Below are 56,015 nucleotides of genomic sequence, written 5' to 3'. Positions count from 1 at the left end.
CATCTTTGTCCGTCACCGGTGGCGGAAAGTACGGACAGGTCGGGCTCAAAAACGCAATCTCGAAGCTCTCTCAGCCGCGCGCGGGGGCCGGCAGGACCCGTCGCGTCAAAAGGGAAGCGAAAGCATTTGGATAGGCGCTCAACCAAGAGCGGCTCTTTTCGGGGCCTGCCGCTCAGGTCTACTCTGCCAGAAACGCTAGGTTGGCTGATGCGGCGGATGCCGATCAAGGCCGCGCGCCGTTCTATGAAGGCCATCTTAGACAGCGATGCTCTTCCGGACGTAGAGAGCATCGCGCAACAATGTGGTCGACTGCATAATAGGTGTCGTGCTAGGGTGGAGGCAGATCGAGAGACGCCGCTTGACACCTTACCATACGATCCCGGGCTGCAGCCGTCGTCCGCTTTCGCTACGCGGAGTCGCCACGATTGTCGTCCTGGCGGCATACATGTTCTCGTCTTTCCTTCACTCTTTTCACGACCGCGATTTTGGTGCATTCGATGCTTCTTCCAAAGTCGCCTACCAGTCTGTCCCGTCCGATAAGATTGGCTTCCCTGATCTAGGGATGGCGGTCGGACATTGCCATGGGTGTTTTTCTCAGGCTGTCCCAGCAACATTGGTCGCTACCTCGGCCCCAGTCGCGATCAAGGATGATGCGTTTGCCTTGGTTGCGATCCCTCTGACCTGCCCGGCACGAGGGATTGATCCTCCGCCTCCCAAGTCTACCGTCTGACCACTTGGCGTCTTCTCGCTGGGTTGCGCCTTTGATTGGGCAGCGTCCACGTTAGAATATCAGGCGCCATGCGAGCGGCTGTGTCTGGGGTCGTCGAGGCCATGCAGTTACACGCCTAGCGGATTAAGGCAACCGGTCGCCCTCTAACCGCGCCGGGAGCGGTCGTGTGAATCGCCGAATCTGGTCTGACGGCCACGATCTACGGATCGCTGGGGAGCGGCTCGGTGAATTCAGGATAATCGCGCATTCAACAGGGAGCCGAGCGCTTCCAGGATCCGACACGCCGATCTTGCCCATCTTAAGAGAACAAAATTCGTCCTTTCTGGAGTACTTATGACAGGCGACAAACAACCAAAGGATTCGATTGCAGCGGGGACAGCGGCCTCCCGCCATAAGGGTAAACTTATCGTCGCATTCGGCCTTACCAGCAGTTTCATGATTCTGGAGGTGATCGGCGGACTATGGACCGGCAGCCTCGCGCTGTTGGCCGATGCAGCGCACATGCTCACGGACGCAGGTGGCTTGGCGCTCGCGCTGATTGCGATCCAATTCGCTGAGCGAGCGAGAACGCCGAAGAACACATTTGGCTATGTTCGACTGGAAGTGCTGTCCGCACTAACCAACGCTGTCGTACTTCTCCTACTCACGGTGTACATCCTTTACGAGGCCTACCAAAGGTTTAAATCCCCGCCTGATATCATCGGTGGTCCGATGTTGTTGGTCGCCTTTGCCGGGCTTGTGGTCAACTTCATCAGCATGAGGCTGCTGGCCGGCGGCTCGAAAGAAAGCTTGAACGTTAAAGGCGCCTACTTTGAGGTGCTCGCAGACCTTCTTGGTTCACTCGGCGTCGTTGCAGCGGCTGTGGTGGTATTGCTGACCGGCTGGAAACCCATTGACCCCATCATCGGCGCCGGAATCGGGCTCTTCATCGTTCCGCGTACTTGGACGCTGATGACCCAAGCAGTCCATATCCTGATGGAAGGGACGCCGCCCCAAGTAGACATGAAGCTTCTTGAGCAGACTTTGCTTTTGGTTCCCGGCACTGTCGTCGTCAAGGACTTGCATGTCTGGTCCGTCACTTCGGGCTTCGACGCGATGAGTTGTCACCTTGTGGTGGATGACTCGGGAGCGAGAGACACTATCCTTGCCGCCGCGCAAGCGGCCATGTCGACATTCTTCGGACTAACGCACGTAACAATTCAGATCGAGGGGACACCCCACGACCGAGCAGAAATTGAGCAGCGGTTCTGACAACTCGTCGGCGCCGGCAATGACCTAAAGAACGACCGCCGTTGTGCTCAGGCAACCTGAGCGTACAAAGTAACCAACTTGGATGGAGCTTGAGATGGGATCAGATTTCTTCGAACGGCTGATGCGCAACGTTGGAGCCGGCCACGGGCGCGGACGGGGAGGGCGCAGCCATGGCAGATACTACGATCCGCCAGAAGAATATGAAAATAACCGCGAATTTGCACCCCAACGGGTATTGGTTTGTCCTACCTGCCGTTCTGACAATCTGCCTAACAGCAGGTTTTGCGCCCAATGCGGACAGCGTCTCGGCACCGCCGAAAGGAACTGTGTCGATTGCGGTTCAAAGCTTGCCGCCGAAGCAAAATTCTGTCCCTCGTGCGGCAAGGCTGCTCCGTGAACGGGACGGATCGTTGGACGTGACCATATTAGATGTGCACCCCCAGGATACTGGGTTATTCGCCGCGCTCGGGCTGCGTGGGCGGGACGGTGAATGCAAGTCGAGTGGCGAGCGGAGACAACGATAGATGAGAATGAGTGCATTTAGTTACTGGGAGATCGCCTCGCACTTAGTCGACCTGACCATTGCCTATCTGTTGGCGCTTCCGATCGGGTGGGAGCGCGAGCACACCGCGCGTAGCGCCGGGATAAGAACCTTTCCCTTAGTCGCAATTGGCGCGTGCAGTTTCGTGCTTATTGCCATCCGCGTGTTGGGGGATACGTCGGCAGCGCAAGCCAGAATCATAGAAGGACTTATTACTGGCGTTGGTTTCATAGGTGGTGGTGCAATCTTGAAGACGAGCCGTCAAGCATCTGGAACTTCGACTGCTGCCGGACTATGGGCGACTGGTGCGATGGGGGCGGCAGTAGGATACGGGCTCTATGATATTGCGGCAATTCTAAGTGTCGCGACATTTGCTACCTTGCGCTTCTCGACCCCTCTTAAGAAAGGGGCGCATCAGACTGAAGCGCCCGCAGAAATTGCACCCAAAGCGGATAGATGATCCGTCGGCGACGCGGGGCTTGCGGTGCTCGGCACGCGCGAGGCCGGCGGGTGCAGCTGCCGTGCGCCATGGTGGGCAACAACACCACATCGTCCGGCGACGGTCCTGCGTATCCACACTAGCATCGAAACCCGACGGCAAGGCCACGGCAATCGGATATGGACATGGGTCGCGCGATCTTCTCCGACGGCACACCGGAAATCCCAGCCAGGTGCGGCTGTCCACGCCGGCGATGTTGCAAGAATGACGATAGCATGGAGTAATACTTTCTCCGTTAACTGTCGGCGTGGAGTTAGCGACGCTGCCGCCTCATCGGAGAAGCGGCGGATGGGTTGAATTACGCTCAATCGGTCTGGCGCGGAGCTCCAACGATTGCTATGGGGGATGCATGCGACTTTGTCCCTCGAAAGCTTCCAGCGGCTCGAACAGTGATGTCGACCCACGGACGCACCTTCATGATGCCCCCCGCCGTGTGGAAATTGGGCCATTGCTCTACCTTAGAGGACAATGTGACGAACGTATCCAACTGTCGGCCATCGTTATTACTGAGCGCGATATAGCGCCCGTCCTGATAACGGACGAGGGCCGTGCTATCCCATCGACAATCTACGAGTGCGAGGGAAAACGGGTCGTCCGATACAAGTTCAGCTTAGAGACGTGCGCTGACGCGTCGTACGAACTGGATGGTCAGCGAGTCTACGTGAACACCGCCCTCGGCAGCGACCTCAGAATTGCGTTCGTGTCCTGTAATGGACAAGAATCCGGAGATCACAAAAGGGATCTGGGTGAACGGAACGCGATGTGGCGTAGGCTTGCGTGTCAGCACGAAGAAGATCCGTTTCAGCTACTAATTCATGGCGGTGATCAGATCTATGCGGACGAACTCCTCGATAGGCACCCGCTTTTGCGCAGGTGGGCGAACGAGGGTGGGAGGCGGTCGTATTGTCCGAGCGAAGCAGAGCGTGATGAGTTGCGAGCGACGTTGAGGCGCGCTTTTATGGATTGCTATATCGGAGTGTTGGGTGCTGCCGAAAGCTCGTGGTTGATGGGACGCGTCCCATCTGTCGCCATGTGGGACGACCACGACATCTGCGATGGATGGGGGTCTATGCCCGCGGGCAAGCTGGATGCGCCTGTTGGCCGCCTGCTATTCGAAGTCGCGCGTGAGAGCTTCCTAGTTTTCCAGTTCGGGGCAGCGCCGGATGAATTACCGGAGATCGTCGTCGACCCAAGCGCATCCAACCTGACGTGGCACGTGAAGCTGCCGGGCCTCCATCTGATCGCCCCGGATCTGCGATCGGAGCGTCGGTGGGATCGGGTGATGGCAGACAGGGGATGGCGGGCATTGACGACTGCCCTATCGGCAGTCGACGAGGGCCGCGTACTTCTCATTTCCAGCGTTCCCGCGCTCGGCCCCCGCTTGTCCTGGATCGAAGCCCTTCTGCATCTTTTACCGGATATGCACAAGTATGAGGACGATCTGCGGGACCAATGGCAGAGTCGCGCCCATCGAGCCGAATGGCGCCGGCTGCTCGAAAGTGTCGCCAAAGTTCATGCCGATCCTAGAACTCCTGTAACTGTGTTGTCCGGCGAAATTCATCTTGCCACACGCGCAATCTTGGATGTCAGCCCGACGCCAATTCATCAACTCGTCGCCTCTGGAATATCGCATCCGGCACCTACGATCTTCTATGCCTTAGCGCTCGATTTGTTGGCCCGTTTTGGCGAAACCCCGTTGCCGGGACACGAGATCCGGCTGTGCCCTCTCCCGGGCAGGATTTCAATCTATACGTCGCAGCGCAACTTTCTTCTGCTTGAGCGTCGGTCGGGAAGGTGGACGGCTTGCTGGGAACTTGAGAGAAGCGGGCGATCTCCGCCCATTGAAATTTGAGGCACGACAGGGAGGGCTGCGGACTGTTGGTTGGTGGTTAGTGAAAACAGGGAGTGGCCAGTTGGCCTCACCCTGTCCCGACGTTGCGTCAATGGTGGATCCCTAAGCCATTGCCGTGACCGAAGTAACCGTAATGCCCAGTGTCGTGCCCAAAGAAGCTGCCATGGTAGCCGAGATGACTGTGGCCGGCTCCTCCGACGAACCCTAACGACGGTGCATAGTAGGGATTGGCATAGTAGCGAGGTGGAAAGTCCTGGCTGTAGTATGCAGTTGGAGGAATATATTGTTGCCGGTGTGGATGCCCGTGTCTGCCCGGGTGACCGTAGTAATGCGGGCCGTGGCGGTGCCAATGATGACGGCCGCTTGCGCTTAGATCCGTGCTCGACGCCCGGTTCGATGAGTGTAGCGCCAAATGGGGAGATGCGAATGCGCCTGTGCTGAGAAGCCCGCTCCAGGCAATAGTAGCGGAAAGTATCGTTGCACCCATCAACGAAGTCATTGGCGTGTTCCTCTACGTAAGTCAGTTCGAACGAGTGGCCGCCCACGAACAGCCGGCCCCCGAGAGTGAAGAACTAGGCGACGGCGATCCTACTTTTGATCGCGCGCTATCCCGATGGGGCGTTCACTCCCCATCGGCAAGATCCCGAGCGAAGCACCTTGACGTCGGCGCGACGCGGTGGATGAGGTCGGCCTCAGTGGCGGCGGCCGTGCATGCCGGGCCTTGGGCCCATCACACGGCCGTGCCGGCGGCCCATGTCGAACCGATTTATCCCGTGACCTCGGTTGACGATCCAGGGGCGGTTTGCGCGATGGCCGCGCTGCCAGTCGCCATGGGAAGGGGCTGGGCGAACGACTGCGTGCTGAGCTTGCGCGCGCGAGATGAACGTCGACGCAGTGGCTCCAAATGTTGCCACGACTGCGATTGCTACGGTGAGTTTGCGCATGGTGTCCTTTCGTTCTGTTTCGAGTATGGTGGTTGAATTCTATGGGGGGAAATGCGTTCCACGCCGACGCGCTCGCCGACGGCTAATTCAAGAACTAGCACGTGGATTGACGGACGTTGTTGCAGAAGAACGAGGAGAAAATACGTATGATTCTGACATGCGGTTTTCTCGCAAAGCGCTTCGCGAAAACAGCATCGGCGGGGCGATCATCTACCCGCCGCGACGAGCAGCACCGCCCGTTCCAGCCTGAGCCGTACTGTCAGCAATCCACTCACGAGTGCCTTCAACATGTCATTGTCGAATTCGCCTCTCAGATTTGTTTCGAGGGCATTGTGCGACGGTCGGACGTCTTTCAGGCTGTTGATCGCACCCTCAGTCAGGGACAGAAGAACAAGTCTCCGATCGGCTGCCTTGGCATTGTGGCGGTGGATGAGGCCTCGCTTTTCCAGTATCTTCGACTGTGCGGATAGGAAGGATCTGTCGACGTTCAATAAAGCAGCAACGTCTTTTATGGCGACGCCTTCGCCGTTGCCGAGAGCCTCAATAGCCTTCAGCGTGATCCATTGCGATCCACTGATGCCGATCTGTTTCCCGAGGAGTTCGGCGATGCGCAAAATAGAGCTTCCAATCGCCGAAATATCCCACATCAGTCGAAGTCCGAGTGCGTCGAGTTCGCTACACGTTGTTTCGATCGCCTGATCGGCTGTGCCGTTGAGGCCTGCATTGGCGGTCGTCATTATGCGAACCTTTTTGATTTGTGTTGAGATTGGGTGCGTGAAAATCGCACGAGAAGGGAGGGAGCTGTTCCGCAGCTCGCCGTTCGACGAACTGGTTCGTTTGAACGGCTGCGGGAGACATCGAGCGTCCATCGATCACGGCGGCCGTTGGGTCCTGAGGGCGCGACGCCGATCATCGACGGTCCCGTTTATGTCCGAAGGTCACAACGCGATAAGCGTATACGGCTGCCGCAAGTATCAATAGCCAGTTCGAAACTGGCTCAACAAAACGTCCGATCAGGGCGTAGTTCTGTCCCATCCCATAGCCTGCAATAGCAAGGGCTGCCGTCCATAGCGCGGTCCCTACTGCCGAGTAGGAGATGAACCTCAAGATGGGCATTCCCGTGATGCCCGCTGGTAACGAAATCAGCGTGCGAACGCCTGGAATCAACCGTCCCAAGAACACCGCCCAGGTACCATATCGGTCGAACCACACGGCTGCGCGATCGATTTCCTCCGGTGTCATGGTGAGCCATCGACCATGTCTGATTGCGAAGATCCGGAGACGTTCGGAGCCCAACGTGCGGCCGGCGTAGTACCAAACGGTCGTCCCGATGAGAGATCCTAGCGTTCCCGCGAAGACGACGGCGTAGATGTCCAAATCTCCGCGAGAAGCTACGTAGCCGGCAAGCGGCATGACAACCTCGGACGGAATTGGGGGGAAGATGTTCTCGGCGAGCATTAGAAGGAAGACGCCGACGGCTCCCGCCTTTTCTATTCCACTCACGATCCAGTCGAACATTACGTCATCTCTTCGTTCTGAGGCTCAAAGGCCAAGCGACGCACCGGTCGTCGCGTAATCACAACGTCGGGAAAAGGAAGCGTCGGAGGGTCGGCGAGGGCCTAGAAGTACGGACGTGCCGCATCGATCGCCGGCCGGCAGTTGGGGGACGCTTGGTCCAGGACGCGCTCGGGCGGCGTTCGTTTTAGCCACACATCGAGAGCTATACCGACCGCCCATCCGGGTTCATTTGACGCTCGCTCCACGAGCGAGGGAACTCCCCGGCTGAGGCACGATTTGATCTGCGCTCCGAGTTCCGCTGGTACGCCGGCTTTGGCCAACCGACTATTGAGCTCGCTCTGTAGTGGGCCTGCGATCAACGTTTGCACCAGCAGCGCGAGGAGGATGGTGAGCAAGTTCATGTGGGACTCTTCTGATCGCTGTCGTAAGGAGCCGAAGCCGACCAGCACGTGGCAGCCGAAGCGCGGCGTAAGAAGTGTTCAGGCATCGGGCCCCGAGCCGTATTCGCTGTCCGATTGCACGTTCCGCTTCGTGTCTCTATAGGCGAGCAGACGAAGAGCATTCACCACCACTAGCAAAGTGGATCCCTCATGCATCGCGACGGCCGCGCCGATACTGAGGCCGAAAATGGTGGAGGGGACCAATACTGCGACGACGCCCAGGCTGACGACGACATTTTGGAGGATGATGGATCGCGTCTGGCGGCTCAATCCGACGGCAAATGGCAAGTGACTTAGATCGTCTGCCATCAGGGCGACGTCCGCGGTCTCAAGCGCGACGTCCGAGCCGGCCGCTCCCATTGCTATGCCCACGGTAGAATTCGCCATCGCCGGCGCATCATTGACCCCGTCGCCGACCATTGCGACTTTCTGTTCGACGCTCAGTTTCTTGATCGCAGCGACCTTGTCCGCCGGCATGAGGTCTCCCCATGCTTCGTCGATCCCAACCTCCCCGGCGATCGCTTCGGCGACTTTTTGATGATCGCCGGATATCATGATCAATCGTTTTATCCCGAGTGCGCGCAATTCAGCGAGGGCGCCGCGGGCTGCAGCGCGTGGCGTATCCATCAGGCCGATCACCCCGAGATCTCTGTCGCCGTAACGCACGACCATGGTCGTGCGGCCGGCTTCGCGCAAACTGGCGATCGCCGCGAGCGCCGCTGCACCCAATGGGGCGATCTCGTCGATCCCGAACATCTCCGCCTTGCCGATGGCGACGGATACCCCTGCGAGTTGTGCCGTCACGCCGCGGCCTGTCAGGGCCGTGAGGCCGAGCGCCTCCGGAACTTCGCGCTGCCCCAATCGCAAGCGGCCGTCGCGCACGATTGCGGCGGCGAGCGGATGGTCACTCAGCCTTTCGACGGCCACCGCGACGGTGAGTAGTTCGTCCGTAGAGGTCCCGTCGACCGCCACAACGTCGGTAATGTGCGGGCGTCCTTCGGTCAATGTCCCGGTCTTGTCGAACGCGATCGCCTTTAGCGAACCGAGGTTCTCGAGGGGCCCCCCTCCTTTCACGAGAACACCTCCGCGCGCGGCGCGGGCCACCCCGGAAAGGACGGCACTGGGGGTCGCGATGGCCAGCGCGCAGGGACTGGCCGCCACCAGAACTGCCATGGCCCGGTAGAAGGTGGCGCTGAAAGGCTCATCGATCACCAAGCCCGCGGCCAGCAGAAGCGCCGCCAGGGCCAGCACGACCGGAACGAAGATCCTTTCAAATCTGTCGGTGAACCGCTGCGTCGGCGATTTTTGGGTTTCTGCCTCGCTGACCATCTGGACCACCTTAGCGAGAGCGGTCTCATGGGAGAGGCGGGTGACCTCGATCTCGATCGCGCCGGCGCCGTTGATCGTACCTGCGTACACGCGCGAGGACGCGTCGACCTGGTCTGGTCTCTGTCGCGCGGAGCCGGCATCCTCCACCGGCCGTTTGTCGACGGGTATGCTTTCGCCCGTGACGGGCGCCTGATTGATGCTTGTCTCGCCTTTTGCGACGAATCCATCTGCTGGCAAACGTTCGTTCGGACGGACGAGGACGAGGTCTCCGACCAAAAGTTCTTCGACGTGGATCTCGCGGCTTTGCCCATCGCGGAGCACCGTGGCGGTTGGGGGCGCAAGCTGTGCGAGCGCCTCGATTGCCTGCTTCGCCCGGCCCATGGCGTAGTGCTCCAGCGCGTGGCCGAGGCTGAACAGGAACAGCAGTAGCGCTCCTTCCGCGAACGCGCCCAGAGCAGCCGCGCCGGCTGCGGCGACCAGCATCAGGGTGTCGATCTCGAACCGTCTCTCTCTGAGGTTCTCGAAGGCTTCCCGCAGTGTGTAGAAGCCGCCGAAGACGCCCGCTACGAGATACAGCGTGGTCGGCAGCCAACCCGGTGCGGCGGGTACGAGCTTCTCCAGAGCGAAGCCAATCGCCAGAAGGGCTCCGCAGGCGAGCGAGAATATGAGTTCGGTGTTCGGTCCCAAGAGAGCGCCGTGCGAATGCTCGTGATCCCCCGCGGCACCTTCGTGCTTCGGATGATCGTGTTCCGCTACATCTTTCGAAATGGGCTCGTTCGCATCGCTTGCGTCGACCGATTTGGATGCCCCGCGCGCTGCATCCTTGCGGACGGGCGTTACGCCCATCGACGCAAGCTTATCGAACAGATCTTTCTCCGTTACTCGGGTGCGATCGAATTCGACGCGCAGCACTCCGTTGACGGTCACTTCGCTCTCGACCACACCCTGCAGGTCGCGCAGGCTTTGCGATATCGTGCGCGCTCGGCGTGAGTGACGGACGCCTTCCACTCTTCGTAGGAGATGACCGAAACGATCGGAAATCTCCGCGCCTGTGCCGACGACGAATTCGCGGATGCGTGCGAGCGTGATGACTTCCGGATCGTAGTGAACGCAGAGTTGCGATGGCTCGCCGCTGCGCCCCGAAGTCACGTGGACATGCTCCACCCCCGGCCTCGCCTGGATGCGAGACATCAGCCGTTCGACGCAGGCGTCGTTCACGTCGGGGATGCCGGGCAGAATGATCGGAATGTCTACGCTAAGCGTTTCGGTCATGTTCTTGTCCTTCCTTCGCTTTTCGACGTCGACCTGTCGCTTCGAATGGCAAAATCAACTCCAGCACTCAGGCGGTTGCCGTCCGATGGATGCAGTGCGAAGAGTGCCTCATCGGGGTAAGAGCGGGCGGCCGCGGATTGTTCGCGGCGGTGCCATCGCAATTCGTCATAGATCCTCTCCGGCGAGCGTTTTCAGCTCGTTTGGATCGCCGTCTTTCAGAACTACATTCGCGACTTGCTCGTAGGCGCGGGTCGCGGCTACGAGATCGCTCATCTCGCGGATGGAGTTTACGTTCGATCGTTCGAGGGCATTTGTAGCTAATCGAATGCTTCCCGCATTCAGCTCTATCGGCGGGCTCCCTGACGCGAAGAGTCCCGTACCCTCGGCGACCAGAGAGCGGGGATCGTCAAATTTCACGACCCGAAGCCGCCCGATGATCGATCGCGCCGTCGAAATAGTTCCGTCCGTGCCGATGCTGAGGTTCAAGTCGGTCAAGGGCACTTTGATTGTGCCGTTGGCGGCGAGCACGAGATCCCCCGACAGCGTGACCAGGCGCCCCTGTTTGTCGAGGGTGAACGCCCCGTTTCGGGTGTAGCGATCCCCTCGACTGGTCCTGACGACGAAGAAGCCGTCTTCAAGCACGGCGGCATCGGTGGAGTTTCCGGTGAGCTGAAGCGAGCCTGCGGAAAAGTCAGTGTATCCGGTGACCGCTACGAGCGATCTCTTTGGCGCCGAAGGGATATCATCGGCCTCTTTTGCGTCTGTCAGATATTCGAGAAATCGGATGCCCTCGCGCTTGAAGCCGGTGGTGTTCTGGTTTGCGACGTTGCGCGCCAAGTTATCGACCTGCTGTTGAAGCGCAATCAGCCGCGAAAGCCCAATAACGGTTTTGTCCGACATGAAAGATAACGTCCCTTCATCGGCACCAGTCACTCGACGGTCCTTTCGAGAGCTGGGGTGGCTGAATTTCTTTGGCAAAGGCCGATCCATTTGATTTGCGTCGCCGGGCGTCCGCGTGACTATCGTGGACAGCCGAGCGGCGAAATCGGGCAATGATCGTCGACGGAGTTCCTGAGACGAAACGACCTTCTACGCGTCGCTGCGAACGAAGCAGAGCGGCGAAGCTGATAGACGGACGGCACAAAGCGCTCTGATCGGGCACTGCCGGCCACGATACTACTGCGCTCCGGAGTTTCCGGGCGCCGTGCTATATCTTGAGATCAAGCTTTGGGGGGAGGGGTGTCCAGCGCGACAAAATTGTCGGGCATCTGCCGTTGTCTCGACACGTCTGGAGCTGCAAGGCGGGGGCCCAGCGTCGACATGGAAGAGAGAACAACAATGTTTGCAGAAAAGCATTCGTGACAATGCGGGTCAGCGAGCGAGAGACCGTCGCCGTCTGGCCGGGGGGTATTGGCGAGAATTGACTTTAGCGTTGTCGTTGGCACGCCAGCCTCAGATGGATGCACCGAAAGTGAATCCAGAGGAAGCACCATCGCAACGATTGACCTTGATGTGGCGACGTCGCTCAGATGATCGGAATTCGCGAGGTGAAGAAAGCCCAGGCCAATTTGGCTGACCAACAGGAAGATGGCGATCGAGCCGCGCAGCCGTCCTGTCAATGTTTGCTTCTTCGTCGTGATCGACATGACTGCGTTGGTTCCGGAACGTGCCGAACGAATGTCGTACCGGATACACCCATCCCGATACGTGGCGCAACGGCATTCATCGCAAGGAATGGGTACGACAATGTGACGCGAAGAAGGTCCCTGCGTCCCGTCAGTACGACACAAGCGCCCTGGCATGCCGATGCGTTTCGCTCTGTACGGCAATTATCGCGCGTTGGCAGTCCCTTTTTTTGCGGATCGCCGATCCCGAGTGAGCGGACAATTCGCTGCCGCCGCGGAGGTTTGCCGGGATGGAGGATGCAATCATGTGATAAACTCCTCTAAGTAACCTCGGATATTGTTTCTATGCTCCGTGCGGTCGAGTTGCTATGTAGTCACGATGGAATCTAAGCGGCGACTGTTGCGCTTCCTCCCTTCGGCGGCCACCGTGCGCGGCCTGCTGTCGATTGCCATGTTGTCCTCCTACTTATTCGTCATCATATTTCATCATACGCTTTGTGTGCGCGTCGCTGTGTCGCCGAACGCCGTCGCGGTAGAAGGGTCGATTGCACCGGACCGCGATCATGCGGGTCCTATCGGCGTTTGCGAATCCTGTCCGGTCTGTGCTCCGGGCTTGATGACGGAGAGTGCTAAGGCGCTACCGGTGCCCAACGGTGCCATATCGGGCCTAGCCGTCTCCAGATTGTCCCCGACGACGTCTGCAAGTCCCGATACGCCGCCTCCAAAAATCCCGGCGTGATCGCAACATACAGAGCGTCGTCGCAGCAGCTATCTGCTGTTACATCACAAGATCCGAGTTTATCGGCGCAACGATCGGGCGACTTTGCCGGCGGATGCGCGTGCGAGTTCTCACGTTGGCGAGAGCGTGCGACACCTATTTATGCTCGGAACTCCGCTAGGAGATACGTAATGAGACACGGAGCGCCTGAATTTGACCCCATGGATGTCGGGTTTCCAAATTGCGGAGACAAAACCAAGAGATCTGATAAGCATCTTATGTGGAATTTGATGGCGGTCAGTTCTTCCTTGGTGAGGGTGGCTGAGTTACTTGGCCGGCGATTGGGGATTACAGGTTCTCAATGGCTTTTGCTGGAGGCTATCAGGTTCCTCTCGCGCGGCGACGGCGTACCCGTTGGCGAAGCTGCCGCTCTGCTCGATGTAAAGGGTTCCTTTATTTCTTTCCAAGCAAGGAGTTTGGAGGAGAGGGGTTTCCTTTGCAGGAAACAGTCCGGCAGAGACAAACGTGTTTTTCTATTGTCTTTGACCGAGAACGCGGAAGCAAAGCTGGGTAGTCTTGAGGCGGTGCTGTTTAGTATCGAGCCCCTGCTGCGGGGAGGGCTTGACGATGACGCCATTCGAGAAACTGCGAATAGGTTGGACGGCATGCGCCGCCGCTTGGCGCGCGCGAGAGGGAGAGCGAAAGAGAACTGACTGGCCGCGGCGTCGCACGAAGAGTGGCCTTTTGTCGCATAATTGTGGACGGTCGACGGCGGCCGGTCGCGGCTATATCAGATAATGCCATGAACCGGTTGCCACTCGTACCGCTACCAATCGACATCGAAGGCGAGGCGTGGTAGGCAACCTAGGAAACAGAGAAACTCGCTTGTCGCTCTTCCTCCGCTATATCGGCCAAGGTCTGTTGCGCAGTTCGCGCAACGCTTTGGTGTGGGCGGTGATGACTGCCTACCTTATCGCTGGTATCCTACATGGTGTCGACCACCTCGACCTGGCTTCGTCCAAGGTCCAGGTGGTCGTAGCGATTGGCGATAAGGGGGACGCCGTTCCTGATAAGGCCGATGTTGCTGGGCAGCATTGTCATGGGTGTTTCTCGGTGGCTATTGCACATCATGTCGCGACGCCGCTGATGACGGACGCGTCTGATCCGACCGGAATGGTGCGCGTGATGCCGCGGCCCGGAGAACGGCGCGGGATTGATCCGCCTCCACCGAAGTCCTGATCTGAAAGTAGTCGCCGGGCGCATTGCGCCCTGAATCCGTCATTCGGCAGGTCTCAATCATGCTTTCCAGGATCGCCACGCGGCTTGCGTGGGCGGTCGTGCTCTTCGTTGGCGTCTCGCTGACCGGAGAAGCGCGCTCGCAAACTCTCACCATGGGTGGTGCGCTTCAGCGCGCGCTCGATGCCAGTCCTCGGCTGACTGCCGCTGAGCGGGACGTCGGCATCGCGCGCGGCCAACGAATTCAAGCGGGTGCGTTCATCAATCCGAACGTTTCCTACGAACTGGACAATTCGTTCGGTTCTGGGCCTTACCGCGGCACCAGGTCGGCGGAGTCTACCCTGCAGATCAGTCAGATGTTCGAGTTGTGGGGCAAGCGGGATGCACGGATCGCGGCCGGTCAGGCCGGCTTCGATGCGGCTGCCATCGGACGCCAAGCAGTTCGTCTTGAAGTGCTTTCAGAAACGGCAATTGCCTTCGTTACTGTACTCGGCCTTCAGCGCCGGATTCAGATCCTGGATGAGCAGGTCCAAGCCATCGACAGGATCACGCCGCTCCTGAAGCGTCGGGTAGAAGCCGGTGCATCGTCTGTGGCCGAGACCGGCAGGGCCGAGGTCGCATCCTCTTTGGTCAAGGCGGACCGCGAGCGAACAAAGTCGGCGCTTTCGAGCGCACGCCGCGAGCTCGCGATCTTGATGGGAGACAGCGCGCCGAAGTTTGCGGTGGTTTCCGGTCGCCTTGATGTCAACGGGAAGCCGCCTTCGTTTCATTCGGTCATATCGGCGATCGAAGCAAATCCGCAGTTGGTTCGTTGGAAGGCTGTCTACGCCCAACGCAACGCCGAACTGTTGCTGGCACGACTGCGGCCCTATCCCGACGTGACGGTCTCGGCCGGTCTGCGCCACTACAACGAAACGGGCGATAGCGCTGTCCGATTGTCGCTTTCGGTGCCGATTCCGGTGTTCGACCAGAACCAGGGCAACATCCTATCCGCGCAAGAGACGCTGGCGAGGACCGCCGCTGAACGCCAAGGCAACCGCAACACGCTGATCCTCGTGGCGGGACGTGCATACGATTCGCTGCAGGGATCGCTTCGCGAGCTTGCGATCCTGCGCGAAGTCGCAATTCCGAAGTCCAAGGACGCTGCGGATGCGATCTCCGAGGGGTACGGACAGGGTCGATACACGCTACTCGAAGTGTTGGATTCTCAGGCCAGTGTGGCGCAGGCGCGACTTCGAGAACAGGAGGCGCAGCAGAACTTTCACATCGCTGTCGCAACCATCGAAGGGCTGGTTGGCAATCCATTCGCGTTGGCGCGGGAGAGCGCAAGATGAAGAAGATCGTTCTCTCGCTTTTGACCGCGGTGGCGGTCCTGGCTTTCGGCCTGGCGATCTATTCGTATGTTCCGTTCAATTCCAGTGATCCAATCGCCCAATCTGCGAAAGACTCCAAGTCGGAAAAGGGCGGTGGTGGAAAAGCTGACGGAGAAGGGGCGCACGAGGAAGAGGGCGCAGTCGAGATGAGCGACGCCAGGGTCGCTTCCTCGGGCATAGAGATAGCTGTTGCAGGACCGGCCACGTTGCACGATTCACTGATCCTAAACGGCATTTTGCAGCCCAATCAGGAGACGCTGGTTCAGGTGACACCTCGCTTTCCGGGCATCGTCCGGGAGATCCGACGACGCATTGGCGACAAGGTAGAGAACGGAGATCTCCTCGCTAAGATCGAGAGTAACCAGAGTCTCACCGTATATGAAGTGCGCGCGCCGATCGCCGGCACTGTGATCGACCGGCAGATCTCGCTCGGTGAGTACGCCTCCGAGCAGAAGCCGGCTTTCACCGTCGCCGACGTTTCGACAGTTTGGGTTGATCTTTCGGTCTATCGTCGGGACCTCCCGCGGGTTCGCATCGGCGACAAGATCCTGATCGATGTCGGTGACGACGGTAAGCCAGTCGAGGCGAGCCTTTCTTACATCTCGCCCGTCGGTAGCAGCGACACCCAGAGCGCTCTTGCCCGAGCAATTGTTCCTAACACGGACATGCGTCTACGCACCGGTCTGTTCGTCTCTGCTCGACTGATCCTGGCCGCCCGCCAGGTACCGTTGGCGGTCAGGACGTCGGCCGTCCAGACCATCGAGAACCGCAATGTCGTGTTCGTTCGGAAAGGCGACAAGTTCGAGGTCCGCGACGTCGAACTAGGCGCGCGTGATTCCGAAAACGTGGAAATCGTGTTCGGACTTATCGAGGGTGATCGCTACGCGGCAAAGAACAGCTTCATCGTAAAGGCGGAAATCGGCAAGGGGGCGGCCTCCCATGAGCATTGATACTTTCGAGAGTCAGGCTCTCAAATGTAGCGCTGCGGCCGGCTACGGAGTTAGCGAATGATTGAGAAGCTGCTCGCATTTTCGGTCCGCCAGCGCTGGTTAGTGATGATCGGTGTACTGATGATGGCAGCGTTCGGTGCATGGAATTTCACGCGCCTGCCGATCGACGCCGTGCCGGATATCACGAACGTCCAGGTCCAGATCAACACCAACGCGCCGGGTTATTCGCCGCTTGAGGTCGAGCAGCGGATAACATTTCCAATCGAAACCGCCATGGGCGGGCTGCCGAACCTCGTCAACACCCGGTCGCTTTCGCGCTACGGGCTAAGCCAGGTGACGGTGGTGTTCAAGGATGGCACCGACATCTACTTTGCCCGCCAATTGGTGAATGAACGCGTCCAGCGAGTGAAGGATATTTTGCCGGTAGGTATTGAGACCGCCATGGGGCCAGTCTCAACCGGCCTTGGCGAAATCTACATGTACACGGTGGAGGCGAAGGAGGGGGGCAAAAGCGCCGAGGGCAAGCCATACACGCCGAGTGATCTGCGCACCGCGCAGGACTGGATCATCAAGCCGCAATTGCGCAACGTCGCCGGCGTCAACGAGGTCAACACCATTGGAGGCTTCGAAAAGCAATTCCACGTCCTTCCCGATCCCGCGAGGTTGATGGCGTATCGCCTGAGCTTCCGCGACGTCATGACGTCGCTCGCGAGCAACAACGCGAACGTGGGTGCCGGCTACATTGAAAAGAACGGCGAGCAATACCTGGTAAGGACGCCGGGGCAGGTCGCAAACGTCGAAGACATCAGGCAGATCGTAATTGGATCGCGTAACGGCGTCCCGGTCCGCATTATGGACGTCGCCGAGGTCAAAGAAGGCACTGACCTGCGCACCGGCGCAGCGACGGTGAGCGGCAAGGAGGTGGTGCTGGGGACGGCGATGCTGCTGATAGGCGAGAACGGGCGCACCGTTGCGCAGCGGGTCGCGGCGAAACTCGAGCAAATTCAGAAGTCGCTGCCCGAAGGGATCTCGCTGCGCGCGATCTACGATCGAACCCATCTAATCGATGCCACGATCGCGACCGTCGAGAAGAACTTGATCGAAGGGGCGCTGCTGGTCATCGCAATTCTGTTCCTGATCCTCGGCAACATCAAGGCGGCGTTCGCTACCGCGCTTGTCATCCCGCTGTCGATGCTATTCACGATCACGGGAATGTTCGAGAACAAGGTCAGCGCCAACCTGATGAGCCTGGGCGCAATCGATTTCGGCATCATTATCGACGGCGCGGTCATCATCGTCGAAAACTGTCTGCGGCTGCTTGCCCATGAGCAGCAGCGGCGCGGCCGTCTGCTCACCCGCGAAGAGCGGTTCGAGACGATCATCGCAGGCGCCCGTGAAGTCATCAAGCCGAGCCTGTTCGGTACTCTGATCATCGCAGTGGTTTACCTGCCGGTGCTGACGCTGACCGGTGTCGAAGGCAAGATGTTCACGCCCATGGCTTTGACGGTGCTGATGGCATTGCTCGGCGCTAGTTTGTTGTCGATGACCTTTGTTCCGGCCGCGGTCGCGTTGATGGTTACTGGCAAGGTCTCTGAAAAGGAAAATTGGTTCATGCGCCTCGCGCATCGGACCTACGTGCCACTGCTCGATTTGGCGGTCCGTCTTCGCGTCGTCGTGGCTGCGGCGGCCGTTCTTCTCGTCATCGTCAGCGGCTACGCCGCCACGCGGATGGGTGGCGAATTCATACCCAGCCTCGACGAAGGTGACGTGGCTATACAGGCCATGCGCATCCCCGGAACCAGTCTCACCCAATCTCTTGAAATGCAGATGGCGCTGGAAAAGCGGCTACTGGCGATTCCCGAGGTGAAGGAAGCCTTCGCACGAACGGGTACCGCTGAAGTCGCAACGGACCCGATGCCTCCATCGATCTCCGACGGCTACGTGATGCTGAAGCCGCGCGATCAGTGGCCTGATCCGAAGAAGCCAAAGCTCGAGGTAATGAAGGAGATCGAGACGGCTTCCGAGGAGGTGGCGGGCAGCCTCTACGAGCTGTCGCAGCCAATCCAGCTTCGCTTCAATGAGCTGATTTCCGGCGTTCGCAGCGACGTTGGCGTCAAGATATTTGGTGACGATCTCGATGTCTTGGCGCAGGTAGCGGCGCAGGTGCAGGCTATACTTCAGACCATCAAGGGAGCTGCCGATGTCAAGACCGAGCAGGTCGCGGGCCTGCCCGTTCTTACTGTGAAGCTTGATCGGCAGGCGCTGGCGCGTTTCGGCATTAACGTTGCCGATGTTCAGAGCCTGGTTGAGATCGCGGTCGGCGGCAAGTCTGCCGGGTTGGTGTTCGAAGGCGACCGCCGCTTCGACTTGGTTGTTCGGCTCCCTGATCATCTCCGGACTGACGTGGAGGCGATCAAGAGGTTGCCGATTCCGCTGCCACCGGCGGATGGGCAGGCGAAGGCTACTCCGGCCGTTTTCGGTAACTCACCACTGGCCCAGATGCGCTATGCGCCGCTGGCGGAGCTCGCCGAAATTTCAGTCTCGCCTGGGCCGAACCAGATTAGTCGCGAGGATGGCAAACGGCGCATCGTGGTGTCTGCCAACGTTCGTGGCCGCGACCTCGGCTCTTTTGTTGGCGAGGCCCAGCAACTGGTCGCAGGTAAGGTGAAGCTGCCGGCGGGCTATTGGATCGGGTGGGGCGGCCAGTTCGAGCAGCTCGTCTCGGCGACCGAGCGCTTGACCATCGTGGTTCCAATCGCGCTGCTGCTGATCTTCTTGCTGCTGTTCATCAGCCTTGGTTCGGCGGCCGATGCCCTTTTGGTATTCAGCGGAGTACCGCTGGCGCTAACCGGGGGCATTTTCGCGCTCCTGTTGCGAGGCATCCCGCTTTCGATCAGTGCCGGAATCGGCTTCATCGCCCTTTCGGGGGTTGCCGTGCTCAACGGTCTTGTCATCATTACCTTCATTGAGCGTTTGCGTGGCGATGGACGTAAGATCGTCGATGCCGTTCGTGAGGGCGCGCTAACCCGCCTGCGACCGGTGCTGATGACCGCGTTAGTCGCCTCTCTTGGTTTTGTACCAATGGCACTTGCCACCGGCGCTGGCGCTGAGGTGCAACGGCCGCTGGCCACTGTGGTGATCGGCGGCATCGTGTCGTCGACTATCCTCACGCTTCTCGTCCTTCCGGCGCTCTACATCCTGTTCCGCCGCGAAGCCTCGCCAGCCGAGTTGGCGGCCAGTTCTGTTCCTACAAAACAAGGAGATCGTTGATGAGGAAGTTGGTGCTCGTTGCGTCGGCGGTTTTGTTGGCTGTCCCAGCGATGGCACAACACGTCCACCAGAAGGGGCCAAACGGCGGGCCGCTTGAGGACGTCGCTGGCGTGCATCTTGAGATGGTGGCGTCCGGAAAGACGTTGACTTTCAACGTTTTTGACGAAGCCAACAAGCCGGTTTCGACGGGGGGCTTTTCGGGCTCGATCCTATTGGTTTCGGGGGGCGATCGCGAGACCATCCCGCTCGCAGCGTCGGGGACAGCACTCAAGGCGGACGCGAAGAATGAGATCGCCAAGGGCGCAGCGGTGAGCGTCACGATCAAGACCCCCGATGGCAAAACCGGTCAAGTCAAATTTAAGAACTGATCAAACGATTTAGTCATACGACAGCGCGAAGCGCCTACCCACCGGCGCTTCGACGCTACCGAAGATGATAGATGAGCGAGAATCAATCGAACCGGGACCTGAGGCTGGATCTGTTCCGTGGGTTGGCGAACTGGGCGATCTTTCTGGATCATGTGCCCAACAACCTCATCGCTTGGGTCACCGTCAGGAATTACGGGTTCAGCGACGCTGCTGAACTATTCATCTTCATATCCGGATTCACCGTCGCCTTTGTCTACGGCCGGATGATGACCGCAAAGGGGTTCATCGCCGCGTCGGTCGGACTGCTCGGACGTGTTTGGAAGATCTACGTCGCCTACCTCCTCCTTTTTATGTTCTACGTTGTGGCCGTCGGCTATGTAGCCCAACGCTTCGGGCACGCGCATCTTCTGGACGAATTCAACATCCGCCGCCTGATCGCAGATCCGATCGAGTACATGAAGCACGGTATGTTGTTGGAGTATCGACCGCTGAATCTGGACGTTCTGCCCTTGTATGCCGTACTGATGGCCGTTTTTCCACCGTTTCTGCGCTTGCTGATGTTTGCCCCAAATGTGGCGCTGGCCTTGGCGGGGGGCCTTTACATAACGGCTCGACAGTTAGGCTGGAACCTGTCCGGTTATCCGTCTGGACAATGGTATTTCAATCCGTTCGCCTGGCAGCTCCTATTTGCGATCGGCGCTTGGGCCGCGATCGTCGATCGCAACAAGCTCCGAACGATACTTCGCTTCGAAGCGATCTTGCCGATCTGCATCGCCTTCTTGGTCTTCTCGGCGGTCGTTACCATTGCGGCCCGTACAGGAAACGACGGACTGCTTCCGATCTCGTTGCGAGAAGTCTTTATTCCGAACGACAAGACCAACCTAGCGCCGTATCGGATATTCCATTTCGTCGCTCTAGCCGTTGTAGTCACCTGGCTCGTTCCCAAGGACGCCCAGGCGCTAAATTGGCGCGTCTGGCGACCCTTGGTGGTATGCGGTCAACAGTCGCTCGAAGTTTTCTGCGCTGGTGTGTTTCTGGCCTTCCTGGCCTATTTCGCAATCGACCTCGTCTCGGACAGCTTTTCGTTCCAGCTTGTGATCAGCGCGGGAGGGATCATGGCGATGACCGGAGTTGCCTACTTTCGTCGGTGGGCGAAGACAGCCGGATCTCGGTCGCTCAAGCGGGGGGGCGGTGACGGAGGGCTGATTGTCAGGTCATCGGGGCACGTTAGACGATGAAGGTCCGGCCTGCGTTGTCGCGATGGTGTTGGCCGAAGGACAGGGCCATGCCGAGATCATCCCCTCGAGCCGCCCCTCTTTTATCAGAGGGCCTTAGCTCCCGGGCGACTCTCCCTTCTTCGCTTGGTCCGTCCCCTTTTGCTGCCCAATATGCGGAAACTGAACCCGATGGATATTTTCGAAGGATCGGAAACATGAAGCGCCGAAACCGACGGTTGAGCAACGCTGCCTTGCTTTCGGCAGGGGTCGCCGCAATAGTTCTGCTCAGCAGTCTGCCGTCCCACACTGCGGCAGCAAATGCCCTTCGATGGACGGCCGAGGCTCCTGAGCGGGGAGCCCGCGGCTGGACCTGTATCGCGTTCGGCCGTCTTAGCGGTTGGACGTCCTATACGGGGGGCCGGAGAGCGACCAAGGATGCTGCACGCCGCTCCGCCTTGGCCTACTGCCGACAGCGGGCATTCGCCTGCCAGCCGAGCCGATGCATGGTCAATTGACCGGCCATGCCGATTTTCAGCGCCACAGTCGATGCGTTGCGACGGCTACCTCGACCGTCACGTGACGTCCATCGGCCAGCCGGGGGATGTAAAGTGCTGCGGTCGCTCACCGGCGCGAGATTGGCCAAATATTGGGGCGTGGCGCTTTCAACGGCATACGGAAGCTTCCCCAATCCGGAAGGGCGTCCGCGCGGGACTCGTAACTGGCTTTGAGCCATATTGGAATTTGGAGATCGATGTCGGCTAAGCCGAATTGATCGAACGTTACGATGAGGTCGCTCCCGCGATACTTTCTGAGATGGTCGCACCTCGGCTTCTGCAGAATAGGCCGTTGCGCTCGGTCTTCGAGCCTAGATGGGCCGTGGCGAGATCAAGTTAGCATGGCGAGCCGTTGGCGACGGGCGCCTACGCGGGCCGTTCTGCGTGCCTGATCGGTTGTCTTCAGCATTGACGCGACACCGCGGAGGCAAGCCCCATCCGAAGAGTGGCTTTGTCTTGAGGCGCGCGCTAATCGTCACCGGCGTCGTGATCCGCATCAACAAGGCCGGCGAGCAATGCGTGCGACGCCAAAGTTCAGGCGGGCAGTGCCGCTGCGGCGAGGCTGGACCTTAGGAATCACTAGGTCTCGGCTATATTGGACTTCGGTACCACCCGCGGTGATCGTGGCGCAGCAAGAGGCCCGTCCCCACGTCCGTCATCACCATGCACACCACGCGGCCGCGCACCACCGGCAGCACTATGTCTACCATCGCCGCCACCGCGCGCCGGCGCCGGCGTCCGTCCGGGCTCCGCAGGATCCGATCTCGAGCTTCTTCGCTGGACTGATCGGCGGCGTCGCCTCGTCGGTGTCGTCGGCGTCGTCGTCGCTCGTCTTGATCGCGCGGCGCGACACCGGCGCCGTAGCCAGCCAGCTTGGACTGCCTAGCCGCCTATGGTGCGCCGACTGGGTCAATCGCGTACTGCGCCATGCCGGCCTGCGCGGCACCGGATCCCGCGCCGCGTTGTCGTTCGAGAGCTACGGACACCGAGTCCGAGGCCCTGTGCCCGGAGCCACCGCGACGATGTCCCGCCGCGGAGTTGGTCATGTCGGCATCGTCACCGGCGCCACCGCGGCGGGGACCCGATCATCATCAGCGGCGACCATGCTGGGCGCGTGCGAGAGGCCGTCTACGCGGCCGGCCGCATCCGTTCATACGTCGTCCCGAACTAAGGATCGCGCACATGGGCGGCCGTCTCGACATCCGCAGTCCGCAAAAGGCCAAGCTCGACCCAGTCAAAGTCGCGCTGATCTGCGATCAATACGGCGCCGCCGCCGCGCGGGAGCGGTGGCCGTCATGGTCGTACAGGAGGCTGAAAATTGCGGCCGCTGAGGGCCGCGAGATCATCCAACGCCGCCGGGCGGAATCGGCCGAGAGTCGACAGCCCGCGGGTGGCCGCTGCGGCCGGGACGCCGCAGCGGACCTTCTTCTCGATGCCGACGTCGGACTGGCGCCGGCCGAGGTTTACAATCCGCTGTCGAGCGCCGGCGCATTCGGCGCCGCCGACATTCGCCATATCGACGGCGGCTTCCGCGCGCCGGCGCCGCATGCGCTGTAGAGGGGCCGGCATGCGGATCTCGACGACGATAGCCGCCGCGGTCGCGCTCATCGGGATCCGGCCGCTGGTCAGCGTCGGCCAGGCCGCTCCGGACCCCGCGGCCGATGTCGGCATCGAGCCGGCTAGGACGTCCGATCAGCCATGGCTCGACGACGACAACGATTACGTCGCCATCGAGACGCCAAGGCCGGCGCCGGCCGAGATGCGGAGATCCGGCGGTGGCCGACTGGCTACCCTGCGCTCCGAGCGCGAGTGGATCCTGGGGCGCTACGATCACGGCGCAATTCCGCATGCCGTCTACAGCGTCGTCCGTGATCTCGAAATCGAGATTTCCGAGCTCCAGATTAAAGCGAGCCGGTGATGCGCGTCGTCGTCCTGAAGGAAGAGGATGCGTGGGTGATCAGGTCGACGCGGCCGGGAGCAGAACCGCTCTATCTCGAGGCGCCGTGGTCCTGGAATCACGCCGCCGCGGCGGTGATCTTCCGGACGTATGAGTCCGCTCAACGCCAGCTTGCGGTGATCCCGAAGAGCGCGCACCGCGGCGCCGTGCTCGACGTCGTCCCGCTCGCCGGCGCGATGATCGCGCGACATCAGCAGCGGTCCCGATAACTGTCTCAAGATGCCATCATTGGTGTGAGTGATCCGGCCGGCCGACCGACGTTGCCGCGCTCGCGGTGGCGGCTTATTGAGCCGGGCGGGCGCCTGCCGAAGCATGATGACGGCGCCTGCCGGCGGAGTAGCTGGCTGTGGTACGCTCAGCGTGACGAAACCATCTGCTATTTGGAAGGCAATCGATGGAAAGCGAACTCGGTTTAGCTTCCCTCTATCGCACGCTCACTTACCCTGCGATAGCTCAGGGCGTCGAAGATTGCGTCACCGTGTGACGCGTCACGTGGTGACACCGCTCTTTGTGTACGCCCCCCGTTACATACCCCCTTTTGTAACGCGTAAATTAGATTTGGAAACGCTTAAATTATGCGGCGGCGATGGGCGCGCGATCCGCGAAAACGAGCCATGTTCCCATATGTTCGCCCGGCTTCTTACCGACCTTGACCGAGCGGAATTTGTAGGCCGTATCAGGCGTCGATAGCAGGGGGCTGACGACTTCACTGAGCATCGCGGCGTTCTCCGGGTCGATACGCTTCTCTCCGGCGAGGCCGTAGCCGGTGCCGGCGAGTTGGTAGGTCCCCCAGGACGTGCTCAGTCTATGCACCCCGAGCCGGCTTTTGTCCGACGGCTCAAGGACGGTCTTATAGACTGGGTCGTGTCAGCCGGACGCCGATCTTTCCAGGGGTTTCTTTGTAGCGTGCGGCAAGCTCGTGCATGAAATCGTTGCCAGGGTGCCTCCCCGGATCGACGTAGACATTACGCGCTCGCCGCGGTCGTCGATCGCCGGCGGGAGCGGGTCCGGCTCGGTCCATCCAGTCCGCTCGATCATCGCCTCGATCGCCTCACGCTGCTTGCGCGACCGATAGCTTGCTGAGGTGAGAAATAGGGCGACGCTCGTCGCAAAAGGCTCGCCGATTTGAATTGGACGGCTCTGGAGAAATTTGACAGCGCGCGCATTGCGCGGGTCCAAGGTGTAGTCCGTGACTTTCATTGGTGGCCTCAAAACGGGATGTCGTCGGGCGTCAGCAAGGGCGCCTTCTTCGGCTCCGCAGCCGGACGTCGGCGCGGGATTGTCCTGCTGACACGCTCCTGCCACGCGGCGCGCTGAGCCGCCCGCTTCTCCGCCTCCGCCTTCTTAGCCGCGGCCTTATCGGCTTCACGCTGCGCGAGCATCGCGTCGATCTTGGACTCCTAATCCGCGTACCAAGCCGCCTTCTGCTCCGTCGTCAGATGCCTTGGAGCGGGCGGAACCGGCGGACGGCGCGCTCCTAGAACAAAATGCGCCCGCACCGGCGGCAGAACCGGCCTTGCCGGCGCCGTGTTTCCGGATCCCGGAGGATGCAGGATGGTAGTCGCCGGCCGCGGCGGAGAAGCGAGCGGCTCCGTCATAATCCGGCGGCCTTCGTCGTCGTACTCGATCGTCGATGTCTCGCGCCGCTGCTCAAGCTGAGATAGAGTCGACATCGGATCCACGTCCGGCGGCCGCGGCGCCGGCGTGGGCGGCCTCGGCAGCGCCATCGGTGGGGCCGGAGCGTGAGCAGACGAAGTCGATGGCTTCACTGGCCTCGGGGGACGCGGCGGGCGGACGATGCGGGGGAGACCTGTTGCCTGCATCACGCGCACTCCATCAGGCCGGCGTTGCTCGCGTAGCAGGCGGGGCACTGGCGGTGCCCGATCCAGGAGCTCGGGAAGAGCCGCTCGCAGCCGCCGAGGCATCGGCGCATCTGCACTTTTTCGCGCTCAGTCATCTTGAATCGTGAGACCCTGTTGCTGATCGACGAGAGCGATCGGCCCATCATCGCGGCCAACGCATCGCGGTCGAGGCGCTGCTCGACGTAAAGGGCGGCCAGCTCCGCATCGGCGCGGCCATCCCACTCCTTCCAGTTACTAATCTTTGACATTGGCGATCTCCTGCTGCTGCTTTGCCCGCTTCCGCGCGAGCAGTCTCATGACTTTCGACAACGTCAGGTCGCGCTCCATCAGGCGGACGCGCTCACGCGCGACGAGTCCGTGGAGGGCTTCGACGAGATCACGCCGCGGCGCCGCCCCGGCGAGCCACAGGTGGAGCGTCGATCACGAGATCCCGAGCCCACCCGCGAGGTCGCGCTTGAACAGCGGCCCGTATAGCGCCTGTCCGACCGCACGGAGCAGCCGGGCTTCACTCGTCGATCTGACGTTTTGCGTATCACTTGTCATACGACAAGATTCGTAAACGTTGTATTCGATGTCAACTGCATTAACAAAAATTAACGTTTGCGACTTGCAGGGATCCAGAGCTGGATGGCTGCCATCGATAACCACGGGAGATCGTCATGAGAATCTTGTCAGCTATCGCCGCCGCGCTGCGGTCCGTTTTCTCGGCCGGCCGCGCTGTCCTGTCCTTGCCGTTCCGCGCTCTCGGTGCGATCGGAGGAGGCGGCTACGCGCTGCCGCCGGAAGACGACGAGGATGAGCCCGTCGTCGCCCCGTCAGTGCCGCCGGCGCCGGTTGTCGATCTGCAGGAGGTCTGGCGCGATCACGCGATCGCTCTGCAATCGTGGTGCGCCGACGCCGTCGCGATGGGCGGCCCGATGCCGATCCCGCCGCGCCTCCCCAGGGCCGTCAGGGAGTGGGCTCCGGGCCTTTCTCCGGACGAGTGCCGCGCGATCTACCGGTCTCCAGAGACGGCAGTTTCGGCGCATTTGCAAGGACTTTTCGACATCCCCGGCGTGCGCAAAGTCGGCCGGCTGCCGCTCGCGAACTGGCCGGTCGACGTCGCCGATCGCCTGACAGACGACGCCGAGCCGGATCTCACTGTCGCGACTCTGCTCGCGCGATAGCAAGGTCGCGGGTGAGGCGGGCGTTACAGCGGCGGAGGCCATCGGCTTCCGCCGTCGCCGTCTTGGCGCGCTCGTGATCGCGCGCCCGCAGGGCCTCGGAGAGCTCCAGCGCCGTTCGCAGATTGCGGGCATTCCACCGTCGCCAGGCCCGCTCGGCGTGCTGCCGCTGCGCGAGGCGGTAGCGCATCACCCCGTCGATGAGCGCGCCCGCGATCGTCAGCGAACCGACCGCGGCGCCGAGGCCGAACGAGGTGGTGTCGAAAGAAGTGTGGGGGCCGCCGACGCGCATCTTTGATCTCCTGTATCCAGCTAAATCGTACTCTCAATGTACGATCGTTGTGGACACAATACGACCACCGAGCTATCGTGGAGTTAAGTCCGTCGGTCGCATTTTAGCGACCGGGCGGATTTCAGATCGCCAGCCGGGCAGACCATGCGCATCGCAGTCCTTTCCGACCTCCATGTGGATTTCGCTGAGTTCTCGGCGCCGTCGATCGACGCCGACGTGCTTGTCGTCGCCGGCGACGTCGCGCTGCTGACGCACGCGCTGCCCTGGGTCTCTGAGACCTTCGGCGGTCAGGTGCCGCACATCATCTACGTGCCCGGAAACCACGAATTTTATCGCGGCCATCCGAAATCCGGCGAAGCGAACACGTTTTACGAAGACCAGATGGCCAGGGGACGCGCTCTCGCCGCGGCGCTCGGCATCCATCTTCTCCAGAACGACGCCGTCGAGATCGGCTGCGTCCGTTTTGTCGGCGGCACTATGTGGTCTGACTGGAGCCTTCTGCCGGCCGGATGGTCGCGCAAGATGGCGATGATGATGTCGCAAAAGGGGTGGGTCGACCGCAGCTACGTCAGCGAGCGTTTCTACCATAACGACTTCAGAGAGATACTCTACGGAGGACGGACGAGCCGGCACCGGCTGACGCCGTCGCAAAGTATCGAGCTCCACCGCGAGTCATACGATTTCTTCGCGCGGACGCTGTCGGAGCCGTTCTTCGGCGAGACGGTCTGCATCACGCACACCGCTCCAGCGTCGTCAGTGCGAGAGCGCGGGACGCACTCATGGCTCTATGGGGCGACGGACATCGAAGGCCTCATGCAGGGGCCGACGGCGCCTGCGCTCTGGATCCACGGTCACGTGCACGACTCATGGGACTACGAGATCGGGGGGACGCGGGTGCTGTGCAATCCGAGGGGATATCCTGGCGAGAACCCGGCGTTCGATCCGACGTTGACGGTAGACGTCGGCGTTGGCCTGGCGCCGAGGATCCGCTGATGGTCGTCCGCCTGCGATCACTTCGCGGTCTGCGCCGCCGGCGTCGCGTCCAGTCACGCACGGTGTCGCCGGCGATGGGCGGGGCGCCTCGCAAGAAGCGGAGTACGGAGGAGCATGACGCCCAGGTCGCCCTTTTCCGCGAACACATCGTGCCGCGGCTCCATGCCGACGCCGTAGCCTTCGCGGTCCCGAACGGCGGTCATCGAGCAAAGAGAGAGGCGATCAAGATCCGCGACGAAGGCGGCTCCGCAGGAGTACCGGATATCTGCATCATCTGGCGCGGGGTAACGTATTTTCTCGAGATGAAGGCGTTGAAGGGGCGAGTGCGGCCAGCGCAGCACGTGATGATGGCGCGCCTACGCGGCGCCGGAGCGATCTGCGCAGTCGCCAAGGGACTGCATGAGGCAATCGCGCAGCTGGAAAAGTGGGGCCTGCTGAGGCCGGCAGGAGAGGACACTGGAGCACGGGAGATCGCCGCATGACCATTGTGCACTATTCGGTAGACAAGATCACGTCAGTTTACGATGTCAGCCAATACGACAGGCGCCGTCTCGAAGCTCGATTTCTTCGGAAGCCAGAGGGTCTCTGGTTCGCGGAGGACGGGAAGTGGCAGGAGAGCGCGGGAGGATGGCGCGGCGATCCGGCAACTGCGAACAGGTACTTGATCGACCTGGATCGCGCCAACGTCATTACGATATCGGACTTCAGCGAGATGGAGCGCTTCACGGCGCGCTTTTGTCAGGGTCTAGGTAACTCGAGGCACGATGAATGGTGTCCGTTCATCAGGTGGCACGAAGTCGCAGAGGTCGCCGACGGCGTTCAAGTTGCCATAGACCCTTGGGAATTCCTTGACCCATACGAATACAAGCGCCGCTTCGACTGGCTCGCCGGTTGGGACATCGCATCAGGTTGCGTCTGGAAACTCGACAAAGTCCGCGTTCTGGATAGTTCAGGTGCTGCAGTCCCGTACGACCGGACAAAGGTTCGTGCGGTAGGCAGTGAGTGCAATGGCGTCCTGGTCGACAAATCAAGCAACTCAGAGATCGCCGCATGACCGCAGTCCATCAGATTGAGCTATTCGACCCACGCCTGACGCCGACGGCGACATCTGAAATGCTCGGAGACGCTGGTCTCCGACGCGCGATCGCCTGGATGCGGTCGCCGTCCGCCGGCCGGTATCGGTCGCGCGGGCATGGGTTGCCATACGTCGAGCGGATCGCGGAGTGCGGCGATGGCCGGCCGGCCTGGCTGATCGACGACGGCGGGACACGCATCGTGGTCGTCGGAGGGCTCGTCTGGAGGCCCGAAGACCTCGTTTTCGCTGCTCCGCACCTGCGCACCGCGGCCGCGGAGGCGGTGGCCAGGCTGGATCTGCCGTCGGCCATTGCGTCGTAATAGGAAACTGTCAAAAACTGGTGGTTTCCTATTACGGAGCCTTCGCGAGCCCCTTGAAAGATGCGTGGCGCAGATGACCGCTGGCGGTGATGTCGCGGTATTCGACATCGGCGCTCATCACCGGCCGGACCCACCGCGGCCGGTGCCGTGGTGGCGGCTTGGCGATTGGCGGTGCTGCTGTCTCGATCTCCGCCAGTCGCCGGCGCAGATCCGCGCCTACCTTGACCGAGAACCCGGTGCCGACTTTTCCTGCGTAGACCAAGCTGTCGCCGTCGCGCCTGGCGACGTGCAGCGCGGCGATGCCGCCTGTCGCCGGCACGTAGCCGACGATGACGAGATGCTCGCGCTTTGAGGTCTTGATCTTCTGCCAGTCCAAGCTCCGGTCGCCGCTGCGATAGGGCGCGTCGGCGCGCTTGCTGACGATGCCTTCCCACCCGAGGCGCCCAGCCCCATCAAACATTGCTTCGCCGTCGTCCATGCTGTCGCTGTAGACGACCGGTGGCTCCAGGCCACGGTCGAAGAGGCCCTTGAGAAGCCGCTTGCGCTCGGTCAGGGGGACCGGCCCGAGGTCGTAGCCGTCGAGGTGCAGCAGGTCGAATGCGTAGAACAGCATGCGGTCGGCACGTCTTGCCGCAAGGTCGGCCTGCAGGGCTCCGAAATCCGTCCGCTCATCAACGACCACCACGATCTCGCCGTCGATCACCGCCTCGTCGACGGCGGCATCCGACAGGGCGGCGACCAGCGGGGCGAACATCTTCGACCAGTCATGACCTCCGCGGGTGTAAATGCGGGTCCCCTGTGGGCCGACGTGCGCCTGGCCGCGGTATCCGTCCAACTTGATCTCGTGGATCCATCCGGCACCGGACGGTGGACGTGTCCGCAGGGTGGCAAGCTGGGGCTGGACAAATCCAGGCATCGGGGCAGGTACGGCCCCCTCTGCATGTATTCGGACAACACGCGCACGCTTCGCCATCACCAAGCAGATAGTGCGATTTCCACAGAATCCGAATCCCCGGGTGGAAAGCCGCCGGTTGACGTGGAACCGGGGTTGTAGATGGAACCAGCGATCGTCACGATCAGGCTGTGATTCGCACAACCACAGGTATTTCGATGACGAGCAAGGATTCAGAAACTGACGTCTGGCTGCCGGTGATCGGTCGGTCGCTGGCCCGCATGGCACTTGCGCAGGCAGCGAGCTCAGACACAGCCAAGTTCAAGGACACTCTCGCGCGTGTCGACTTCCTTGAGGCCCTCGGGCTTCCAGCCAAGGACGCCGCGGAGGCGGCCGGATCGACCGCGGCGTCGGTCGCAGAGCTCAAGCGTCAGCGTCGTAACAAGGCAACCAAGGGTGCAGGAAATGGCAAAAAAGTCAGCAAAAAAGCGCGTCCCGGCGCCCGCCGCTGATGAGGCGTCGGACGTCGCGCATCCGGCGCTCGACAAGATCGCCGGCCTGCTGGCGCTGATGTACGTCAAGACCGTCGACGACAAGGAGGCGGCCGCGCTCCGCCTGGACGCGATCGGCTTCACATCGCGCGAGATCTCGTCGCTTCTCGACGTCAACGAAAACTTCGTCCGCGTCGCACGTCATCGGAAAAAGAAGAAGTAGCACGTGGCCAAGATCAACCAGGACCTTATCAGTAGGCTGTCCTACAAGCTCGGGATCAGTGCCAAGGCCGTCTATCCGCGCATTCACCGCGTCGTAAACGAGACGGGTCTCGAGCGACACCTGGCTGCGTTGCTGCTCGCGATGCGCAACGACATCAACGTCAACCGGTTCTCGACCAAAGACGAGCGGGCGGACGTCAGCACGTTCTTAGGATCCTCTCCCCGGCGGAATCATGATCCGGCTCCGGTGCAGCGTGTGGAGGCTCCGGCGAAGCGCGCTGCGCCAGCCAAGAAGTCGAAGCGTAGAACGACCGGAAAGACGATCTTCGTGGTGCATGGGCGCGACAACGCGCTCCGCGAGTCGATGTTCGCGCTGCTGCGCGCCCTCGATCTTGACCCGCTCGAATGGGACCAAGCTATCCGTCGCGCGCGCCGCGGCGCCAACCCGTTCGTCGGAGACGTCATCGATACCGTCATGGACCAGGCGCAGGCGGTGCTGGTGATGCTGACTCCAGACGATCTCGTCCAACTCAAGGGCGTCTTCGTCGAGCCTCACGAACTCGACACCGAGGGGCGGCAACAAAGCCAAGCTAGGCCGAACGTGCTGTTCGAGGCAGGATTGGCGATGGGGCGTCACCCCGAGAAGACCTTGATGGTGCAGATCGGACACGTGAAGCCGTTCTCGGATATCGGAGGCCGCCATATGCTCAGATTCAATGGGTCGCCGGCGAGCCGCAACGACCTTGTCGGACGCCTAGAAATGCTTCGTTGCGACCTGGTCAGGGACGGTAGAGATTGGCTCAACGTCGGTGACTTCGATCCAACACCTGATCTTCCAACGAAGAAGGCGAAGACCACGAACCGGCGGAAGGCTAGATGAAGCAACGCCGCGCCCGCATGAAGGAGAACATCCTTGCCGACATCATCGGATTCAACGGTGACAGGCGGGATCTCTATTGCGAGATCGGGCGCTTCATCTTCGAATACAGCGCGCTCGAGCAGGATCTCCGGAGACACCTCCGCCGCAAGGCGCAGGTACCGTTCGACTTCGACGCTCCGATCATGTCGGCATTCGACTTCGCCAGGCTCTGCAACGCAATGAACGCGGTGTCTGCGATCGAGGAGGCGGATGGACTGCCTGACCCTGCCATCAAGCACCTGATGTCCAAGGCGCTGAAGATAAACGACGCGCGTGTCGCCGTCGTCCATGGAAGCTGGATGTCGACCTACGCTGGCGACCGTGCGCGCTACGTCTCCAGGACGAGTATGAAGCCAGCCAACCATTTCGAGTTTGCCGGTGATCTCGACGAGCTATCTGACAGCATCGTAAAGCTGCGGCGAGAGATCTCCGAAGCGATCAGCGCCGGTGACGAGCGCCGCGGGCCGAAGATCGTGAAGAAGCGTCGCAAGATCGACTGACTTCGTCTGCTCAATCGAATCCCTCAAGATCGACCAACTTTCCCTCAAACTTTCCCTCAACGAATGAGTGAAAGTCTGAGGGATTTAGGCTCTGCAAAATCCCTCACAATCGGCCGACTTTCCCTCAGACTTTCACTCACCGTTTGAGTGAAAGTCTGAGGGATTATTGATAACGCTCGCATTTTTCGACCGCGAAGGCGCCGTCCTGCAGCATCTCCGCCGTCAAATCCCTCAGATCAGTGCTGTAGCCTCCGGCGTCCTAAGGGAAGCTAACTCGATTAGCTTCCCGTGGCATCACGAAAGCGTGTACCATAAAATATAGTACATTCATTGACGCTCCGTTAATAGCGTACTATGTTTGCCAGTACAGACGGAGGCAATGACGCCGCTGTCCATCTCCGATAACAAGAGGGCTCAAAGATGACCGACATCACCGACAGATACGCCGACGAGGCCGAGCAGATCGCCGACGGATATCTCGATGAGTGCGACAGCGAGCACTAGCGGCCGACGATCGAAGGCTTGCGTCTCTACGCCGACGCAGCGTCGGGAACGACGAAGATAGCTCGTACGGGCTCGACGCCGCGCTGATGGTCACACTCGGCTGGCCGCGCTGCGAGGAGTGGATCGAGAGCCGCGACGAGCACAATCGCGACGTCGCTTTGAGCGCGCTCGGATACATCGTCTACACGCCGGACGACCTCGCGATCCACGGCATCGGCGAAACGCCTAAGACCGCGGTCGCCGACGCCGTGGCGGGTTTGGCAAAGGCAGGGATTGTAGTCACCGAGGTAGATATCATCAGCGGCTACAAGGTGACAGGCGCCACGCGAGGCATGATGTCAACGATCGAAGACCACGGCGGCTGCGTCGGATGGCGCATAATCGACGGCGTCGCATGCACACCGGAAGAATACGCCAAGTATTCTGCCTGATCGACAACACATCGACCCACGCCGGGCGGCCGCGAGGCCTACCCGGATTGGGACGTCAGGAGGTACCGTCATGATCATTTTCAATCTGACGTCACAAGCCAAGACACGCATCGCAACCGCGATCCGCACTATCGACGGCGACGAACCTCTTCTCTCCGGCGCGATCGGCCGGCGTGCGAAGACCGACGCCCCGATCATCCTCGCCGGCGTGATCGACGTGTGGCCGGCCGACTCCGACGGTATCCACCGCGTCGCTCTTTCCGACGCCGCCGGAGCGGTCGTCTGGAGGGCCTTCGCGGTCACCGAGATCACCGCCGGCCGCGGACGCCTGAAGGCGGTCGACGAATACACGGCGCTCTTCGGTATCCGGCATCCGGAGCCGGCTTACGAATACGTCTGCGCGCAGATGAAGGGGCGCGGGATCCGGCCGTGCTCCGATGTGGACCACGACGATTGGGCCGAGGCGACGCGGTGGGTGGTCGCAGACGGCGGCACTCGAGATCCGCGGAGGTCCTGGGCGAAGTCGGCGTGGCGCGGGCGCGCGGTGGCGCATGAAGCTTACGCCCAGGCCGGGCTGACGCTGCCGATGCTGGGGACCTGGGACCCGCGCCCGTCGATTCTCTTCGTCACGCCGTCTCCGGAACCCGTTAGGCCATCGATGTCGCTCGAGGACGACGCGGCGCTGGCCGATCTTGCGTAGGGGAGCAGGCATGACGAAATCGACAAGGCATTCCAGGATCGAAGCCGCCGGCCGCCTCCTATATGGCGACAGGTGGCAGCTACCGATGTCGCGTCTCGTCGGGGTGAGCCAGTCCCTGATCACGAAGATCTTCGCGCGCGATGACAGCGACCGGCGCGCGGTGACCGATGACGTCTACGGAATGGTCGCCGATGCGCTGATCGCGGAGGCTGGCCGGATGAGGAAGGTCGCCGATCGCGTCGAGGAGGCCGGCCGAAAGATGCGGGCGGAGCTCGGCGACTGATCTACGGAGTAATAAATCTGCTGCAGATATCTTACGCCGCCTCGCTGTCAGCGGCGCCGCGCCGGTACCGAGCCCGCCGGATCTCAGTTGTCATCAGATCGCGATCGCGCAGCGCGGGGGCCGCGGATCGCGCGGTCGCGCCAGTCTTCGCACCAATCCGTCCATGCCCGCATCATCTCACGCTTGCGGCCGATCTTCGGGTCGCTCGAGCAGAAGAGGCCGGTGACGTCCGTAGGCTCGACTCCCTCGTGATGATCAAGGATCAACTTCGCCTCGCTCGGGGCGAAGCCGAGGTCGCGCTCTACGTAGCTCGCGAACGCATAGCGCACCCCGTGCGGCGACCAGCCGACGCCGGGCATCGCGGTCAAAAAATCGTTCAGCAGGCCGGCCTCGGCATGCGGCTTGGCAGACTTGTTGGTCGCTCCGGCTGGGAAGAGCCACCCCTGCGATCCTTCGAAATCTGACAGGCGATCGAGGCGCTCGACGACGTCCGAGACCCACCCGACGCACGGGACGAGCTGTCTACGGGTCCCGCGCTTCGTTCCGCTCTTGCGAAAATACGGCGGCACGTGAACAGCCGGCGGTCATCACGGTTTGTTATCGGCGGCGCGAGGATCGCGCGCCATCAGCAGCGGTCCGCTCGCTGACTGTACCAAGATGCCATCATTGATTTGCGTGATCCGACGGCCGGCCGACGTTGCCGCGCGCTCGGTGGTGTCGGCTTGTCCAGGGGGGCGGGCGCCTGGCCGCCGCTTGATGATGGCGCATGCTGGCGGAGCAGGTGGCTCCGTGTCTCTCCGCGGGACGGAACCATGGGTGATCTGGAATGACTTCGATGGGAAGCTAACTCGGTTTAGCTTCCCTCTATCGCAGAGTAACTCACGCTCACTTACCCTGCGATAGCTGATGGCGTCGTAGATTGTGTCACCGTGTGACGCGTCACATGGTGACACGCATCTTGGGGTACACCCCCCGTTACATACCCCCTTTTGTAACGCGTAAATTAGGAACGGAAACGCTTAAATGACCTCGGCTTCTGGCATTGGCCGGATGGGCTCTAGCGTCGTCGGATCACGTAGGAACAGCGCCGGCGGCTACGGCTTTGTCGGGCACGCGGCGGAGGTGTGTGACGTAGTCCGCGGGACGACCGCGCTTGTATTCGGCTGTGATGGGCCGCAGGCGTGGGTCGTCAGCGTTCCAGGTTCTGTCGAAGAAGTCTCCAATCGTCACCTTGATCGGCATGGGGTGCTCGATGATGTATGCCTCCGCCTCCGCGGCGACACGCAGGAAGACGTCTTCGTTGCGGTTTCCAGGGCAGACGTAGATCATGTGGTGATCTTTGCCGCCGAACTCCTCGACGAGGCCGAACGGGTCCAACTTCGGCGGCTCGACGCAATTCTGCTCGCATATGATTCGTTCTAGGGTCCGCGCGTCGGATTGGGTGGGATCACAGGTTTGACGCCGCGCTCTGCCAGCCAGTCTCGTAGGCTATTCGCGTCATAGGCCCCTGTCGGCCAGCAATCGTCGGGGGGCAAGACCGTCGGCAGCAACTCGGTCGCTGCCGTCAGGCTCGCGACCGCGCTCCCAGAACCCGTTCCGGTCGTCAAACGCAATCCGAATCCTGACGGCCGGAAATTCGGCGATCCGCTCCTTCCGTCGCGCTCCCGCCACTGCGCCACCGCCAGGTGCAGAAACAGTTCAATAGGAAGATGGTCTTAAAGATGTCGCTCATCAGCGCGACGGCGCGCCGAGCAGCGTCAGCCCGAAGCCGCCGCGAACGAGTTGAAGCGGCCCGGATCCGGCCCACCGGTCGTAGCGTGGCCCGCATGGATGCCGTTCTCCGCGTGTCGCCGGTACTGAGGTTCTGTCCTTGGTCGCGTGATCGTCTCGGTGTTCAGGATCGCTGTCTTTAAATAGCACACCGAAAGTAAATCAGTCGTTGGCGCTTCCTGTGGAAATTGTGGAGAGCACTATTCCCTCGCAATCTGGTTACTTTGTCTCGAACCGTATCCCATATTTGAGGGAAAGTCTGAGGATCATCAATTTTGCTCGTTGTTTTGGAGCGTCGACCTTCTCAATTCCGACTTCGGCGTCACTTATTCCATCCACCATCTCTGACCAGTCCGCATCAAAAGCAGGCTAACTGCAACTAGCTTCCAAGCCGATCACCGCGGCGTTTACGACAAACATATCTATGCAGTTGACGTATCGTCAGTGCCGTACGAGTACAGGAAGTGCGGCAACGAAGACGGAAGTGATACAGGAGAGGACGATGCGCTGCATTTTGATCGACAGCGCCGGTAACGTCTGCCACAACATCGCTGACATCTCCGGAAAGAACATCGAGATCGACCACGGCACCTCGCTTACGGCGCGAGCGTATCCTGCTCGGATCCGTCGAGATTGGAGAGTGTCGGAAGAAGTCGTCTGATCGACCATTCATCGACCTCACTCCGGGCGGCCAAGAAGCCTTGCCGGATTGAGGTATCAGGGAAACGAGAAGTTTGAGGTTGGCTATGTCGAAATTGATCGGAATTTGCAACCAAAGTCTGGAGGTGTTTGATGTCCGTGATGCTTCTATCGATCAAGATGATGCCATCGGAGCCGCAAAGGCTTTAGATATCGATCGAGGAATCGACGGGCTAAATCCGAAATATAGAATTGTCAGTGAGCTCTGGGACCGCGACAGCGGATATATCATCGCCTCGGTAGACGATTCCGTTGACACCGAAAACAGTGCTGCTGTTGAAGAAGCTATTGCTGATGCGGGGTATTACTACGTCGCGACATCGTACGACATTTAGGAAGTCTCGGAGTATCTGATGACGTAGTCCAACCGCAGCGACCGCATAGTATCGGTGGGGCGGCTGCTCTACGGTTACCGCTTGGGGAGCGCCGATGTCGCGTCGCTTCTTAGGAATATCGCGGCCAGAGGCGAGACTCACCAGCGACCGGTCACGGACAACGTCCGCCGTTGGCTCGCTGATGCGCTGATCGGTGAGTCGTCCGGAAGAGGTGATTCGCCGGCAAGGTCGAGGGGGCCGGCCGGAAGATGCAGGCGGAGCTCGGCCACTGATCTGCGCCGCCTCGATCCCACTGGTCGATCAGCGCCTCGAAGCTGTTCGCGGCCATCAGCGTTCCATTGTTGTCACAGATACTCGATGCAAGCCCGACGACCAAAAGGATCCGCAATGGCCCAAGCGAGATAATCTGGTGCCGATACCCGCGATGCGATATTCGACCCACCTATTTTGAGGAGTGGTCTTATGGTTTCATACACTGCTGAACAGGTCGCTGCGTTTGTGAAGGACATGGCCGCTTGGCGCGGAATCGGTCGATTTCGCGAGGTAATCGTTTCTGTTGATAGTTTTCTCAATCATCCGATGGCGGAAGATGCTTCTAAAGTCGCTCTAATCCTGGAGGGATTCAAAGCGGCGCGGGAATCCGACGACAATGAATCGGCCGTGAAATTCGCCGTGCTTATCGCCGCAGAAGACCCGGAAGTACCCTCCGTGAAAGCTTTCCTCAGGGACATGAGGCCGTAGGACGTAAGCTCGCTGGCGAAGGATTCTCGTCCAACATCTCTTCGGGGGCTGGGATCTCGGTCGCCATCGCATTCCTCACATCCGTCCCTGAATTTCCCAGACGGCTGTAGCCGGATCGGTGCTGGTCGCGTTCGCCGTGAAAGTAACGCCCCGCACCGCAACCCGATCGCCCGGCAACGGCGTCACCCCCGAAAGGCTGGCGGCCAGCACCAGAACCTGGCGGTCGTTGGCCTGCACGATGCCATTTGCTCGATAGTAGGCGTACGCGGTCCCAAGCGTCTTGCATGGATACGACGCAGCCCCGGCGGTAGCGGGTCGGCCGGATCGGGTGAGATCTGCGGCACGTCCCGCGTCAGCGCTGCGTCGAAGAAGAGATTCTTCAATGCGCCATAGACGGTGTGCGGGACTGACGCTTATGGAGACGCATCGATATCCGAGGCGCCGAGAGGAAGCTATGGCGAGACGGATGGGGTACTTTCGGGTTCGTTTACGTGGCGGACGGTCGAACAAGAACTACTTCGATTGGATGAACGTCGTCCAAGCCGATCTAAGCAGCGCTACGATAGATTTCGCGAGTGACAACGTCAGGGTGGTCAAGATCTCGATGGGTTTAGAACAGCTCTTCAGTTACTGCTCCCGTGCGTCGGATGGACCACAGTTCGCTGACGATGTCGAAATCGTCGAAGTTGCTCTCGCAAACGCAACAGAGCCCGAGCTTGCCTCGTGCACAACCACGAATCAGCGCTACTTTAGGGGCCTTCCTCGACGTGAAGTTCTCCGACGATTAACGTCGCGATATCGTTCCGAAGAGCCTCTCGCTTCCCGCAACGAGTATTGGAGCCAGGATGGTTTCGATGATCGGGTGGGTGGTGCCAGCCCGTGCGCTGCCGGCTTAGGTGATCGATACCGAGCCGACCGTGATCTGCTGATCGCGCCGCCTCGCTCGAGATCTTGCATCAGCGAGCTAGGCGCGGCAAGTTCGCGCACCGCGGTTTCGCAGGTTGCGCGAATGATCTCCGCCGGAACCTCGTCGGATGGGATGTGGTCGTAGCCCGGGTTGAAGGCCCCGCCGCAATAGGCGCATGGACTGCGGCCCCCAACGGCACGTCGCTGTATGCCGCGGCGCGCGGCCACGCCAAGGCCTGACCGCGACGCTTGACCCGATAACCTGGGAGCCGCGCCCGATAGGCATCCACAAAGGCAGTGGCGCGGCGCAACGTCGCTTCCGTCGCCACCGTGTCGGTGATGTCGAACGCGAAACCGCGTGAGACGGCATAGGACGCGCAATTCGCGGCGCTGACGTAGCTCTCCGCTTCGGCGCGCCCCGTGTCGTCTTCCAGAACCAGCGGCATCGATCAGGCCCCGGTGCCGGGCGTGGCCGCCGGCGCGGCATCGCCGGTCGGCTGCTGATCGCTCGAGCCTTCGTTCTGCTCGACCCACTGCGCGGCATCGTCGACGCCGTCGCTGGCCATCGCCACCTTGGCCTTCGGTCTCGGTCTCGAACGGGCCGGCGGTGCGGGTGGTGCCGTTCTTGGCGTACCACTTGCCGCGCGGGCCCGGCGGTCGGCGCGATTGCGCCGATGAAGCGGCCGGGGGCAGCGTTCGCGTCGTCTGCGTCGTCGGGCGAACAGGCGCAGCAAATCCTCTCCCCCAGTCTTCCGCCAGCGCGGAATTGTCCTCGGTGACAGCCGAGCGCAGCCCTGCAGCCGGCACCAAGCGCCGCTTCCCGCTGAACAACCAGCTGAGCCATGCCCATCCCATGTCGTCACCTGGACGTGCCTGAGTTGCCAACGCAATGTCGCTAGGATTTGACGCATCCGCGCGTCGCGAAGCCCAAGGTCGCGGGGCGAAGCGCCACATTTAGAGCGTCACCAGGAATCAGGGCAGCGGCCGCCGGCTTCAGAGCGCCGGAGACCCGCCGACGGACACCGTTTCGAGCGGGCTGCTGCTTCGCGGCGACCGCCGTCTGGTGGAGCGTTGCGGTAATGGCCGCGGAGACCGGCAGACAACGTCATCACCTTGCAACAAGGCGTTGCACGATCAGCGTCTGATGACCTAGAATTTCGTAGTTGCACGGGGCAAGGCGATATGTCGCGGCGCGCCTTGGACGAAACACTTCACTTTGTCGGTAACGTGGAGCGCGCGGACACACCCGACGCCGTCGCGCTGGCGTTGTTGGCCGCCGTGCAGGTTCATGGCTTCTCGCACGTGATCGCGGGCGTTATCCCGACTCCCGGCACATCGGCCAAAGAGCAGATCGCGAACGTTGTACTTCATCAATGGCCAGATGTTTGGAGCCGGCGCTACTTCTCAAAGGGGTATATTTTCACCGATCCAGCAATTCGGAGGGTAACGAGCTCTATGGTCCCGTTTTCCTGGACCGAGCTTTGGGATCACGATTCGCCGGCAGGCCACCGCATCCTCGGGGAGGCTGCCGAGTTCGGGCTCAAGGAGGGCTTCACCGTGCCGATGGTAACGTTGGACGGTCATTCGGCAGGTCTCTCGATCGCGGGGGCGATGACCGAACTGCCGCCGCACCTCAGAGGGCCAGTGCAGATGATGGCGATCTATTCATTCGCCCGCGCCGCGCATCTGAGAGAGCGGCCGCCCGCCCCCGTCACTCTCACGATCCGAGAGGCCGACGTCCTTCACTGGATCGCCGAAGGCAAAACCGATTGGGAGATAGCACGAATACTTCAGGTGTCGGAACACCTCGTTGATAAAGTGGCCCGGCAGATCAAATCGAAATTTCAAGTTGTGAATCGGGTCCAGGCGGTCGTTCAAGCGATGCGAGCCGGCGTGATTCACTAACTGTCAAGGTACGGAAAAGCGTACTTCTCAGAAAGTATGATCATGGCGACTATCCGTCCCAACAATCACGTTGGAGAGGAGATCTCGGAGTGATCCACCTTGTTACCGCTGAGAATTTTACGCAGTACGAGGGCCTGATGGAGCAGGCGTTCCGGCTGCGCCACTCTGTGTTCGTCGACGAAATGGGTTGGGAGGAGTTGCGGCGAGCAGACGGTCGCGAGGTCGACCAGTTTGACGACGGCCATGCCGTTCACATGCTCTATGTGGAGGACCAGAAGCTGCTCGGATATCAACGGCTTCTTCCGTCGATCCGGCCCAATTTGCTCTCGACCGTTCTTCGTCATCTCTGCGATGACGAGCCGCCCGCCGCCGCCGACGTTTGGGAGTGGACGCGCTATTGCGTTGCACCGGGGTGCCGTGATCGCGGGCGGATGCTGAGCCCAATCGGCAACATGCTCCTCTCAGGAATCGTGGAGTGGGGAATTCAAAACGGGGTCTCGAAGATCATCATCGAGATGAACCCCATCTGGCTACTTCGCCTGGTTCAACTGCACTTTAGGGTCGCTCCACTGGGAGTTCCCCACGAGGTCGGTAAGGACAGCGTGGTGGCTGTGACGGCGGCCTTCGACCAGCGCACTCTGCTGCGTCTCAGAGAGACGCGCGGCGATGACCGCCCAATGCTCGCCGCGATGGAGAAGAGCGGGTTGAGCCGAGCTGCCTCGAACTGATCAGGAGAGTTGGCGTCCCGGCGAAGATCTCGCCTGCTGACACAGAAGCGCGGCCTCCGCCGCGGCAATGACTCCGCGGCGGAGTTCAACATCTCGAATCTGTTGGAATATACGCACGAGTTGCAGCCCGTCTTCGATCAGCCGGGCTTCGCCCTCGGCACGCGAGTTCGTAGTGCTATTAACCATACGCATCCACCGGATCGAAGACATGAATCGGGACGATCTATTCGAGCAGCTAATAGACGGACTCGAGAAATGCCTCGGCGCAGCCCGGCAACTGGAACTCGAACATGCGGTGTACCTTCTTCAGATGACTGTGCTGGAGACAGCGCTCCGCCGGAGGCACGATAGCAGAACGTCGAACGAAGGCGAGCCTCGAACCGAAGCGCCCCTCTAGATACGACAATTTCGGTCGCGGCTTACCGCCAAGGGGTTGGTGTTTTGGGATAACTCGTTGGGCCGCACAAGGACCGCACGGCTAACCCTTCTTTTCTCGGGATCTCACCAACATCGACGCCGTTTGCCTTGAGCGCTCCGCGGCGCCGTCGAAAGTTGCAGGGCATGGTTCCTTCGGTGCCCAGCCTGCAGGAGCAAGGTACCTTCGTGTAGTCGAGCTTACTCGCCTGTGTGATCTCCCCAAGCCGAGCAGTGGCGGGACGCCGAGCTCGCGCTCGGAGCGAGTCTTTGCTTGACGGGTTTCGGGCGGATTGAAGCCATCCCAGCCTTTGATAGGGCAGCCTACGATCGACCCGGATGGTGTCACCATCGATCACGCGGATCCTGCTAGGATCGATGGGCTCGGCGGACGCCGTGGCGACAAGCAGCCCAATGATTGGCGTCATGATCAGCCGATTCATTTTCGCGTCCGCACCGTTGTTTGTGGTAGCCCCGCCGGGAGGCGCCTGCACGTTCTCCGCGGCGCTCCGTTTTTCTGCCTGTCGATCATCACCCAAATGGGCCCCCGTTTTTCGTTCAAAAGGGACCGCTCTGGTGAACTCGCGATTGTGTGCTTGGCGGCTTAGCTGGCCGGGAATTCGAAGCCGGCGCGCGCGGATCAACGGGGGATGTCAGACGGCTTTTGAAGCGCCAGCTGTCGTTGCCGATTTCGACGATGTCACAGTGATGGGTCAGGCGGTCTAGCGCTCTGTGGTCATCTTCGGATCTCCGAACGCCGTTGGCCATTTGCCGTACGTCAGATTGGTGGTGACGATGATCGCGGTCCGTTCGTAGGGCCGGCTAATCAGGTGGAACAGGAGCTGGCCGCCAGCCTGGGCGAACGGCAGATAGCCGGGCTCGGTCAGGATGACGAGGTCGAGGCGAGGAGGTAATCGGTCAGCCTTGCCTGGCGCGCCTTGCACCACGCACATACCGGAACTCGGTCGCATCGGATCTGACGACCTTCCGGACCACCTTGCGCGAGACCCGCAGTTCCCGGCAGATCTGCTTGATCGATTTGGCTTGGCTTAACTGCACCCGGCGAATCTTGGCGATCGTCTCCACAACCAGCATCCAAATCGCGGCGTCCAACTGTCCTGGAGACCAGTGTGCACCCGTCGCAACGTGCGGCCCCGATTGGATGAAGATCAGCCCCGTAGCGGGATCTCTATTCCAAATACAATCACAGACAAACTGGCTCAAAGGGCAATAGCACTCTCAAACGGGCACATCACAGAGCCGGATAAATAGCGGCCGGCATTTGCTGGGATCTCACTCACTTAATCGGTCCGCGCTGGAAGAACCGAGCGCGAACAGCAAGACTCCCTGCGCCCCGTTCCCGGCGACCACGTCACGCGCAAGTGGGCTTGAAGTTGTCGCCGATCGACCAATTAACCAACCTGACCGACAATCAGGACTTTCAGGACAAGATGCAGCGTTGCGGGCTCTCTTCGCTTAACCTTGCCAGCATCTTCCGAACAACGACAGAATCTACAATATGATGAGAGCTCGCCGTCAGCCTTGCTTCACTGAGGCCTACTTGACCGGCCGCGCCGCGAGCTCTTTATAGGTCGCATTTAGCCCAATGCGTCATGATGAATAAGGTGCTTTGAGTACATTCAATCGATCCGCATCTCTCTCAACCGATGGCGGCCGAACGTCACCAATGTCATGCAATGCTCGGTAGAAAGTTGTGCTTGCTCACTGTGAGCCACCGCACTTTGTGACCCCGGCCGCCGCGAAGCTACTGAATTTACACGACCGGTCAGCCGACGCGAACTCCGGCTGGAGGCTCTACGAACTACAATTGGCCCTCGGACGAAGAGTATTCGGGGGGCTGCGTAGGCATAAGCCCAGCCTCTCCGTCGGGGAGCCCGGCCCGCCGTCGATATTTGTTGATGACGAGCGTTATCCTCCGGAGCGATACCGCGGCGGAGGGTCGCGCTTCGCGCTTTCGCTCAACTAGCCTTGGGGAGCGCAGGAAGGATCTCACTGGTATTTTGAGACATGCGTCTGCTAACGGTGTGACCGAGGGTGGATTGCGGTCCGAAACATCAGACTATTTTGTGTCTTGAGCCGCGTGAAAAGCCCGTCGTTCGGGACATCTTCGGTCGGGCGGTGCTCCTGGAAAGGTTGCCCGTGCGCGGAGTAAATACGGAATTTGGTTACAGTAGGTTTTCGGCATGTTGGCGCCGAAAGGCACGTCAACTTCGGCTCGAGCTTCAGTCGAAGCTGCACTTGGGCTGGGCGGCGCGAGAGGACTCAAGGTTCGACTCACCGCCCGCGTAGGTGCCGTGGTCACCCCCCGCGCTCGCTCTTTGACAGACCTTAGGCCTCAGCCCAGTCTGATTGGAGCGGCCGATCCGGCAGTGCCGTCCACATTGGCGCAGCCTCCGGGGCAGGATCGCGAAAACCTCGCGGAATGAAGCCTCGGATACCCATCAAGGGCGCCTGAGGTCGAATGGCCCCGCCTGGACGTCGCGTGCGCCCGCGATGAGGACCGTCATACGTCTGCACTTCCCAAACCTCGACCGGCCCAAGAAGGCCGCCAAGGGCGCTGCCCGCCTGCTCGCCGGGCCGGCGTCGCTCTCCAGGATACAGGACGGCCTTGCCGTCGCCCTGGTCTATCGCGATTGGCTCGACCTCTAAGGCGCCCATGCCGGCCAGCTGCCGGCGCCCCTCGACCAGGCACTCCCACTCGAGGACTTCGCGCAGCGCGCCATCGTCCTCTCGGTGCGGTTGGCAGTACGCTCGGCATCTCCGACGACGACGCCCGGTTCGCCGCTCGGCTCCAGATGGCCTAAGGACCAATTCCGAGCGAGGGCGCCAAGCGGCCATCCTCAGGCGATCTTCCAGCGATTTGCTCAAAGAGCTTGGCTGCGCCGGTCGCTTTTTCTCGATAGTCGCCATACTCGGTCGGAGCTTGCCTAATCGCGGACTGCAGATCGGGAGGTGGGTTACCGGGCGTCAGTGCTGACTTTCGAAATTTTGCTTCGGCTTCCCTCAGCTCTGTTACGGCCGCATCAAGCCTGGCGGCATCATTAGGACTGACTAATTTCCCCGCAATGTAGACTATCTGGCTCAAGCCAAGGATTCCGAGGATGTTCTGAGGGATCGTAAAGGAGGCAAGTTGCGTTAGTCCGCCGATCAACAGGGCCACGCCTACTGCGACGGTAAACACGAGACTCTGGAAGCGATATACGTCGAATGCGTCGTCACTGGAGATTAGATCGTAAAACGTCGGTTCCCGCGGGGGGGTTACCGAGGGGCTGTCATACCAGCCTTTGTTGTGGAGCCAGGTGAGGTTCGCAGGGGATAGGTTGCCTTTCGAACTATCGGTTCCTTTGGCAGCAGCGGCGCCAATGCCCGAGATCCCGATAAGCTCCAAAATTGTTGTCGACAGATCGGACAATATACCCGTTCGCAGCAGGACGACGAGCAGCATCGAAAACACTATCATAGTGAAGAAGAAAATTTGGAAAGAAGACAGGCTTCCTCGACGGTCTTGACCGGCGGTGATTTGGATGGGGTTCACGGCGTCCCACCCGCTCAGCTTCTTCTTCGAGACGAAGGCGAATGCACGCGAAACGAGCCAATATACGCATACTACCATAACAATGGCGGCCGCCCAGCTGACGCCCTGGGGGCTTATATAGACTGGCGCATAACTGACGTTCACGGGACGTCGGTCGCTACATTGGTAGATGTACAGATTGCGCTTCGACCACCACCAAGGGGCAACGTCTGTGCGGACGTAAAGCGAAACAATCCTCTCCCCTGGAGAAAGTAACTGCTTGACGACCAGGTCGTCGTTAGGGCCAGCTTTGCGCACTTGCGCACGATGACGACTGTCGTCGCGAGGGGTTTTGCTATCGTCCGTCAAGATGGCGAAGTAAAAGCCTTCTGCATTTGCGGTATCTGAGAGTCCAAAATCGACGGTTTCTCCAGCGGGCACAAATTTGGCATTATAGACAATCGCCGGACTGTTTGCGGAGGCGGATAACTTGCGCATGTCTTCGCCTCCAGCGCAGTCATTTCCGGAGTCTTTAGATGTGCGTAGGCCAGATGCTGCGTCCTTGAGTTTCGCTGCCGTGGGCGCCGGCGCCTCCTTGCCTGTCGCGGGCTGTGCCGACACGAGGACACTCAGAGGCGCGGGCGCAGGCGGTAATGATTGTGCCATTGCCCGGGATACGATCGCCTCTAGGATGCAGAGTGCCAATAAGGCGCACAGCCTGAAGTGCGACTTTGGGATGCGGCTCACCATTGCGCGGGACCCTTCGGTACTTAGAAGACGTCCTAACGAGGCAGCCGATTGACATCGTGTCAAGTGCGACTGTCACTCCGCTGGAAAGTCCGGTGAAGACTCACTAAGTTGTCAAGTTTGAATTATTCAGCGTCCCAAGGTGATACCGATGACCGATCAGTTGCTCAGCGATACAAAGCGCTATCCGGGAATGACGCGATGGTTCAGTCCGTGGCTGTTGCTAAAGCTAATCAATAACGTAGTTGTTTCGTCGATCTTTGGCCAGTACGCGGACAGGCGCCTAATTATTGCGGCACTCGATACAGTGGAGCCGGCGGTCCATCTCCAGCGAGCGGAGGCCTTTCGCGGAAAACTGGACGGGGATGGAGACGAAATCTGGATCGATTGGGTGGCAGATCTTGGCGACGGATTCGACAGTACATATGCCGTTGCGAGCCTGCTTAGCGCGAAGACACTGACTGTAGAAGGTGTCACTACCCCCTTGCCTCGCGGGCAGGCTCTGATCATGGGCGGCGACGAGGTGTATCCGCTGGCCAGCAGACAGGCCTACTACAATCAGCTTCGACAACCCTACGCATGGGCATCTCCAGACCATGACAAATCGGACGATAAGGGGAGGCCGGTTCTTGCTATTCCAGGAAATCACGACTGGTACGACGGGCTGGTTCTTTTCTTGGCGCTGTTCTGCAAAGAAAAGCCTTGGCACATTGGAAGTCTAAGAACGTGCCAACGTCGAAGCTACTTTGCCGTTCGGCTAACCGAAGACTGGTGGCTTTGGGCGACTGACGTTCAACTTCTGGACGACATGGACAAACCGCAGGCGGACTATTTTACGACCATCGCGCAAGGAATGCCGGAGAATTCAAATATCATTTTGTGTAGCGCTGAACCCGGCTGGCTGTATACAGATACCAACCGCAGCTCCTGGGAGATCATGGAGTATGCAGCTGGCATTGCTCGCAAAGCCGGTAAGAACCACTCAATCCCACTCATCCTTTCGGGCGATACGCACCACTATAGTAGGTATGAAAGCGATCGCGGCCGGCAGTTCATAACGTCAGGTGGCGGCGGTGCCTTCTTGCACCCGACGCACCAACTCGAAAAGGAGGTTTCAGTCCTTTTCGTTGATCACAGGGAGACTCTGAAGCTGGGCGTCATGACCGATCGTTCGGACGCCAAAAGGACCACTGAGGCAGCGTACCCGTCGTTCTCGAAAAGTAGAGCGCTCACGTTCGGCAATATATTCTTTGCATTTACCAATTGGGATTTCTCGTTGCTCATGGGGGCGATCTATTTTCTGTTCGCCGTTCTGATCTCACTGCACGACTACCCTGACGCTTACGTTGCCATCCTGGGCGCCTTCGCAGCGGGGCTGATCGGATACTCCTTCAAGCAAGAGGCTTCGAAGAAAGGAAAGATCTGGGGGTCATCCTTTGCGCATGCAGTAGTTCAGACGGCGGTGACGATTGCGGCGTCTCGTTGGTTTGCGGATTTCAACGCTCATCACTTCACCTGGACGGGAAGGTGGTGGGAGCTGTGGGAATGGCTGGGAATTCTTGCGATTGAGATGGTTCCTGTCGGGTTCGTATTCGGCGGCACTATCTTCGGGCTGAACATGCTGTTCACCTGTCTGTTCTTGCGGATGAACCGGAATGATGGTTTCAGCTCACTCAGGCTAGGCTCATACAAGAACTTCGTGCGCTTGAAGCTCAAGAAGGATGGCTTCGAGGTGTATGCTATTGGCTTGGATCGAGTGCCAAATCGTAGCGATTGGTATCCAAATCCAAAGCACCAGAGGAACAGGCCCGATCCAGAGGTGCCAGTGTATTTATCGAAGGTGGGGATACAGCCTCACCTTATCGAGAAAGTCGCGTTGAGTTTCCCGGCCAAAGGGGATTCACCGCCAACGGCGGCCGTTTGAATCATGCGATCTGCGTAGCTCCGCCTGAACAAGGTTGGCGTCTCAGATCCTCGATCTGATCCCTCACACGGTGCTGGCCGGCCGCACGGCGCGGACGGCGGCGGCGCGTTCGAGCGAGCTTGGCGTGCAGATCATGACGATGGGGCAGTTGGTGGCGCGACTCGCGGGCGGGTTGCTGCGCCCCGTTGATCTGGAAGTGCTGCAAGAGGCGATCTCGGCGGCCCTGCCGGTGGTCGACATGGGCGAACTGGAGCGATCGAGCTGCTGCCCGGGATGCCGGGCGCGGTGACGGCGACCTTCGACAAGACGTGGCGGGCGGGCGTCGACCTTTCGGCGGCGACACATCCCCGGCTGGCGGCTGGCGGCTGGCGCCCTGGAGCAGGAGGTGGTCGTCCGGTTGCCGGCGTCGATGAAACGACCGTCCGAGCTGGTGGCGATGGCGAGGGAGCGCGTCGCCCACGCCCCAACGGTGGTCGGTCCCCTGGAGATCCAGGAGGGCATGCGGGATGACGAAAACAACCCGGAACGACCGCATCGTATCGGTGGCTAAGCTTCTTTACGGCGATAGGTGGCAGTCTCCGATGTTGTGGCTCGTCGGCGTCTCGCCGTCCCTGCTGACGAAGATCGCGGCCGGTGCCAATAGCGACCAGCGCGCTGTCACGGACGACGTCTACGGGCGTGTCGCCGAGTCGCTGATTGGCGAGGCTGGACGGATGCGCAAGGTCGCCGACAAGGTCGAGGGGGCCGGCCGGAAGATGCGGTCGAAGCTCGGCGACTGATCTGAGGCGTAAGATATTTGCTGGAGATTTCCTACGCCGCCTCATCGTCGGAGCCACGTCGGTACCGCACCCGCCTGATCTCGTCGGACATCAGATCGCGATCGCGCAGCGCGGGATTTTCGCGGATCGCGCGGTTGCACCAGTCGTCGCACCAGTCCGTCCATGCCCGCATCATGGATCGCTTCCGGCCAATCTTCGGGTCGCTGCTGTAGAACTGCCCGGTGACGTCGGTCGGCTCCACACCTTCCATGTGATCGAGGATCAATTTTGCTTCGCTCGGAGCGAATCCGAGGTCGCGCTCGCCGTATGACGCGAAGGCGTACCTGACGCCGTGCGGCGACCAGCCGACGCCTGGCATCGCTCCAATCCAGTCGTTTAGCAGCCCGGCCTCGGCGTGCTGACGCTTCGACTTGTTCGATGCTCCTGCAGGGAAGAGCCACCCCTCGCTGCCCTCGAAGTCAGACATGCGATCGAGGCGCTCGACGACATCGGAGACCCAGGCGACGCACGGGACGAGATGGCTGCGGGTCCCCCGCTTCGTCCCTGATTTCCTGAAATAAGGCGGGATGTACCAGGCGCACTCGCTGTTGACCTCGGCGTAGCTGCGAAATCTCCAGCGGTTCGCTCCGGTGACCGCCCGCCGGCGCTGGACAGTCCCGATAAGAAGCTGGATCCCAAGCCCGATCCGATCTGGCAGGCAGCCGAGGCGGGCGAGGGCCAGTGCGCGGCCGATCTCGATCTCCGGCGGCGCGTCGCCGGCCTCTGCGTCTGGGTCGAAGGCTTCCTCACCGATTTCGGATCTTGTGCGGGCAGGAGCCGCGAGCTTGATCATCACGCCGTCGGCCACCGACGTCGCGTCCTGGCGGACCGCTTCAGAGAGCCAGGACCACAATCGTTTGATGACGCGGACCATTCCCTCGGACATGACCTCAGCGCCGCGGCTGTGGACTGCGGCGATCGCGGAGGCCATTTCGTTGCGGGTGATTCCGGCGACCTGCCTGCCGGCGAACCGGCCGAGTTCGGGGACCCGGAGCTTGCCGCGGTAGTCGCGATGGGTGTCCGGGCGATTGGTGCGCATTACGTCGGCGAGGAAGGATTCGACCGACGTCTCCCAGGTCCAAGACGGCTTCGGCCGTTCGGCCTCGACGCGGCGCTGCGTCTCGATTGAGACGCCGGCGGCCGTCGCCGCCAGGTAAGTGGCCGGGTTATGTCCGGCCCGGACCATCTCGGCGATCCGCGCTGCGCGGGACCTGGCCCCATCGATCGACAGGCCGCCGATGTCCTGGTCGCCGGCGACGGCCGGCCCCAGGTCGTAGCGCTTCCGGTCGCCATGGAGCCGGCACCGCATCGACCACCGTACGCCGCGCGGCTTCACGCGGAGCTCGAGCCCCGGGACCCGGCTATCGATGATGTCGTAGCGCTGGCCTTCGCGCTGGTCGCGGATGGCTTTGGCCAGGGCTTTGGCGGTGATGAGGTCGGGCACGTCGTCGTCTCCAGATCACTGGGTCCCAGGCCAATCTGGGTCCCAACTGGGGCACGCTCGCGCGCAGATGTGCAGCGGTCAATATCCCGCTGGACGATCTCCGCAATCCGACGTTTTCTTGGTAAATGCCTGAAATCTCATGGGAAGCTAATTCGAGTTAGCTTCCCATAGGTGGCGAACTGGGAGGCTGATAAATGGGACCCGGACTGACTCTTAATCAGCGGGTCCCAGGTTCGAGCCCTGGTGCGCCCACCAAGTCTCCCCTTGAAGCAGAAATTCTGACGATCAAGGGCAGACGCCGGTGGTGTCTTGGACGCTTCCAGCCACGATCTCATTTAAATCGGATTGATACCAACCTTCTCGAAACGGATGCGTTCGAGATTGATGGTGCAGCTGTTGCGGCCACGCCGGCGGGGCATGGTCGCCCGGCGACGCTGGCGTGAGCGATGCCCCCCCATGTCACCACACTGTCACACAACGCAGCGAGAGAGTGTCCGGCAATCAACCGGGCATCCTCATGGACTATTTCAGGCGCTTCACCTTCCTGTTCTCGGCTCCCACCTTCGACGCGGATGATCTCGAGGGGCTTCGCTTCAACCAGATTGTCGCCGAGATCGAGCGGTCCGGCTTCGAGATCGTCAAGGCGCGCAAGCTCGAGGATGCCGAGATCGCGGTGCAGACCGACGCGGCGATCGGCTGCATGGTGGTCGACTGGGGCAAGAAGGGGCTCGAGGGCAAGACCGCCGCGCTGATCAATTTGATGCGCCGGCGAGGTCTCGATTTCCCGATCGTGCTGCTGATCCGCCGCAAGCGGTTCGAGGAAGTGCCGGTCGAGGTGCTCGACTTCATCGACGGCTACGTCTTCCTGTCCGAAGAGACGCCGACCTTCATCGCGCGCAATCTGATCAGCCGGCTGAAGCAATATGCCGACACGCTGAAGACGCCGTTCTTCGGCGCGCTGGTCGACTATGCGGAAGAGGGCAACCAGCTGTGGACCTGCCCGGGCCACAATGGCGGCATGTTCTACAGCCGCAGCCCGATCGGCCGGGTGTTCATCGAACATCTCGGCGAGGCGGTGTTTCGCGACGACCTCGACAATTCGGTGCTCGACCTCGGCGATCTCCTGACCCACGAAGGGCCGGCGCTGCGCGCGCAGCAGGAAGCCGCGCAGATTTTTGGCGCCGAGAAGACCTACTTCGTGCTCAACGGCACGTCGAGTTCGAACAAGGTCGCGCTCGGCGCGCTGGTCACCGACGGCGACCTCGTGCTGTTCGACCGCAACAACCACAAGGCCGCCCATCACGGCGCGCTGATGATCGCCGGCGGCATTCCGGTCTATGTGCCCACCGTCCGCAATGCCTGGGGGCTGATCGGGCCGATGGCCTGGGATGCGCTGGACGAGACCGCGCTGCGCGAACGCATCCGCACGCATCCGCTGGTCAAGGACCCGGAGGCGTGGCGCAAGCCGCGGCCGTTCCGCGTCGCGGTGGTCGAACAGTGCACCTATGACGGCACCATCCACAGCGCCGAGATGATCCTGCGCCGCATCGGCCATTTGTGCGACTACATCCTGTTCGACGAGGCCTGGGCGGGCTTCATGAAGTTTCATCCGCTCTACGCCGGGCGCTTCGCCATGGGCCTGGCCGATCTCGGCGATGACGCGCCGGGCATCATCGCGACGCAGTCCACGCACAAGCAGCTCGCCAGCTTCTCGCAGGCCTCGCAGATCCATATCAAGGACCGCCACATCCGCGGCCAGAAGCGGCGGGTCGAGCACCGGCGCTTCAACGAGAGCTTCATGCAGCACGCCTCGACCTCGCCGTTCTATCCGTTGTTCGCCTCGCTCGATGTCGGCGCGCAGATGATGAAGGGGCGGTCCGGCGAGGTGCTGTGGGACGATACGATCCGGCTCGGCATCGAACTGCGCAAGAAGATCCGCGCGGTGCGGCGTGAGTTCGAGGAGAAAGAGGCACGGCCGGACCGGCGCTGGTTCTTCGATCCGTTCGTGCCCGACCGGGTGACGATCGCCGATACGGCGCGCGAAGGCGCGGTACACGACGTCGCCTGGGAAGCGGTGAGCACCGATCAGCTCGCGACCCATCCGGCGTTCTGGCAGATCGCGCCGGACGCCAGCTGGCACGGCTTCGCCAACATGACGCCCGGCTTCGTCATGACCGATCCGAACAAGCTCACACTGCTGACGCCCGGCTTCGACCGAACGACCGGGCGCTATGCCGAGCACGGCATCCCGGCCCCGGTGGTGGCGCAATATCTGCGCGAGAACCGCATCGTGCCGGAGAAGAACGACCTCAACTCGCTGCTGTTCTTGCTGACGCCCGGCGTCGAGGCCAGCAAGGCGGGGACGTTGATCAGCGGCCTGGTCGCCTTCAAGAAGCTGCACGATGACAACGCGCCGCTCGAGGACGTCATCCCGGAATTCTGCCGGCGCCGGCCGCTACGCTATACCGGAGTGCGATTGCGCGATCTGTGCGGACAGATGCATCGCTTCTTCCGCGATGCCGACGTCAGCGGCCTACAGGCCAAGCAGTTTCTTCCCGAGCATCTGCCGGAGATCGCGATGACGCCGCGGGATGCGGCGCGTTGCCTGGTGCGCAACGATGTCGACTACCTGCCGATCAGCGAAATCGCCGGCCGCATCGCGACCACGCCGTTCGTGGTGTATCCGCCTGGCATCGCCACGATCGTGCCCGGCGAGCGGCTGAGCGAACGCGCGAAGCCGATGCTCGACTATCTGCAGATGTTCGAGCACAGCTTCAATCAGTTCCCCGGCTTCGAGGTGGAAATCCAGGGCGTGTACCGCGAGTTTGACGAAGCGGGACGTGTTCGGCTCTACACCTATGTGGTCGCCGAATAATCGTCCGACGTGTACGGGAGTTGCCGTGGATAGCGTTTTGCCGATCCTGATCCGTCCGTCGCACGACGGCGACGTCGAAGCGATGCTCGACATCTATCGCTACTACATCCGTCGCGGACTCGACGAGGGGATCGACGACCATGGCACGCCGCAGCCCGACGATCTCAAGGAACGGCGCAAGAACCTGCGCAACCGCCGTTTTCCGCATCTGGTGGCGCTTCGCGGCGGGGTCGTCGTTGGCTACGCTTACGTCGTGCTGTTCCGCAAGCGTCCGGCCTATCGCCACACCGTCAAGCACTCGATCTACGTCCATCCCGATTATCTCGGCTGCGGCATCGGACGCCTTCTGATGCGCGAGCTGATCGATGCCTGTGCGGCGGCGGGCTCCCGGCAGATGATCGGCTATATTGATGCGGACAACGCCGCTTCGCTGGGGTTGCACACCAGCTTCGGCTTCGTAACGGTGGGACGGCTACCGGGGGTCGCCTATCGGTTCGGGCGCTGGGCGGACACTGTGATGGTGCAGCGCTCGCTCGGCGCGGGTGCGACCTCACCGCCGCCGGCCTGAATGACGGTCGTGAATTCTCTTGCAGGATCTCGCGCGCCACATCGCGGGCGCGGAGGAACGGACATTAGGTGATCGTTGCCAGCTGCGACGGATCGACTGAGATGCGTCACATGCTGAACGGTCCCATGGATGTCCGCTCCTCCAGGCTTACGACCCGCGCTCCCGGGTGAGAGCGATCGTTGAGGTCCTCAGCCTTCCCCTAAGTAGTTTCGATCCACGCTTCACTGCGGAAGCGACCTGGCGGGATAACTTTTTAGATCCCGATTTGGATCCAGGCCGCCACGCGGAAGCTGTGGGAAACGTCTATTGATGTCGCTGTGGTAAACTAGAACCTGCAGAGATGGCCTCATTCGTTGGCTCGACCCGAGGACAGATCGATCAGAACAGTTCGACCACTTCGATTCCCTGGGGCAGCCCGTCGCGGTGCACCGTGACTTGATAGTCTGCATAGCGTCTTGCCGGCGGACACGTGTCGAGGCGGGCATCGCCGGGGTCCACCAGATCGTCGCCGACGCGGCGATGGACTTCGACCCGGTCGAACAGCGCCTGCGCGTGAGCATTGCCGAGCGTCGACGCGTGCTTGAACGCGATGGCGCGGCGCGACACCATTTCGCCCCGCGCCGCCGAGCGGTCGTGCTCGAACATCACCGAAAGCGAGGTGAAGAGATGGTCGAGATCGTCCTCGCTGAACCCGGTGCGTTCGGCGAGCTTGGCGTTGACGAACAGATGAGCGCGGTAGAGCCCATAGGGCACGATGTGTTTGCGACCCATGGTGCGATTCTCGATCCGCTCGTCCTCGCCGTCGGTTCTCTCACGCTCCGCTTTCTCCTTGGCGCTGGTGGCAGCCATGCGGGTGATGGAAATCTCCAGCGGCAGGATCCGCTCGATCGAGGTCGCGAACGTGACCTGAACCGGGCCGCGGACCTGTCCGGCATTGATGCCGGTGCTCATCACCGCACCGAAGGCTCGCACGTCGAAAAAATTCTCGCACATGAACTTGGTGACGGCGCGCGCTTCATCATCGCTCTGTGGATTGAGTTTGTCGGCCTTCGCCACCTTGTCGCCGATGCCGCGCACCGCCTTGTAGGCCTCGCGATGCTTCTCGTTCAGGATCGCACCTTCCTGCACGTAGATGCGATAGCCGGGCTGGTCGCCTTTCGCCAGTTCGGTGTAGTTGCGTATCTTGCGTTTGAGCGAGACGTCGGTAACCAGGCCGAAATTGGTCTCCGGATCGATCCGGGGCAGGTTGCCGGCATCAGGATCGCCGTTGGGATTGCCGCGCGTGACGTCGAACAGAAAGACGATGTCGTAACGGTGAGCGAGTGGATTCATGCCGCGATCTCCGGCACGCCGCTCCCGGTCTTGCGGAAGAACTCGTTGCGCTGGTGGTAATAGCCAAGTGAGAACATCGCTTGCTCCTTCTCGGAGAGGATCGCCGGGAAGGGATCGTCGCCCGGCGACATCGCCTCCATGATCGAGCCGACAGCGTTCTCGAGGTGGGCGCGATGACCCAGTCGCTGTTTGCCGATCTTGGAAAGATGATTGGACGAGCCGTTGTCAAGTATTCGGAACACCTTGCGCGGCTGAGCGCTGGCGGCTCCGTAGAATTTGTCCTTGATCGTGGAGTTGACGTTGCGTCCGAGCGCCGCTGTCTGGATGTGCTCGTAGACGGCGAACAGCCGCCCGAGCAGATACCCCTTGTTGGTGCAGTCCGGATCGAGTGCCACCGGGACCTCCATTCTGAAATTCTTGATCAAAATCGCCTTCATCAGGCCGACGCGCAACGCGTTGACGTCATGGTCGGCGCGGAGCCGCGTGATCAGGGCCGACAGCAGTGTAAGCGGATAGTGCGAGCCGGTGAGGATCGCGCGCAGCCACTCGCCGGCAAGATGGGGCGAGATGTTCTCGCTCTTGCGCAGCACGGCGGTCTCGATCAGATAACGCCGCAGCGAGGGAGTCGGTTCGCGCGGCGGCGGACTGATCCGAAGTCTCTGCAGATGCTGAAGATAGCGCTCGGCAATGACGTCGAAATCGTCCTCGACGTAGAACCTGAGCGAAAGTCGCGCGGCGTTTGGCGCCAGTCCGAGCACATGGAAGCGGACGCCCGCGGGAAGGCCCAGATCGAGTGCGCCGATCGGTCGGCCCTCGGCGACTTGCTCCAGGATCGCGCCGACGCGGGAGAACTCGGTGTTGTCATCGGCGTTCAGCAAACCGGCGAAGATCAGCTCGGCTGTCGTCGCCGCGGCCGGAGTGGCCGCTTCGGCCCAGAACACGCTCGTGGCATCGCCGATCTGCAGGCGATGGCCGCTGCCGCG

The 56,015-nt window shown here is 61.0% G+C and carries 57 protein-coding genes and 2 pseudogenes (1 of these 59 running past the window's edge); 37 read left to right on the top strand and 22 right to left on the bottom strand.

Features of this window, described 5'->3' with window-relative positions; all coding sequences use genetic code 11:
* The first annotated feature begins 1,063 nt into the window (after positions 1–1,063).
* The 4 genes from IP86_RS02815 (at position 1,064) to IP86_RS02810 (ending at position 4,873) form a co-directional block, all read left to right on the top strand.
* The gene (locus IP86_RS02815; protein ID WP_011502548.1) at positions 1,064–1,981 is read left to right on the top strand and encodes a cation diffusion facilitator family transporter; all 918 of its coding nucleotides are present in this window, start codon (positions 1,064–1,066) and stop codon (positions 1,979–1,981) included.
* Between the two features lie 82 nt (positions 1,982–2,063).
* Positions 2,064–2,378, top strand: a complete 315-nt coding sequence (locus IP86_RS29675) for a zinc-ribbon domain-containing protein (RefSeq protein WP_080518806.1) — start codon at positions 2,064–2,066, stop codon at positions 2,376–2,378.
* A 127-nt stretch (positions 2,379–2,505) separates the two neighbouring features.
* Positions 2,506–2,982, top strand: coding sequence for an MgtC/SapB family protein (locus IP86_RS27905; protein ID WP_012495579.1), 477 nt, complete (start codon positions 2,506–2,508; stop codon positions 2,980–2,982).
* 700 nt (positions 2,983–3,682) lie between these two features.
* A complete protein-coding gene (locus tag IP86_RS02810) occupies positions 3,683–4,873 on the top strand; it encodes an alkaline phosphatase D family protein (protein WP_245264944.1) in 1,191 nt (396 codons plus the stop codon).
* Positions 4,874–6,023: 1,150 nt separating this feature from the next.
* Here IP86_RS02810 and IP86_RS02805 read toward each other — a convergent pair.
* The 5 genes from IP86_RS02805 to IP86_RS27890 all read right to left on the bottom strand — a co-directional run bounded on the left by IP86_RS02805 (position 6,024) and on the right by IP86_RS27890 (position 12,022).
* Positions 6,024–6,554: a MarR family winged helix-turn-helix transcriptional regulator gene (locus IP86_RS02805; RefSeq protein WP_011502551.1), complete on the bottom strand. Its 531-nt coding sequence runs from the start codon at positions 6,552–6,554 to the stop codon at positions 6,024–6,026.
* A 172-nt stretch (positions 6,555–6,726) separates the two neighbouring features.
* On the bottom strand, positions 6,727–7,335 hold the full coding sequence (locus tag IP86_RS02800) for a DedA family protein (protein ID WP_012495582.1): 609 nt from the start codon (positions 7,333–7,335) through the stop codon (positions 6,727–6,729).
* Between the two features lie 479 nt (positions 7,336–7,814).
* Entirely contained in the window at positions 7,815–10,376 is a 2,562-nt protein-coding gene (locus tag IP86_RS02795) for a heavy metal translocating P-type ATPase (protein ID WP_012495584.1), read from the bottom strand.
* A gap of 165 nt (positions 10,377–10,541) precedes the next feature.
* Positions 10,542–11,276: a flagellar basal-body rod protein FlgF gene (gene flgF / locus IP86_RS02790; RefSeq protein ID WP_012495585.1), complete on the bottom strand. Its 735-nt coding sequence runs from the start codon at positions 11,274–11,276 to the stop codon at positions 10,542–10,544.
* A 320-nt stretch (positions 11,277–11,596) separates the two neighbouring features.
* Positions 11,597–12,022 carry a hypothetical protein gene (locus tag IP86_RS27890; protein ID WP_245264947.1) on the bottom strand — a complete coding sequence of 142 codons (426 nt, stop codon included), beginning with the start codon at positions 12,020–12,022 and terminating at the stop codon, positions 11,597–11,599.
* A gap of 888 nt (positions 12,023–12,910) precedes the next feature.
* On the opposite strand from IP86_RS27890, the gene IP86_RS02785 reads away from it, so the two are divergent.
* The 10 genes from IP86_RS02785 (at position 12,911) to IP86_RS02745 (ending at position 23,853) form a co-directional block, all read left to right on the top strand.
* Positions 12,911–13,432: a MarR family winged helix-turn-helix transcriptional regulator gene (locus tag IP86_RS02785; RefSeq protein ID WP_012495587.1), complete on the top strand. Its 522-nt coding sequence runs from the start codon at positions 12,911–12,913 to the stop codon at positions 13,430–13,432.
* A gap of 172 nt (positions 13,433–13,604) precedes the next feature.
* Positions 13,605–13,958 (top strand): hypothetical protein, encoded by a 354-nt coding sequence (locus IP86_RS27885; RefSeq protein WP_245264949.1) that lies wholly within the window; start codon positions 13,605–13,607, stop codon positions 13,956–13,958.
* A gap of 59 nt (positions 13,959–14,017) precedes the next feature.
* Complete coding sequence (ihpA, locus tag IP86_RS02780; protein ID WP_012495589.1) at positions 14,018–15,289, top strand: divalent metal ion exporter subunit IhpA; 1,272 nt, start codon at positions 14,018–14,020, stop codon at positions 15,287–15,289.
* The gene (ihpB, locus tag IP86_RS02775; protein WP_012495590.1) at positions 15,286–16,278 is read left to right on the top strand and encodes a divalent metal ion exporter adaptor subunit IhpB; all 993 of its coding nucleotides are present in this window, start codon (positions 15,286–15,288) and stop codon (positions 16,276–16,278) included. The genes ihpA and ihpB overlap by 4 nt, the downstream gene beginning before the upstream one ends.
* A gap of 57 nt (positions 16,279–16,335) precedes the next feature.
* A complete protein-coding gene (locus IP86_RS02770; RefSeq protein ID WP_012495591.1) occupies positions 16,336–19,548 on the top strand; it encodes an efflux RND transporter permease subunit in 3,213 nt (1,070 codons plus the stop codon).
* A complete protein-coding gene (locus IP86_RS02765; protein WP_012495592.1) occupies positions 19,548–19,916 on the top strand; it encodes a hypothetical protein in 369 nt (122 codons plus the stop codon). The genes IP86_RS02770 and IP86_RS02765 overlap by 1 nt, the downstream gene beginning before the upstream one ends.
* A gap of 71 nt (positions 19,917–19,987) precedes the next feature.
* A complete protein-coding gene (locus IP86_RS02760; protein ID WP_012495593.1) occupies positions 19,988–21,154 on the top strand; it encodes an OpgC family protein in 1,167 nt (388 codons plus the stop codon).
* Between the two features lie 1,715 nt (positions 21,155–22,869).
* Entirely contained in the window at positions 22,870–23,244 is a 375-nt protein-coding gene (locus IP86_RS02755) for a hypothetical protein (RefSeq protein ID WP_012495594.1), read from the top strand.
* Between the two features lie 10 nt (positions 23,245–23,254).
* Positions 23,255–23,605 carry a hypothetical protein gene (locus IP86_RS02750; RefSeq protein ID WP_011502567.1) on the top strand — a complete coding sequence of 117 codons (351 nt, stop codon included), beginning with the start codon at positions 23,255–23,257 and terminating at the stop codon, positions 23,603–23,605.
* The gene (locus IP86_RS02745; RefSeq protein WP_012495595.1) at positions 23,605–23,853 is read left to right on the top strand and encodes a hypothetical protein; all 249 of its coding nucleotides are present in this window, start codon (positions 23,605–23,607) and stop codon (positions 23,851–23,853) included. The genes IP86_RS02750 and IP86_RS02745 overlap by 1 nt, the downstream gene beginning before the upstream one ends.
* Before the next feature lie 364 nt (positions 23,854–24,217).
* Here IP86_RS02745 and IP86_RS02740 read toward each other — a convergent pair whose 3' ends face one another.
* The 4 genes from IP86_RS02740 to IP86_RS02730 form a co-directional block, all read right to left on the bottom strand.
* On the bottom strand, positions 24,218–24,457 hold the full coding sequence (locus tag IP86_RS02740; protein ID WP_011502569.1) for a hypothetical protein: 240 nt from the start codon (positions 24,455–24,457) through the stop codon (positions 24,218–24,220).
* Between the two features lie 54 nt (positions 24,458–24,511).
* Positions 24,512–24,844, bottom strand: coding sequence for a hypothetical protein (locus tag IP86_RS02735; RefSeq protein ID WP_012495596.1), 333 nt, complete (start codon positions 24,842–24,844; stop codon positions 24,512–24,514).
* A gap of 8 nt (positions 24,845–24,852) precedes the next feature.
* Complete coding sequence (locus IP86_RS28460) at positions 24,853–25,026, bottom strand: hypothetical protein (RefSeq protein WP_012495597.1); 174 nt, start codon at positions 25,024–25,026, stop codon at positions 24,853–24,855.
* A 440-nt stretch (positions 25,027–25,466) separates the two neighbouring features.
* Positions 25,467–25,754: a hypothetical protein gene (locus tag IP86_RS02730; protein WP_012495598.1), complete on the bottom strand. Its 288-nt coding sequence runs from the start codon at positions 25,752–25,754 to the stop codon at positions 25,467–25,469.
* A gap of 411 nt (positions 25,755–26,165) precedes the next feature.
* On the opposite strand from IP86_RS02730, the gene IP86_RS02725 reads away from it, so the two are divergent.
* Positions 26,166–26,672: a hypothetical protein gene (locus tag IP86_RS02725; protein WP_012495599.1), complete on the top strand. Its 507-nt coding sequence runs from the start codon at positions 26,166–26,168 to the stop codon at positions 26,670–26,672.
* Here the strand turns inward: IP86_RS02725 and IP86_RS02720 are convergent.
* A complete protein-coding gene (locus tag IP86_RS02720) occupies positions 26,644–26,961 on the bottom strand; it encodes a hypothetical protein (RefSeq protein WP_011502573.1) in 318 nt (105 codons plus the stop codon). The genes IP86_RS02725 and IP86_RS02720 overlap by 29 nt on opposite strands.
* A 144-nt stretch (positions 26,962–27,105) precedes the next feature.
* Between IP86_RS02720 and IP86_RS02715 the strand changes: the two genes are divergently transcribed.
* Genes IP86_RS02715 through IP86_RS02700 form a run of 4 tightly spaced genes read left to right on the top strand, consistent with a single transcriptional unit; the run spans position 27,106 to position 29,349 of the window.
* Positions 27,106–27,954: a metallophosphoesterase gene (locus IP86_RS02715; protein ID WP_012495600.1), complete on the top strand. Its 849-nt coding sequence runs from the start codon at positions 27,106–27,108 to the stop codon at positions 27,952–27,954.
* A complete protein-coding gene (locus IP86_RS02710) occupies positions 27,954–28,436 on the top strand; it encodes a VRR-NUC domain-containing protein (RefSeq protein WP_012495601.1) in 483 nt (160 codons plus the stop codon). The genes IP86_RS02715 and IP86_RS02710 overlap by 1 nt, the downstream gene beginning before the upstream one ends.
* Positions 28,433–29,008, top strand: coding sequence for a hypothetical protein (locus IP86_RS02705; RefSeq protein WP_011502576.1), 576 nt, complete (start codon positions 28,433–28,435; stop codon positions 29,006–29,008). Before IP86_RS02710 ends, IP86_RS02705 begins: the two co-directional genes overlap by 4 nt.
* Complete coding sequence (locus tag IP86_RS02700; RefSeq protein WP_011502577.1) at positions 29,005–29,349, top strand: hypothetical protein; 345 nt, start codon at positions 29,005–29,007, stop codon at positions 29,347–29,349. Before IP86_RS02705 ends, IP86_RS02700 begins: the two co-directional genes overlap by 4 nt.
* Before the next feature lie 31 nt (positions 29,350–29,380).
* On the opposite strand, the gene ligD is transcribed toward IP86_RS02700, so the two are convergent.
* Positions 29,381–30,265 carry a non-homologous end-joining DNA ligase gene (ligD, locus tag IP86_RS02695; RefSeq protein WP_245264950.1) on the bottom strand — a complete coding sequence of 295 codons (885 nt, stop codon included), beginning with the start codon at positions 30,263–30,265 and terminating at the stop codon, positions 29,381–29,383.
* Between the two features lie 194 nt (positions 30,266–30,459).
* Between ligD and IP86_RS27880 the strand changes: the two genes are divergently transcribed.
* From IP86_RS27880 to IP86_RS02665, 7 genes are all read left to right on the top strand, one after another.
* Positions 30,460–30,753: a hypothetical protein gene (locus IP86_RS27880; protein WP_012495602.1), complete on the top strand. Its 294-nt coding sequence runs from the start codon at positions 30,460–30,462 to the stop codon at positions 30,751–30,753.
* On the top strand, positions 30,707–30,955 hold the full coding sequence (locus tag IP86_RS02690) for a hypothetical protein (protein WP_012495603.1): 249 nt from the start codon (positions 30,707–30,709) through the stop codon (positions 30,953–30,955). The genes IP86_RS27880 and IP86_RS02690 overlap by 47 nt, the downstream gene beginning before the upstream one ends.
* Before the next feature lie 3 nt (positions 30,956–30,958).
* Positions 30,959–31,834 carry a TIR domain-containing protein gene (locus IP86_RS02685; protein ID WP_012495604.1) on the top strand — a complete coding sequence of 292 codons (876 nt, stop codon included), beginning with the start codon at positions 30,959–30,961 and terminating at the stop codon, positions 31,832–31,834.
* Complete coding sequence (locus tag IP86_RS02680) at positions 31,831–32,373, top strand: hypothetical protein (protein ID WP_011502582.1); 543 nt, start codon at positions 31,831–31,833, stop codon at positions 32,371–32,373. The genes IP86_RS02685 and IP86_RS02680 overlap by 4 nt, the downstream gene beginning before the upstream one ends.
* Before the next feature lie 590 nt (positions 32,374–32,963).
* Positions 32,964–33,308: a hypothetical protein gene (locus IP86_RS02675; protein WP_012495605.1), complete on the top strand. Its 345-nt coding sequence runs from the start codon at positions 32,964–32,966 to the stop codon at positions 33,306–33,308.
* A 70-nt stretch (positions 33,309–33,378) separates the two neighbouring features.
* On the top strand, positions 33,379–34,008 hold the full coding sequence (locus tag IP86_RS02670) for a hypothetical protein (protein WP_011502584.1): 630 nt from the start codon (positions 33,379–33,381) through the stop codon (positions 34,006–34,008).
* 85 nt (positions 34,009–34,093) lie between these two features.
* A complete protein-coding gene (locus IP86_RS02665; RefSeq protein ID WP_245264952.1) occupies positions 34,094–34,291 on the top strand; it encodes a hypothetical protein in 198 nt (65 codons plus the stop codon).
* 83 nt (positions 34,292–34,374) lie between these two features.
* Here the strand turns inward: IP86_RS02665 and IP86_RS02660 are convergent, their stop codons facing one another.
* Positions 34,375–34,860: a site-specific integrase gene (locus IP86_RS02660; protein WP_012495607.1), complete on the bottom strand. Its 486-nt coding sequence runs from the start codon at positions 34,858–34,860 to the stop codon at positions 34,375–34,377.
* A gap of 502 nt (positions 34,861–35,362) precedes the next feature.
* Positions 35,363–35,668, bottom strand: a complete 306-nt coding sequence (locus IP86_RS02655; protein WP_012495608.1) for a hypothetical protein — start codon at positions 35,666–35,668, stop codon at positions 35,363–35,365.
* A gap of 895 nt (positions 35,669–36,563) precedes the next feature.
* Here IP86_RS02655 and IP86_RS28455 point away from each other — a divergent pair.
* The 3 genes from IP86_RS28455 to IP86_RS02645 all read left to right on the top strand — a co-directional run bounded on the left by IP86_RS28455 (position 36,564) and on the right by IP86_RS02645 (position 37,836).
* Positions 36,564–36,722 carry a hypothetical protein gene (locus IP86_RS28455; RefSeq protein ID WP_012495609.1) on the top strand — a complete coding sequence of 53 codons (159 nt, stop codon included), beginning with the start codon at positions 36,564–36,566 and terminating at the stop codon, positions 36,720–36,722.
* Positions 36,723–36,807: 85 nt separating this feature from the next.
* Positions 36,808–37,095, top strand: a complete 288-nt coding sequence (locus tag IP86_RS02650) for a hypothetical protein (protein ID WP_012495610.1) — start codon at positions 36,808–36,810, stop codon at positions 37,093–37,095.
* 462 nt (positions 37,096–37,557) lie between these two features.
* Positions 37,558–37,836, top strand: a complete 279-nt coding sequence (locus IP86_RS02645; protein WP_012495611.1) for a hypothetical protein — start codon at positions 37,558–37,560, stop codon at positions 37,834–37,836.
* 75 nt (positions 37,837–37,911) lie between these two features.
* Here the strand turns inward: IP86_RS02645 and IP86_RS28450 are convergent, their stop codons facing one another.
* The 3 genes from IP86_RS28450 to IP86_RS29550 all read right to left on the bottom strand — a co-directional run bounded on the left by IP86_RS28450 (position 37,912) and on the right by IP86_RS29550 (position 39,314).
* On the bottom strand, positions 37,912–38,073 hold the full coding sequence (locus IP86_RS28450) for a hypothetical protein (protein WP_156332363.1): 162 nt from the start codon (positions 38,071–38,073) through the stop codon (positions 37,912–37,914).
* 719 nt (positions 38,074–38,792) lie between these two features.
* The gene (locus tag IP86_RS29670) at positions 38,793–39,188 is read right to left on the bottom strand and encodes a DnaT-like ssDNA-binding protein (RefSeq protein ID WP_049760686.1); all 396 of its coding nucleotides are present in this window, start codon (positions 39,186–39,188) and stop codon (positions 38,793–38,795) included.
* A 3-nt stretch (positions 39,189–39,191) separates the two neighbouring features.
* Positions 39,192–39,314 (bottom strand): hypothetical protein, encoded by a 123-nt coding sequence (locus tag IP86_RS29550; protein ID WP_283804766.1) that lies wholly within the window; start codon positions 39,312–39,314, stop codon positions 39,192–39,194.
* Between the two features lie 610 nt (positions 39,315–39,924).
* On the opposite strand from IP86_RS29550, the gene IP86_RS02640 reads away from it, so the two are divergent.
* Positions 39,925–40,647 (top strand): helix-turn-helix transcriptional regulator, encoded by a 723-nt coding sequence (locus tag IP86_RS02640; protein ID WP_012495613.1) that lies wholly within the window; start codon positions 39,925–39,927, stop codon positions 40,645–40,647.
* A gap of 89 nt (positions 40,648–40,736) precedes the next feature.
* Positions 40,737–41,375: an acyl-homoserine-lactone synthase gene (locus tag IP86_RS02635; RefSeq protein WP_011502592.1), complete on the top strand. Its 639-nt coding sequence runs from the start codon at positions 40,737–40,739 to the stop codon at positions 41,373–41,375.
* A gap of 972 nt (positions 41,376–42,347) precedes the next feature.
* Here IP86_RS02635 and IP86_RS02620 read toward each other — a convergent pair.
* A pseudogene (locus IP86_RS02620) lies at positions 42,348–42,723 on the bottom strand (ATP-binding protein); the annotation flags it as partial.
* Between the two features lie 11 nt (positions 42,724–42,734).
* Positions 42,735–42,884: pseudogene (locus IP86_RS28445) on the bottom strand (IS21 family transposase); the annotation flags it as partial.
* A gap of 1,419 nt (positions 42,885–44,303) precedes the next feature.
* Between IP86_RS28445 and IP86_RS28440 the strand changes: the two are divergent.
* The gene (locus IP86_RS28440; protein WP_012495614.1) at positions 44,304–44,459 is read left to right on the top strand and encodes a hypothetical protein; all 156 of its coding nucleotides are present in this window, start codon (positions 44,304–44,306) and stop codon (positions 44,457–44,459) included.
* A gap of 151 nt (positions 44,460–44,610) precedes the next feature.
* Here the strand turns inward: IP86_RS28440 and IP86_RS02615 are convergent, their stop codons facing one another.
* Positions 44,611–45,822: a hypothetical protein gene (locus tag IP86_RS02615; protein ID WP_245264953.1), complete on the bottom strand. Its 1,212-nt coding sequence runs from the start codon at positions 45,820–45,822 to the stop codon at positions 44,611–44,613.
* 400 nt (positions 45,823–46,222) lie between these two features.
* On the opposite strand from IP86_RS02615, the gene IP86_RS02610 reads away from it, so the two are divergent.
* The 3 genes from IP86_RS02610 to IP86_RS02600 all read left to right on the top strand — a co-directional run bounded on the left by IP86_RS02610 (position 46,223) and on the right by IP86_RS02600 (position 48,774).
* Entirely contained in the window at positions 46,223–47,995 is a 1,773-nt protein-coding gene (locus tag IP86_RS02610) for a metallophosphoesterase (protein WP_012495616.1), read from the top strand.
* 34 nt (positions 47,996–48,029) lie between these two features.
* A complete protein-coding gene (locus IP86_RS28950) occupies positions 48,030–48,284 on the top strand; it encodes a hypothetical protein (RefSeq protein WP_041809693.1) in 255 nt (84 codons plus the stop codon).
* A gap of 217 nt (positions 48,285–48,501) precedes the next feature.
* The gene (locus tag IP86_RS02600) at positions 48,502–48,774 is read left to right on the top strand and encodes a hypothetical protein (protein WP_011502598.1); all 273 of its coding nucleotides are present in this window, start codon (positions 48,502–48,504) and stop codon (positions 48,772–48,774) included.
* Positions 48,775–48,805: 31 nt separating this feature from the next.
* Here the strand turns inward: IP86_RS02600 and IP86_RS02595 are convergent, their stop codons facing one another.
* Complete coding sequence (locus tag IP86_RS02595; protein ID WP_012495617.1) at positions 48,806–50,257, bottom strand: Arm DNA-binding domain-containing protein; 1,452 nt, start codon at positions 50,255–50,257, stop codon at positions 48,806–48,808.
* Between the two features lie 517 nt (positions 50,258–50,774).
* Between IP86_RS02595 and IP86_RS02585 the strand changes: the two genes are divergently transcribed.
* Together IP86_RS02585 and IP86_RS02580 are read left to right on the top strand one after the other, a co-directional pair.
* Positions 50,775–53,132, top strand: coding sequence for an Orn/Lys/Arg family decarboxylase (locus IP86_RS02585; RefSeq protein WP_054161005.1), 2,358 nt, complete (start codon positions 50,775–50,777; stop codon positions 53,130–53,132).
* Positions 53,116–53,700, top strand: coding sequence for a GNAT family N-acetyltransferase (locus tag IP86_RS02580; protein ID WP_502693983.1), 585 nt, complete (start codon positions 53,116–53,118; stop codon positions 53,698–53,700). Before IP86_RS02585 ends, IP86_RS02580 begins: the two co-directional genes overlap by 17 nt.
* A 378-nt stretch (positions 53,701–54,078) precedes the next feature.
* Here IP86_RS02580 and cas7c read toward each other — a convergent pair whose 3' ends face one another.
* Positions 54,079–55,032, bottom strand: coding sequence for a type I-C CRISPR-associated protein Cas7/Csd2 (gene cas7c / locus IP86_RS02575; protein ID WP_054161003.1), 954 nt, complete (start codon positions 55,030–55,032; stop codon positions 54,079–54,081).
* Positions 55,029–56,015, bottom strand: the 3' portion of a protein-coding gene (cas8c, locus tag IP86_RS02570; RefSeq protein ID WP_054161002.1) for a type I-C CRISPR-associated protein Cas8c/Csd1. 762 nt of this gene lie beyond the right edge of the window; 987 of the gene's 1,749 nt are visible here — the last part of the coding sequence; its start codon lies beyond the right edge, outside the window — the gene reads right to left on this strand; the stop codon is at positions 55,029–55,031. Before cas8c ends, cas7c begins: the two co-directional genes overlap by 4 nt.

The sequence above is a fragment of the Rhodopseudomonas sp. AAP120 genome (assembly GCF_001295845.1).
GTDB lineage: Bacteria > Pseudomonadota > Alphaproteobacteria > Rhizobiales > Xanthobacteraceae > Rhodopseudomonas.
The sequence above is the reverse complement of the archived record's forward strand: the minus strand, read 5'-3'. Positions and strand labels throughout refer to the sequence as shown.

Bases quoted from the DNA above. Each gene is read 5' to 3' on its own strand.
- IP86_RS02815 (WP_011502548.1), top strand. From the start codon at position 1,064: ATGACAGGCGACAAACAACCAAAGGATTCGATTGCAGCGGGGACAGCG.
- IP86_RS29675 (WP_080518806.1), top strand. From the start codon at position 2,064: ATGGAGCTTGAGATGGGATCAGATTTCTTCGAACGGCTGATGCGCAAC.
- IP86_RS27905 (WP_012495579.1), top strand. From the start codon at position 2,506: ATGAGAATGAGTGCATTTAGTTACTGGGAGATCGCCTCGCACTTAGTC.
- IP86_RS02805 (WP_011502551.1), bottom strand. From the start codon at position 6,554: ATGACGACCGCCAATGCAGGCCTCAACGGCACAGCCGATCAGGCGATC.
- IP86_RS02800 (WP_012495582.1), bottom strand. From the start codon at position 7,335: ATGTTCGACTGGATCGTGAGTGGAATAGAAAAGGCGGGAGCCGTCGGC.
- IP86_RS02795 (WP_012495584.1), bottom strand. From the start codon at position 10,376: ATGACCGAAACGCTTAGCGTAGACATTCCGATCATTCTGCCCGGCATC.
- flgF (WP_012495585.1), bottom strand. From the start codon at position 11,276: ATGTCGGACAAAACCGTTATTGGGCTTTCGCGGCTGATTGCGCTTCAA.
- IP86_RS27890 (WP_245264947.1), bottom strand. From the start codon at position 12,022: ATGTCGATCACGACGAAGAAGCAAACATTGACAGGACGGCTGCGCGGC.
- IP86_RS02785 (WP_012495587.1), top strand. From the start codon at position 12,911: ATGAGACACGGAGCGCCTGAATTTGACCCCATGGATGTCGGGTTTCCA.
- ihpA (WP_012495589.1), top strand. From the start codon at position 14,018: ATGCTTTCCAGGATCGCCACGCGGCTTGCGTGGGCGGTCGTGCTCTTC.
- ihpB (WP_012495590.1), top strand. From the start codon at position 15,286: ATGAAGAAGATCGTTCTCTCGCTTTTGACCGCGGTGGCGGTCCTGGCT.
- IP86_RS02770 (WP_012495591.1), top strand. From the start codon at position 16,336: ATGATTGAGAAGCTGCTCGCATTTTCGGTCCGCCAGCGCTGGTTAGTG.
- IP86_RS02765 (WP_012495592.1), top strand. From the start codon at position 19,548: ATGAGGAAGTTGGTGCTCGTTGCGTCGGCGGTTTTGTTGGCTGTCCCA.
- IP86_RS02760 (WP_012495593.1), top strand. From the start codon at position 19,988: ATGAGCGAGAATCAATCGAACCGGGACCTGAGGCTGGATCTGTTCCGT.
- IP86_RS02755 (WP_012495594.1), top strand. From the start codon at position 22,870: ATGGGCGGCCGTCTCGACATCCGCAGTCCGCAAAAGGCCAAGCTCGAC.
- IP86_RS02750 (WP_011502567.1), top strand. From the start codon at position 23,255: ATGCGGATCTCGACGACGATAGCCGCCGCGGTCGCGCTCATCGGGATC.
- IP86_RS02745 (WP_012495595.1), top strand. From the start codon at position 23,605: ATGCGCGTCGTCGTCCTGAAGGAAGAGGATGCGTGGGTGATCAGGTCG.
- IP86_RS02735 (WP_012495596.1), bottom strand. From the start codon at position 24,844: ATGAAAGTCACGGACTACACCTTGGACCCGCGCAATGCGCGCGCTGTC.
- IP86_RS28460 (WP_012495597.1), bottom strand. From the start codon at position 25,026: ATGCTCGCGCAGCGTGAAGCCGATAAGGCCGCGGCTAAGAAGGCGGAG.
- IP86_RS02730 (WP_012495598.1), bottom strand. From the start codon at position 25,754: ATGTCAAAGATTAGTAACTGGAAGGAGTGGGATGGCCGCGCCGATGCG.
- IP86_RS02725 (WP_012495599.1), top strand. From the start codon at position 26,166: ATGAGAATCTTGTCAGCTATCGCCGCCGCGCTGCGGTCCGTTTTCTCG.
- IP86_RS02720 (WP_011502573.1), bottom strand. From the start codon at position 26,961: ATGCGCGTCGGCGGCCCCCACACTTCTTTCGACACCACCTCGTTCGGC.
- IP86_RS02715 (WP_012495600.1), top strand. From the start codon at position 27,106: ATGCGCATCGCAGTCCTTTCCGACCTCCATGTGGATTTCGCTGAGTTC.
- IP86_RS02710 (WP_012495601.1), top strand. From the start codon at position 27,954: ATGGTCGTCCGCCTGCGATCACTTCGCGGTCTGCGCCGCCGGCGTCGC.
- IP86_RS02705 (WP_011502576.1), top strand. From the start codon at position 28,433: ATGACCATTGTGCACTATTCGGTAGACAAGATCACGTCAGTTTACGAT.
- IP86_RS02700 (WP_011502577.1), top strand. From the start codon at position 29,005: ATGACCGCAGTCCATCAGATTGAGCTATTCGACCCACGCCTGACGCCG.
- ligD (WP_245264950.1), bottom strand. From the start codon at position 30,265: ATGCCTGGATTTGTCCAGCCCCAGCTTGCCACCCTGCGGACACGTCCA.
- IP86_RS27880 (WP_012495602.1), top strand. From the start codon at position 30,460: ATGACGAGCAAGGATTCAGAAACTGACGTCTGGCTGCCGGTGATCGGT.
- IP86_RS02690 (WP_012495603.1), top strand. From the start codon at position 30,707: ATGGCAAAAAAGTCAGCAAAAAAGCGCGTCCCGGCGCCCGCCGCTGAT.
- IP86_RS02680 (WP_011502582.1), top strand. From the start codon at position 31,831: ATGAAGCAACGCCGCGCCCGCATGAAGGAGAACATCCTTGCCGACATC.
- IP86_RS02675 (WP_012495605.1), top strand. From the start codon at position 32,964: ATGGTCACACTCGGCTGGCCGCGCTGCGAGGAGTGGATCGAGAGCCGC.
- IP86_RS02670 (WP_011502584.1), top strand. From the start codon at position 33,379: ATGATCATTTTCAATCTGACGTCACAAGCCAAGACACGCATCGCAACC.
- IP86_RS02665 (WP_245264952.1), top strand. From the start codon at position 34,094: ATGTCGCGTCTCGTCGGGGTGAGCCAGTCCCTGATCACGAAGATCTTC.
- IP86_RS28455 (WP_012495609.1), top strand. From the start codon at position 36,564: ATGCGCTGCATTTTGATCGACAGCGCCGGTAACGTCTGCCACAACATC.
- IP86_RS02650 (WP_012495610.1), top strand. From the start codon at position 36,808: ATGTCGAAATTGATCGGAATTTGCAACCAAAGTCTGGAGGTGTTTGAT.
- IP86_RS02645 (WP_012495611.1), top strand. From the start codon at position 37,558: ATGGTTTCATACACTGCTGAACAGGTCGCTGCGTTTGTGAAGGACATG.
- IP86_RS29670 (WP_049760686.1), bottom strand. From the start codon at position 39,188: ATGCCGCTGGTTCTGGAAGACGACACGGGGCGCGCCGAAGCGGAGAGC.
- IP86_RS02640 (WP_012495613.1), top strand. From the start codon at position 39,925: ATGTCGCGGCGCGCCTTGGACGAAACACTTCACTTTGTCGGTAACGTG.
- IP86_RS28440 (WP_012495614.1), top strand. From the start codon at position 44,304: ATGAGGACCGTCATACGTCTGCACTTCCCAAACCTCGACCGGCCCAAG.
- IP86_RS02615 (WP_245264953.1), bottom strand. From the start codon at position 45,822: ATGCGCAAGTTATCCGCCTCCGCAAACAGTCCGGCGATTGTCTATAAT.
- IP86_RS02610 (WP_012495616.1), top strand. From the start codon at position 46,223: ATGACCGATCAGTTGCTCAGCGATACAAAGCGCTATCCGGGAATGACG.
- IP86_RS02600 (WP_011502598.1), top strand. From the start codon at position 48,502: ATGACGAAAACAACCCGGAACGACCGCATCGTATCGGTGGCTAAGCTT.
- IP86_RS02585 (WP_054161005.1), top strand. From the start codon at position 50,775: ATGGACTATTTCAGGCGCTTCACCTTCCTGTTCTCGGCTCCCACCTTC.
- IP86_RS02580 (WP_502693983.1), top strand. From the start codon at position 53,116: ATGTGGTCGCCGAATAATCGTCCGACGTGTACGGGAGTTGCCGTGGAT.
- cas7c (WP_054161003.1), bottom strand. From the start codon at position 55,032: ATGAATCCACTCGCTCACCGTTACGACATCGTCTTTCTGTTCGACGTC.